This is a genomic window from Mycobacterium sp. 852002-51613_SCH5001154 (assembly GCF_001667425.1).
In the GTDB taxonomy this organism is placed as follows: domain Bacteria; phylum Actinomycetota; class Actinomycetes; order Mycobacteriales; family Mycobacteriaceae; genus Mycobacterium.
Genome location: NZ_LZII01000068.1, coordinates 1 through 56,717, shown reverse-complemented (window position 1 = coordinate 56,717; position 56,717 = coordinate 1). Strand labels below are relative to the sequence as shown.

58 protein-coding genes, 1 tRNA gene and 1 pseudogene are annotated in these 56,717 nt (G+C 67.0%); 26 read left to right on the top strand and 34 right to left on the bottom strand.

What is annotated here, in order from left to right; genetic code table 11:
* Window positions 1–62 precede the first annotated feature (62 nt).
* Window positions 63–272 (bottom strand): annotated as a pseudogene (locus A5750_RS26660) (DUF5994 family protein); the annotation flags it as partial.
* 536 nt (window positions 273–808) lie between these two features.
* Between A5750_RS26660 and A5750_RS18680 the strand changes: the two are divergent.
* Window positions 809–1,612, top strand: coding sequence for a transglutaminase family protein (locus A5750_RS18680; protein WP_066946097.1), 804 nt, complete (start codon window positions 809–811; stop codon window positions 1,610–1,612).
* 166 nt (window positions 1,613–1,778) lie between these two features.
* Window positions 1,779–2,246, top strand: coding sequence for a DUF5994 family protein (locus A5750_RS18675; RefSeq protein ID WP_066946100.1), 468 nt, complete (start codon window positions 1,779–1,781; stop codon window positions 2,244–2,246).
* A gap of 73 nt (window positions 2,247–2,319) precedes the next feature.
* Here the strand turns inward: A5750_RS18675 and A5750_RS18670 are convergent, their stop codons facing one another.
* Entirely contained in the window at window positions 2,320–2,943 is a 624-nt protein-coding gene (locus A5750_RS18670; RefSeq protein WP_231989249.1) for a DUF5994 family protein, read from the bottom strand.
* Window positions 2,944–3,329: 386 nt separating this feature from the next.
* On the opposite strand from A5750_RS18670, the gene A5750_RS18665 reads away from it, so the two are divergent.
* The 3 genes from A5750_RS18665 to A5750_RS18655 all read left to right on the top strand — a co-directional run bounded on the left by A5750_RS18665 (window position 3,330) and on the right by A5750_RS18655 (window position 6,854).
* The gene (locus tag A5750_RS18665) at window positions 3,330–3,791 is read left to right on the top strand and encodes a DUF5994 family protein (RefSeq protein ID WP_066946102.1); all 462 of its coding nucleotides are present in this window, start codon (window positions 3,330–3,332) and stop codon (window positions 3,789–3,791) included.
* Between the two features lie 563 nt (window positions 3,792–4,354).
* Window positions 4,355–5,989: a fatty acyl-AMP ligase gene (locus A5750_RS18660; protein WP_066946253.1), complete on the top strand. Its 1,635-nt coding sequence runs from the start codon at window positions 4,355–4,357 to the stop codon at window positions 5,987–5,989.
* Window positions 5,990–6,050: 61 nt separating this feature from the next.
* Window positions 6,051–6,854 carry a GAF and ANTAR domain-containing protein gene (locus A5750_RS18655; RefSeq protein WP_066946105.1) on the top strand — a complete coding sequence of 268 codons (804 nt, stop codon included), beginning with the start codon at window positions 6,051–6,053 and terminating at the stop codon, window positions 6,852–6,854.
* 5 nt (window positions 6,855–6,859) lie between these two features.
* Here the strand turns inward: A5750_RS18655 and A5750_RS18650 are convergent, their stop codons facing one another.
* Window positions 6,860–7,618 (bottom strand): GAF and ANTAR domain-containing protein, encoded by a 759-nt coding sequence (locus A5750_RS18650; protein WP_066946108.1) that lies wholly within the window; start codon window positions 7,616–7,618, stop codon window positions 6,860–6,862.
* A 42-nt stretch (window positions 7,619–7,660) separates the two neighbouring features.
* On the bottom strand, window positions 7,661–8,368 hold the full coding sequence (locus A5750_RS18645) for a GAF and ANTAR domain-containing protein (RefSeq protein ID WP_066946256.1): 708 nt from the start codon (window positions 8,366–8,368) through the stop codon (window positions 7,661–7,663).
* Window positions 8,369–8,580: 212 nt separating this feature from the next.
* Here A5750_RS18645 and A5750_RS18640 point away from each other — a divergent pair, with 212 nt between their 5' ends.
* The 5 genes from A5750_RS18640 to A5750_RS18620 all read left to right on the top strand — a co-directional run bounded on the left by A5750_RS18640 (window position 8,581) and on the right by A5750_RS18620 (window position 12,732).
* Entirely contained in the window at window positions 8,581–8,793 is a 213-nt protein-coding gene (locus A5750_RS18640; RefSeq protein WP_156659147.1) for a hypothetical protein, read from the top strand.
* 224 nt (window positions 8,794–9,017) lie between these two features.
* Window positions 9,018–10,541, top strand: coding sequence for a CdaR family transcriptional regulator (locus tag A5750_RS18635; protein ID WP_067264822.1), 1,524 nt, complete (start codon window positions 9,018–9,020; stop codon window positions 10,539–10,541).
* A gap of 132 nt (window positions 10,542–10,673) precedes the next feature.
* On the top strand, window positions 10,674–11,303 hold the full coding sequence (locus tag A5750_RS18630) for a hypothetical protein (protein WP_066946116.1): 630 nt from the start codon (window positions 10,674–10,676) through the stop codon (window positions 11,301–11,303).
* A gap of 402 nt (window positions 11,304–11,705) precedes the next feature.
* Complete coding sequence (locus tag A5750_RS18625) at window positions 11,706–12,272, top strand: GreA/GreB family elongation factor (protein ID WP_082948356.1); 567 nt, start codon at window positions 11,706–11,708, stop codon at window positions 12,270–12,272.
* Window positions 12,265–12,732 carry a GreA/GreB family elongation factor gene (locus A5750_RS18620; protein ID WP_066946119.1) on the top strand — a complete coding sequence of 156 codons (468 nt, stop codon included), beginning with the start codon at window positions 12,265–12,267 and terminating at the stop codon, window positions 12,730–12,732. The genes A5750_RS18625 and A5750_RS18620 overlap by 8 nt, the downstream gene beginning before the upstream one ends.
* Window positions 12,733–13,243: 511 nt before the next feature.
* On the opposite strand, the gene A5750_RS18615 is transcribed toward A5750_RS18620, so the two are convergent.
* Entirely contained in the window at window positions 13,244–14,473 is a 1,230-nt protein-coding gene (locus tag A5750_RS18615; protein WP_066946122.1) for an acyl-CoA desaturase, read from the bottom strand.
* Between the two features lie 468 nt (window positions 14,474–14,941).
* Between A5750_RS18615 and A5750_RS18610 the strand changes: the two genes are divergently transcribed.
* The 3 genes from A5750_RS18610 (at window position 14,942) to A5750_RS18600 (ending at window position 17,886) form a co-directional block, all read left to right on the top strand.
* Window positions 14,942–16,498 (top strand): succinic semialdehyde dehydrogenase, encoded by a 1,557-nt coding sequence (locus A5750_RS18610; RefSeq protein ID WP_066946125.1) that lies wholly within the window; start codon window positions 14,942–14,944, stop codon window positions 16,496–16,498.
* A gap of 143 nt (window positions 16,499–16,641) precedes the next feature.
* Window positions 16,642–17,220 (top strand): cyclic nucleotide-binding domain-containing protein, encoded by a 579-nt coding sequence (locus A5750_RS18605; RefSeq protein ID WP_066946128.1) that lies wholly within the window; start codon window positions 16,642–16,644, stop codon window positions 17,218–17,220.
* A gap of 231 nt (window positions 17,221–17,451) precedes the next feature.
* Complete coding sequence (locus A5750_RS18600; protein WP_066946130.1) at window positions 17,452–17,886, top strand: DUF4383 domain-containing protein; 435 nt, start codon at window positions 17,452–17,454, stop codon at window positions 17,884–17,886.
* A 15-nt stretch (window positions 17,887–17,901) separates the two neighbouring features.
* Here the strand turns inward: A5750_RS18600 and A5750_RS18595 are convergent, their stop codons facing one another.
* The 4 genes from A5750_RS18595 to A5750_RS18580 form a co-directional block, all read right to left on the bottom strand.
* The gene (locus tag A5750_RS18595; RefSeq protein ID WP_066946259.1) at window positions 17,902–18,729 is read right to left on the bottom strand and encodes an isocitrate lyase/phosphoenolpyruvate mutase family protein; all 828 of its coding nucleotides are present in this window, start codon (window positions 18,727–18,729) and stop codon (window positions 17,902–17,904) included.
* Between the two features lie 107 nt (window positions 18,730–18,836).
* Complete coding sequence (locus A5750_RS18590) at window positions 18,837–19,586, bottom strand: cutinase family protein (RefSeq protein WP_067264818.1); 750 nt, start codon at window positions 19,584–19,586, stop codon at window positions 18,837–18,839.
* A gap of 80 nt (window positions 19,587–19,666) precedes the next feature.
* Entirely contained in the window at window positions 19,667–20,152 is a 486-nt protein-coding gene (locus tag A5750_RS18585) for a pyridoxamine 5'-phosphate oxidase family protein (RefSeq protein ID WP_067264815.1), read from the bottom strand.
* A 46-nt stretch (window positions 20,153–20,198) separates the two neighbouring features.
* Window positions 20,199–20,483: a hypothetical protein gene (locus tag A5750_RS18580; protein WP_231989248.1), complete on the bottom strand. Its 285-nt coding sequence runs from the start codon at window positions 20,481–20,483 to the stop codon at window positions 20,199–20,201.
* 167 nt (window positions 20,484–20,650) lie between these two features.
* On the opposite strand from A5750_RS18580, the gene A5750_RS26530 reads away from it, so the two are divergent.
* From A5750_RS26530 to A5750_RS26160, 3 genes are all read left to right on the top strand, one after another.
* Complete coding sequence (locus tag A5750_RS26530) at window positions 20,651–20,785, top strand: hypothetical protein (protein ID WP_255360735.1); 135 nt, start codon at window positions 20,651–20,653, stop codon at window positions 20,783–20,785.
* A gap of 84 nt (window positions 20,786–20,869) precedes the next feature.
* Window positions 20,870–21,544: a DUF2510 domain-containing protein gene (locus A5750_RS18575; RefSeq protein ID WP_066946140.1), complete on the top strand. Its 675-nt coding sequence runs from the start codon at window positions 20,870–20,872 to the stop codon at window positions 21,542–21,544.
* A 23-nt stretch (window positions 21,545–21,567) separates the two neighbouring features.
* Window positions 21,568–21,726 carry a hypothetical protein gene (locus tag A5750_RS26160; RefSeq protein WP_197505461.1) on the top strand — a complete coding sequence of 53 codons (159 nt, stop codon included), beginning with the start codon at window positions 21,568–21,570 and terminating at the stop codon, window positions 21,724–21,726.
* A gap of 27 nt (window positions 21,727–21,753) precedes the next feature.
* On the opposite strand, the gene A5750_RS18570 is transcribed toward A5750_RS26160, so the two are convergent.
* Both A5750_RS18570 and A5750_RS18565 read right to left on the bottom strand, forming a co-directional pair.
* Window positions 21,754–22,656, bottom strand: a complete 903-nt coding sequence (locus A5750_RS18570) for an alpha/beta fold hydrolase (protein ID WP_066946144.1) — start codon at window positions 22,654–22,656, stop codon at window positions 21,754–21,756.
* A gap of 274 nt (window positions 22,657–22,930) precedes the next feature.
* Entirely contained in the window at window positions 22,931–23,161 is a 231-nt protein-coding gene (locus A5750_RS18565) for a DUF6400 family protein (RefSeq protein ID WP_067264811.1), read from the bottom strand.
* A 1,420-nt stretch (window positions 23,162–24,581) separates the two neighbouring features.
* Between A5750_RS18565 and A5750_RS18560 the strand changes: the two genes are divergently transcribed.
* From A5750_RS18560 to A5750_RS18550, 3 genes are all read left to right on the top strand, one after another.
* The gene (locus A5750_RS18560; RefSeq protein ID WP_067264806.1) at window positions 24,582–25,835 is read left to right on the top strand and encodes a cytochrome P450; all 1,254 of its coding nucleotides are present in this window, start codon (window positions 24,582–24,584) and stop codon (window positions 25,833–25,835) included.
* Window positions 25,828–26,502, top strand: a complete 675-nt coding sequence (locus A5750_RS18555; RefSeq protein WP_067264803.1) for a TetR/AcrR family transcriptional regulator — start codon at window positions 25,828–25,830, stop codon at window positions 26,500–26,502. The genes A5750_RS18560 and A5750_RS18555 overlap by 8 nt, the downstream gene beginning before the upstream one ends.
* A gap of 87 nt (window positions 26,503–26,589) precedes the next feature.
* Window positions 26,590–27,411, top strand: coding sequence for an SDR family oxidoreductase (locus A5750_RS18550; RefSeq protein ID WP_067264799.1), 822 nt, complete (start codon window positions 26,590–26,592; stop codon window positions 27,409–27,411).
* 230 nt (window positions 27,412–27,641) lie between these two features.
* Here the strand turns inward: A5750_RS18550 and A5750_RS18545 are convergent.
* From A5750_RS18545 to A5750_RS18515, 7 genes are all read right to left on the bottom strand, one after another.
* Window positions 27,642–27,715, bottom strand: a tRNA-Pro gene (locus tag A5750_RS18545).
* 198 nt (window positions 27,716–27,913) lie between these two features.
* On the bottom strand, window positions 27,914–29,314 hold the full coding sequence (der, locus tag A5750_RS18540; RefSeq protein ID WP_066946159.1) for a ribosome biogenesis GTPase Der: 1,401 nt from the start codon (window positions 29,312–29,314) through the stop codon (window positions 27,914–27,916).
* The gene (cmk, locus tag A5750_RS18535; RefSeq protein WP_231989247.1) at window positions 29,311–29,994 is read right to left on the bottom strand and encodes a (d)CMP kinase; all 684 of its coding nucleotides are present in this window, start codon (window positions 29,992–29,994) and stop codon (window positions 29,311–29,313) included. The genes der and cmk overlap by 4 nt, the downstream gene beginning before the upstream one ends.
* Entirely contained in the window at window positions 29,991–30,734 is a 744-nt protein-coding gene (locus A5750_RS18530; RefSeq protein ID WP_067264797.1) for a pseudouridine synthase, read from the bottom strand. The genes cmk and A5750_RS18530 overlap by 4 nt, the downstream gene beginning before the upstream one ends.
* Window positions 30,734–31,429: an SMC-Scp complex subunit ScpB gene (scpB, locus tag A5750_RS18525; protein WP_066946165.1), complete on the bottom strand. Its 696-nt coding sequence runs from the start codon at window positions 31,427–31,429 to the stop codon at window positions 30,734–30,736. The genes A5750_RS18530 and scpB overlap by 1 nt, the downstream gene beginning before the upstream one ends.
* Window positions 31,430–32,245 carry a segregation/condensation protein A gene (locus tag A5750_RS18520; protein WP_066946168.1) on the bottom strand — a complete coding sequence of 272 codons (816 nt, stop codon included), beginning with the start codon at window positions 32,243–32,245 and terminating at the stop codon, window positions 31,430–31,432. It abuts the gene before it with no gap.
* Complete coding sequence (locus tag A5750_RS18515; protein WP_066946171.1) at window positions 32,242–33,105, bottom strand: ParA family protein; 864 nt, start codon at window positions 33,103–33,105, stop codon at window positions 32,242–32,244. The genes A5750_RS18520 and A5750_RS18515 overlap by 4 nt, the downstream gene beginning before the upstream one ends.
* A 325-nt stretch (window positions 33,106–33,430) precedes the next feature.
* Here A5750_RS18515 and A5750_RS18510 point away from each other — a divergent pair, with 325 nt between their 5' ends.
* Window positions 33,431–34,183, top strand: coding sequence for an O-methyltransferase (locus A5750_RS18510; protein WP_066946174.1), 753 nt, complete (start codon window positions 33,431–33,433; stop codon window positions 34,181–34,183).
* 48 nt (window positions 34,184–34,231) lie between these two features.
* Here the strand turns inward: A5750_RS18510 and xerD are convergent, their stop codons facing one another.
* From xerD to tyrS, 13 genes are all read right to left on the bottom strand, one after another.
* Window positions 34,232–35,173, bottom strand: coding sequence for a site-specific tyrosine recombinase XerD (gene xerD / locus A5750_RS18505; RefSeq protein WP_066946177.1), 942 nt, complete (start codon window positions 35,171–35,173; stop codon window positions 34,232–34,234).
* Entirely contained in the window at window positions 35,170–35,793 is a 624-nt protein-coding gene (locus A5750_RS18500) for an NUDIX hydrolase (RefSeq protein ID WP_066946180.1), read from the bottom strand. The genes xerD and A5750_RS18500 overlap by 4 nt, the downstream gene beginning before the upstream one ends.
* Window positions 35,786–37,537, bottom strand: coding sequence for a CTP synthase (locus A5750_RS18495; RefSeq protein WP_066946183.1), 1,752 nt, complete (start codon window positions 37,535–37,537; stop codon window positions 35,786–35,788). The genes A5750_RS18500 and A5750_RS18495 overlap by 8 nt, the downstream gene beginning before the upstream one ends.
* Before the next feature lie 121 nt (window positions 37,538–37,658).
* Window positions 37,659–38,603 (bottom strand): copper transporter, encoded by a 945-nt coding sequence (locus tag A5750_RS18490; protein ID WP_066946186.1) that lies wholly within the window; start codon window positions 38,601–38,603, stop codon window positions 37,659–37,661.
* Window positions 38,604–38,612: 9 nt separating this feature from the next.
* The gene (gene steA / locus A5750_RS18485; protein WP_066946190.1) at window positions 38,613–39,794 is read right to left on the bottom strand and encodes a putative cytokinetic ring protein SteA; all 1,182 of its coding nucleotides are present in this window, start codon (window positions 39,792–39,794) and stop codon (window positions 38,613–38,615) included.
* 59 nt (window positions 39,795–39,853) lie between these two features.
* Window positions 39,854–41,665, bottom strand: a complete 1,812-nt coding sequence (recN, locus tag A5750_RS18480; RefSeq protein WP_067264794.1) for a DNA repair protein RecN — start codon at window positions 41,663–41,665, stop codon at window positions 39,854–39,856.
* Window positions 41,666–42,589, bottom strand: a complete 924-nt coding sequence (locus A5750_RS18475) for an NAD kinase (protein WP_066946196.1) — start codon at window positions 42,587–42,589, stop codon at window positions 41,666–41,668.
* Window positions 42,586–43,389, bottom strand: coding sequence for a TlyA family RNA methyltransferase (locus A5750_RS18470; RefSeq protein WP_067264790.1), 804 nt, complete (start codon window positions 43,387–43,389; stop codon window positions 42,586–42,588). The genes A5750_RS18475 and A5750_RS18470 overlap by 4 nt, the downstream gene beginning before the upstream one ends.
* A gap of 8 nt (window positions 43,390–43,397) precedes the next feature.
* A complete protein-coding gene (locus A5750_RS18465) occupies window positions 43,398–43,580 on the bottom strand; it encodes a hypothetical protein (protein WP_066946202.1) in 183 nt (60 codons plus the stop codon).
* 23 nt (window positions 43,581–43,603) lie between these two features.
* Window positions 43,604–44,614 carry an HAD-IIA family hydrolase gene (locus A5750_RS18460; RefSeq protein ID WP_066946205.1) on the bottom strand — a complete coding sequence of 337 codons (1,011 nt, stop codon included), beginning with the start codon at window positions 44,612–44,614 and terminating at the stop codon, window positions 43,604–43,606.
* A gap of 1 nt (window position 44,615) precedes the next feature.
* Window positions 44,616–45,392: a tetratricopeptide repeat protein gene (locus A5750_RS18455; RefSeq protein WP_082959145.1), complete on the bottom strand. Its 777-nt coding sequence runs from the start codon at window positions 45,390–45,392 to the stop codon at window positions 44,616–44,618.
* A 28-nt stretch (window positions 45,393–45,420) separates the two neighbouring features.
* Window positions 45,421–45,795 carry a DUF732 domain-containing protein gene (locus A5750_RS18450; RefSeq protein WP_231989246.1) on the bottom strand — a complete coding sequence of 125 codons (375 nt, stop codon included), beginning with the start codon at window positions 45,793–45,795 and terminating at the stop codon, window positions 45,421–45,423.
* A 76-nt stretch (window positions 45,796–45,871) separates the two neighbouring features.
* Window positions 45,872–47,143: a tyrosine--tRNA ligase gene (tyrS, locus tag A5750_RS18445; RefSeq protein ID WP_067264785.1), complete on the bottom strand. Its 1,272-nt coding sequence runs from the start codon at window positions 47,141–47,143 to the stop codon at window positions 45,872–45,874.
* Here tyrS and A5750_RS18440 point away from each other — a divergent pair.
* A complete protein-coding gene (locus tag A5750_RS18440; RefSeq protein ID WP_255396763.1) occupies window positions 47,088–48,155 on the top strand; it encodes a bile acid:sodium symporter family protein in 1,068 nt (355 codons plus the stop codon). The genes tyrS and A5750_RS18440 overlap by 56 nt on opposite strands.
* Here the strand turns inward: A5750_RS18440 and A5750_RS18435 are convergent.
* The gene (locus A5750_RS18435; RefSeq protein WP_067264776.1) at window positions 48,152–48,763 is read right to left on the bottom strand and encodes a DNA-3-methyladenine glycosylase; all 612 of its coding nucleotides are present in this window, start codon (window positions 48,761–48,763) and stop codon (window positions 48,152–48,154) included. The two genes, A5750_RS18440 and A5750_RS18435, sit on opposite strands and share 4 nt — an antisense overlap.
* 71 nt (window positions 48,764–48,834) lie before the next feature.
* On the opposite strand from A5750_RS18435, the gene A5750_RS18430 reads away from it, so the two are divergent.
* From A5750_RS18430 to A5750_RS18415, 4 genes are all read left to right on the top strand, one after another.
* Entirely contained in the window at window positions 48,835–50,112 is a 1,278-nt protein-coding gene (locus A5750_RS18430; RefSeq protein ID WP_066946221.1) for an ammonium transporter, read from the top strand.
* Between the two features lie 39 nt (window positions 50,113–50,151).
* Entirely contained in the window at window positions 50,152–50,907 is a 756-nt protein-coding gene (locus A5750_RS18425) for an ABC transporter ATP-binding protein (protein ID WP_067264773.1), read from the top strand.
* Window positions 50,841–51,659, top strand: a complete 819-nt coding sequence (locus A5750_RS18420) for an ABC transporter permease (protein WP_197505460.1) — start codon at window positions 50,841–50,843, stop codon at window positions 51,657–51,659. The genes A5750_RS18425 and A5750_RS18420 overlap by 67 nt, the downstream gene beginning before the upstream one ends.
* A gap of 112 nt (window positions 51,660–51,771) precedes the next feature.
* The gene (locus A5750_RS18415) at window positions 51,772–52,395 is read left to right on the top strand and encodes a TetR/AcrR family transcriptional regulator (protein ID WP_067264762.1); all 624 of its coding nucleotides are present in this window, start codon (window positions 51,772–51,774) and stop codon (window positions 52,393–52,395) included.
* On the opposite strand, the gene A5750_RS18410 is transcribed toward A5750_RS18415, so the two are convergent.
* Window positions 52,361–52,576 carry a Trm112 family protein gene (locus tag A5750_RS18410; RefSeq protein ID WP_066946226.1) on the bottom strand — a complete coding sequence of 72 codons (216 nt, stop codon included), beginning with the start codon at window positions 52,574–52,576 and terminating at the stop codon, window positions 52,361–52,363. The two genes, A5750_RS18415 and A5750_RS18410, sit on opposite strands and share 35 nt — an antisense overlap.
* Window positions 52,569–55,556: an acyl-CoA synthetase gene (locus A5750_RS18405; RefSeq protein ID WP_067264759.1), complete on the bottom strand. Its 2,988-nt coding sequence runs from the start codon at window positions 55,554–55,556 to the stop codon at window positions 52,569–52,571. Before A5750_RS18405 ends, A5750_RS18410 begins: the two co-directional genes overlap by 8 nt.
* A 377-nt stretch (window positions 55,557–55,933) precedes the next feature.
* On the opposite strand from A5750_RS18405, the gene A5750_RS18400 reads away from it, so the two are divergent.
* A complete protein-coding gene (locus A5750_RS18400) occupies window positions 55,934–56,614 on the top strand; it encodes an MspA family porin (RefSeq protein ID WP_197505462.1) in 681 nt (226 codons plus the stop codon).
* Window positions 56,615–56,717 lie beyond the last annotated feature (103 nt).

The following is a 56,717-nucleotide window of genomic DNA, read 5'->3' as shown; positions in this document are numbered from 1 at the left end:
GTCAGTTCGGACCCGCACTGTGACTCCCAGCGCTCCCGCGCGGTGTCCCTCGTTATGCGGTGGTTGAACAGCACACAACTGACCGCGCCCAGGCGAATCGACAGAGCCGCGATCAGACCTGGCAACTCCTCCGTGAAGTCGTCGCTGTGCGGCCACCACGCACCATCGACGTACCCGCTCGCCGGCGCCTTTGGCTTGAGCCGCAAGCGCGGGGTGTGCTCCGGTGGTACGTGTCGGCGCTGCGCATCGAGATGGTCGATTTTCGGCGTCATTGCGACGCTCCCGTCTTGACCGCGAGACGGCCAATGATTCGAATCGACGCCCACCTGAACCAGAACGATCACAAACGGAAAACCGATGATTCGCTTCCAACCCTACTCCGAACTGCTCGACAACAACGAGAGCCAGCAACCAAGGCGCCGCCCGGCGCGGTCAGTCCACCACAAGGCCTGGCGACGCACAGCACGGGCCGGACCACGGGTCGAGCCACATCCCGGGAACGCTGAGTTTCCGCTGCCGGGGCGCCAAGACCGGTGGTAGCCGCTGAATACCGACAATTCGGAGAGTGGTGCTGCGTTTGTTCACACAGCGAAATTTCGACGGCGGCCGGCCTGGTGCTGACTGCTTAACACCACAGTTGCGCACCAACGGCCGTCTAGCAGCAAACCCAGAACGCAACCTGCCCGATTCGCCACTGACTTTCAGGGTATGCCATCTGCGGCAAAGACAGAAGACTTGGACCTCGGCCGCCGCGCCAGCACACGCGACCTCGCTGGCGAATCGGAAGATATTGGCGCATCATCGCGCCATGAGACGAGTGGTGAGCGCCGAGATGGACGTTGAAATCACCGCGTCCACGACACTCGAATTTCAGATTGCTGTCGCTCAGCATCCGCGCCTGGAGGTCTCCGAGTCGCTGAGTTTCGTCTTGAACGGACAGCCCATCCAGCCTCTGGAAGTCGGCGGAGTGCATGGCAACCGCATCCACAAGTTCGACGCACCGGTCGGCACCCTCAAAGTCGACTACTCCGCCACCGTCGTGGGTCGAACCGACCCGGCTCCGGTGACCGAATATGACCTGTCGATGTATCTGCGGCCCAGCCGCTACGCCGAGTCCGATAAATTCTATGGTTTCGCCGCAACGGAATTCGGTAACGACCGCGATTCGGCCACGCTGCTGGAGCACGTGAGCTCATGGGTCGGCACCAGACTGAATTATGTTCCCGGCTCCAGCGATCCGATCGACGGGGCGGTGGACACACTGCTCGCCGGTGAAGGTGTGTGCCGCGACTACGCGCATCTGGTGGTGGCACTGCTACGGGCGGTTTACGTACCGGCCCGCTTGGTGTCCGTCTATGCGCCGGGCGTGTACCCAATGGACTTTCATGCGGTGGCGGAGGCCTTCGTGGAGGGGCAGTGGCGGGTTGTCGACGCGACGCTGCTTGCGCCGCGGCAAACCCTGGTTCGCATCGCTACCGGTCGTGACGCCGCCGACACCGCGTTCCTCGACAATCACAAAGGCGCGATCACGCTCAACCAGATGCTGGTGACCGCGGTCGTCGATGGCGAGTTGCCCGTGGATTCCATCGACCAACTTGTTTCGATCCGCTGAGAACGGCCCCGAACGGCGGACCACACAACCGTCTTGGTGTGGCCCGTTGTCGACCGCCCGAGTAGGGTACGAATTGTCGGCGATACTTCGTACCTGACTAGTCAAAGTCATCTCGTCGCCGATTCGAATGATTTGGCCGTTTCGCGGTCAAGGCGGGAGCGTCGCAATGACGCCGAAAATCGACCATCTCGATGCGCAGCGCCGACACGTACCACCGGAGCACACCCCGCGCTTGCGGCTCAAGCCAAAGGCGCCGGCGAGCGGGTACGTCGATGGTGCGTGGTGGCCACACAGTGACGACCTCGCCGCAGAGCTGCCAGACCTGCTGTCGGTGCTGTCCGTTCGACTCGGACCGATTGGCCGCGTGGTCTACAACGTGAACGAATGGACAAGGCCACCCGCGAAATTCCTCACCGGAGGGCGAACGGTGCGACTCGACGGATATCGCCGTCAGCCGGTCAATACCGTCGGAGTCCTCGGCCTCAACGGTCCCAAAACCGTCTTGTTGGTCGTTTCACCGGATGCCGACCCAGACCGGGCGCATGCCATCATGATGACCGCGGCCCACCCAAGCGATGCTTCGACCGTCGAGGGCCTCATGATCGGCAGCGAGAAAACGGAAACCCGCGAATAGGGTCGTCACTTAAAGATCCTTGGCAATCAGTGAATCCGGCCGCAGGACGGCTTCATGCCGGGCCCGGACGGTGTCAATCCTGCGGGCCCTGAGGTAACGGCGCCACGCCAGCGCGCCGCGAGCGGCGCACTTCGAACATCTGCTCGCCGCGGGCCGTGCGGACAATGCAGTCGGCTGTGTGGAAAGCGTGCGAATCGCGGTGTGCCGCATACACTGGCAGGCCGGCGGCGCGGCGCAAGACCATTACCGCGAGGGCGGTACCGGTCCGGTGCGGGACGATCAGCAGCTTCGCCCGCGCATCACGGCCATCGACGGTCATGACGTGCGGGCGTGCGCCCAGTCCCCAATCCCAATTCAGGTCGTGCTGGCGTTGCAAAGATGACCAATTGACATTGATGTCGAGGACCTGCCCTAATGGCACGTCCAAGATAGACACCAATTCGGTCAGCTCTCGCGAGATCAGGCCGGTACGGGGCCACCATGCTCCATCGATCTTGTTCCCGAGTCGGCCGGCCAGGGTGAGGCGTACCGGGCTCGCGGACCGCCGTTCCCCACCCGAATTGATCGTGCGGGGAGTCGGGTCTTCAACCGAGAGCGTCGTCCCGTCGCGCGATTTCTCCACGGCCTCACTGCTGCGGCCTATTGTTCGATCCAGCTGGGCCCCAATATGATTGGTAAACGGCGTTGTGGGCTTCACGGGCAATCCTTCGCAGCTTGAAACGATCAACCCGCGAAACGGGGCCGACGGAGGAATTGCATTGCCCGTGATCTCGATGGGTAATTACTTCCAAAGGTAATCACTTCCGAGACTACCGCCGACAACGAAACAGCTCGTTACCGACGTTACGCCACTATCTGCTCCGGTGTCGCCGGCTGGACGGCTGCGCTCGGCCCGCCCGCGCGGTCCGCGGTCAACCACAAACTGTCACTTGCCGATTGAAAAGCCACGATGAGCAACGTGCACCGCGATTCATCGGCCGTCTCGCTGCCCGTGGGGTTATGCTTCCACTATCGTGGGTTTGTCGAGTACCGCCCTCTTCGGTAGCCGTCTGCGATAGCACGCTAGACGACGGGAGCGTCGCGGTGGCGCTTGTTACTTCCAGCCCTTCCAGCGCCACCCGATTGGTTCTCTGCGAACGTGACGCCACCCCCGCTGCGGTGGACGGGGCGTGGTGGCCAAAGAGCCTCGACCTGAGGCTAGAGCTACCCGACCTGCTTGCGGTTTTCGGTTTATGGATCGGCGCGGTGCACCGAGTCATTTACGACTCGAGCGCATGGTTGCCCGCGCCGGCGCGGCTTATTCGCCATAGCGAAATGGTCTCGTTGCATGCATATCGGCTGGTTTTCAGCGACACCATCTACCTCATGGGTACGCATTCGCGCGACGCGGTGTTGTTCGTGTTGGCGCCTTCGAATTCCGAGGAGGCGCAACGTGTGCTCGGCGAGGTCTCCTCTTGCGCACAACCGATGAATGCGGGACGGATGCGGCAACTTACGCGCCAATGCTATTCCGGCACCGACTTTTTCGAGGAACCGGCGCGATGACAAGTCGCCGCCCGGCTTCACCAGCCACCCGCGGAATGGCGGCGAAGGCACAAACAATACGGCCGTTCGGCATGGTGGGTCACATAATGACCCTCGCACTGCGCAACCTGCGCTATGGTGGTTATCACGGTTGACTCCCCAGCCGCTCGGAACCGTCCGGCGGCGATCTCTTAGAGGTCCCCGCTGCAACGGGTCTGCATTGCCCGGCTGATCCGACGGTAAACGGAGTTTGTGCGTCCGGATCGATAATGGCGGAGGCCCATTTCTCTGCGCCTCGCAGACAACACGCCGCACCTGGTAGTGATGCCGCATGCCTCACCCATTTCCCCGTATGCTTATACCTTTAGTTGGCCTGAATCCTTTGACTCGCTTCGACCGCAACGACGGCCCTTGGGGAGGAGCCTTGAAAGGGACGGGCTTCCGCGGCATCCATCCGTGTGCCGGCGCTCAAGTGATTGCGGCCGGCTCAATACTTCGACGCTGGAGTCATCACGCGTGCGCGCTGCCGAACGCTTCACCTCGAAGTGGAAGGTCGACGCGGCACCGAAGCCAAAGGAATGGCCTTGAGTAGATTCACCGAGACCATGTATGACACCGCCCAATCCAGCTCGAAAGGTCTGGTCACCGGCGAGCCGAACTGCCCGGTCCGGCATACCTGGGGCGAGGTGCACGGGCGTGCCCGCCGGATCGCGGGTGGCTTGGCCGCCGCCGGCGTCGGCCCCGGTGATGCCGTCCCGGTCCTGGCCGGTGCCCCTGCCGAGATCGCACCCACCGGGCAGGGCGTCTGGATGCGCGGCGCCAGCCTCACCATGCTTCACCAACCCACTCCCCGGACCGACCTTCGCCGTTGGGCCGATGAGACCATCGCCGTCATCAAAATGATCGGTGCCACAACGGTCGTCATCTCCGACCCATTCATGGCCGCGGCCCCACTGCTGTCCCAGCTGGGAATGCGAGTACTCCAGATCGAGGGGCTGCTCGACAGCCGACCAATCGGTCCGGTCGAGACCGCCGAAGACGACGTTGCGCTGCTGCAGTTGACCTCGGGCTCCACCGGGTCGCCCAAGGCGGTACGGATCTCACACCGCAATGTCGTTTCCAACGCCGAGGCGATGTTCCTCGGCGCAAACGTCGACATCGATACCGACGTGATCGTGAGCTGGCTGCCTCTGTTCCACGACATGGGCATGACCGGGTTCTTAACCGTGCCAATGTATTTCGGCGCAGAACTGGTCAAGGTCACGCCGATGGACTTCCTTCGCGACACGTTGTTGTGGGCCAGGCTCATCGACAAGTACAGGGGCACGATGACCGCGGCGCCGAACTTCGCTTACACGCTGTTCGCCAAACGCCTTCGCAAGCTGGCCCGGCCCGGCCAGTTCGATCTGTCGACCCTGAGATGGGCCCTCTCGGGTGCCGAACAGGTCGAGCCCGCCGACGTCGAGGAGCTCTGTGAAGCTGGCAAGCCGTTCGGCTTACGTCCGGACGCGATCCTGCCCGCATACGGCATGGCCGAAACCACCGTGGCCGTGTCGTTCTCCGATTGCGGCGCAGGCCTATTGATCGACGAGGTCGACGCCGACCTGCTCGCCGTGCTGCACCGAGCGGTCCCTGCCACCAAGGGCAAAACCCGGCGACTGGCCACGCTTGGACGTCTGCTCGAGGGGCTCGAGGCGCGCATCGTCGACGAAGACGGCGCCATCCTGCCCGCCCGGGCTGTCGGCGTCATAGAGGTGCGTGGTGAGCCGGTGACGCTCGGTTACGAAACGATCGCCGGATTCGTCGCGGCACAAGACGAACAAGGCTGGTACGACACCGGCGATCTGGGCTACTTCACCGAGACGGGCCGCCTTGTAGTCTGCGGCCGTGTCAAGGACGTCATCATCATGGCCGGGCGAAACATTTACCCGGCCGACATCGAACGCGCCGCCACGCGAGTTTGCGGGGTCCGGCCAGGAGGCGCCGTGGCGGTACGACTGGAGGCAGGTCATTCGCGCGAGACGTTCGCCGTGGCCGTGGAATGCGAGAATTGGCAGACCCCGGCCGAGGTGCGCCGCATCGAGCAGCAGGTGGCACACGAAGTGGTCGCGGAGGTCGATGTCCGACCCCGCAACGTGGTCGTGCTCGAACCGGGAACGATCCCCAAGACGCCATCGGGCAAGCTCCGGCGCGCCCACGCGTTGGCGCTCGTCGGCTGAAGTCCTCCGGGCGCGGCGAAGAGTAGATTTGTCGTTCATCCGCGGCACGGGAGGAGGGCACGTGACCGAGTTCGATGCCCAACCCGGTCGCAAAACGCCACCAAAGCCCGACCTCTCCCCCACCGAACGCGAGGCTGACGAGGCCGATTTGCATGCCGGGCTCAACCGAGTGGCCGCACTCGTGGCCGGCGCGCAGGGGGTGATGGACCTGCTGCGAGACGTCGCGGAGTTCGCCGCGCAAGCGATCCCCGGCGTCGACGGTGCGGGCGTCGCATTGATCGATCAACGTCTCGGCATTCCCAGCGCCCAGACCTGGGCAGCGACCCAGTTACTGGTCCAGGAGATCGACACCATTCAGTACGAAGAGCTGAACGAGGGGCCGTGCATCACCTGCATGCAGTCCCGGCGACCCACGGTCAGCGGCTCGCTGGGCAGCGACAGTCGTTGGCCGCATTTCGGTGGACGCGTGGCCCGGATGCGCATCCACTCCGCGCTGGCGCTGCCGCTCGTCGTCGGCGATGAGCTGATCGGCTCGATCAACGCCTATGCGACCCGCCGGGACGCCTTTGCCGAGCACGCCGTCCGGTTGGGAGCCCAGTTCGCCAAGCCCGCGGCGGTCTCGGTTTACAACGCGCAGTTGTTGGCCAGCGCACAGGAACGGTCAACGCGACTGCAGCGCGCGCTGAACAGCCGCGCAGTGATCGATCAGGCGATCGGCATCATCCGTAGCCGGTCGGGCGCCAACGCCGAGGAGGCCTTCCAACGCCTCTCCCGCATCAGCCAGGTTGAGAACATCAAGCTGCACGCAGTCGCCGAGCGGTTGGTCGACGAGGCCGTGCGGCGAGCCCGGTCGCGGCACCACTGAACCGCTTAATGCGCTGGCCCGGCGGCTAGTTCGGCCAGGGCGGCCAGCAGGATAGGGCGGGAATCCCGATCGGTCATCAATCGGCTCGCAACGTCGGTCAGGCGTTGGCGTTCGGCCCGCGCATAGGTGCGCAACAGGTGGAACGCCTCCTCGACCGGCACATCCAGCGTTTCGTGCAGGAACCCCTTGGCTTGCTCGATGATGACGCGGCTGGTCAGCGCGGATCGCAGCCGCGGCACCACGGTGGCCGGGGTCGGTGGATGCTCCTGCAGAATCGCGACGCACGCGATGTGGGTCAGCGTTTGGCCAACGAGCAGATCGGCGCCGTTGAGCTCGCCGCTGCGGGTGCCGAATAGACCGAGCGCGCCCAACACGAGTCCGGCTGCCCGCATCGGGACCGCGTGCACCGAGGCGAAGCCCGCATCGAGTGCGGCCGGAACAAATCGTGGCCACCGCTCCGTCGCCAGTTGAATGTCGGCGATGGAGACCGGTTCGCCGGTGGCGTAGCAGTCCACGCACGGACCTTGGTCGGCTTGCAGCTCGAAGAGTTCTATCTCGCGGGCCTGTCGCGAGGTGGCGGCCAACAAGCGAAGCTGACGGAGCGGATCGGCGAGCAGGAACCCGGCGGCCTCGATGTCGAGCAGCTCGGCGCAACGCTCCGTGAGCCCCGTCAGCAATTCGACCACGTCGAAGTCGTCGAGCAGGCTATCGACCAGCGAAACGACGGCGTTCAGCACGCGGGTTTCCCGGGGGGTATCAGTCACGACGTGCCTCCTTTCAAAAATTTTGAGTCCGCCAAACGCGCACTAGTCCGGCTCGAGCCTCACGCGGCCGTCGAGAATGTCGCGGGCGACGTCGGTAGCGCTGCGACCGGTCGCGTAGGCGTGGGCCCTCAGCCGGACCAATGCCTCGGCAGGCTCAAGCTCCAGCTGGGCGACCAGCACGCCGGTGGCCTGGCTGACCTCCGCGCGGCTCAACACGTTGAGTTCGGCCCACGCATTGCTGTCGGGATCGCTAACGGCGGCCTGCAAGTCGCCTTCCAACAAATCCAACAGCGGGATGGCGGCGAGCTCCGCGGCGGCAACCGCACCGACTAAGGCCTCGTCAGGCAGCGGGCCCGGTTCCGTCCGGAACAGGTCGAGCGCGCCGACGAATTCGCCGGCCACGACGACGGGTATCGCGTGGACGCCCCTGATCTCGTTGGCCAGCATGGCGGGCCCATACGCGGACCAGCGAGTCTCTGCGGGATCGGCGAGATCGACGACCAGAATCGGAATTCTCCGGTTGACAGCGTCCAGGCACGGTCCCTCCCCGAGTACGAACTGGAGTTCGTCGTACTCGCGTGCCGCCTTGTCGCTGGCGCCCAGGGTTCCGCTGCTCGCGCCGTCGAAAACGAGCGAAATCGCCGCTGCGGCAACGTCGAACAGATTTACGCAGGCCTCGCACAAGCGGTCAGCCGCGTCTACCCCCCGCCGGCCATCGACGGCGGCGAGGAGCTGCTCGTGGATCGCCACATTCAGCCGAACGGAGGCCGGCCGGCCGCAGAAGCGCCCGCGGATCCCGGCGAGGATGTCATTTGCCCACCCTTCCACTAATCGCGACGCCTGACGAGCCACGATCAGATTCGCGATTGACCATCGGCGTCCGCAAGAGAATCGTCAACGTGATCGCCGGGACGATCCCACGAGGTGGCCACAGGTCAAAACCACGACGATTCGGGAGAGCAATGAGTTCTGAACATGCGATAGAGAAAGTGCCGCTGTCGGAGATCCGCGAGGGTGACATGCTGCAAGATCCCACGACGGGCAGGTGGATCAAGGTGACGCGCACGGCCGATGACACCGCCAGCGGGCCCCATCGCGTCTATTACGGCGACGGCGGCGAAGAGATCGATGCGCGGTATGTCACGGGCCTCGTCAATCGCCAGGTTCGGGAGTAACGAAACCCGCTCACCCGCGCAATGGGGTTAACGTTGAGCGGAAATGCACGTCGAACATGACCATCGAATAGGCCGTGTTCGGGATAACCGGCGAAGAGAACATCGTCAATCGACGTGCATCAACGGGCTGTTTCGGGGCCCCGGGAATTCGACAATCGCATGTTGCCCGTGAGGGGAAGATACAAAGAAAATCCTCTGATTTCTTCGCAGCCGGGGAGTCGCTTGTGATCACTTTGGACCGCTTGGTGAATGTCCTGGGCGGTTATGGGGTCCGGCTGCGTTGGTCGTCAGTGCCCAGGTCGACCGAGCTGCGCAGCGTGGTCATCCACGAGGTGGCTACCAAGCGGGCCGTGCTGGGCGACGTACTGCTGGCAATCGACGCCGGCTCGCTCGATGAAGCGGTCTGCTGGGCGAGCTCGGCACATGCAGTTGTGGTGTTGACGCGCGACAATGCCGAGCCGATGACGTTGGACGAGGACACCCGGGTCGGTGCGGTGATGCTGGTCGACGAGTCGCTCTCGTGGAGCGAGGTGGCCGCGGTCATCTACGGGCTGGTGTTGGAGGGCCGCGAAACCGCCGCCGGTCGAGGCCCGACGGATCTGTTCGCCCTGGCGGATAGCCTGGCGGACGCCGTCGGCAGCCCCGTTGTCATTCACGATGCACTGTTGCGCGTGCTCGCGTATTCACGGCTCCAGCAACACGCCGACCCGGCTCAGGCCGAGATCATTCTGGGCCGACAGACTCCGGACCGGCTGCGCGCCCTGTTCGATGCCCGTGGCGTATTCGCCCATCTGACGAACTCGGACGAGCCGGTGTTCGTCGAGGGCGATGCGGAGTCCGGCATGACCGGGCGCATGGTCGCGGCGGTGCGCTCCGGCCGAGAACTGATGGGGTCGGTCTGGGTAGCCTGCTCCAATCCGCTGGAGGAAACGCGGAGGGACGCCTTGGCCGAGGGCGCGCAGACGGTGGCCCTGCACCTACTGCGGTCCCAGGCCAGCGCCGACCTCGAGCGTCAGGTCGAATCCGAACTGGTGATCCGGTTACTGGAAGGCAGCGCTGACTCCGCCACGGCGGCAAGCAAGCTCGGCCTGCCGCAGAGCGGTTTGCGGGTGATCGCCCTGCAGGCGTCCGTCGGGGCCAAACGCGACGCCGCCCTGCTGTTGGCGTTCGAGCGCGCCACCGCCGGCTTCGGCTGGTCGCGTCCCGGTCGCAGCGCCTTGGCAGGCAACACCATCTACACCGTGCTGCCCGGAGAGCAGGCCTCGGTGGCGCGCCACTGGGTCGTCGGTCTCGGAGCGGCCCTACCCGAAGGGGTGGCTTTGTTGGCCGGCGTCAGCGGGCCGGCCGCGGTGACCGATCTGGCCGCTGCGCGTCAGGAGGCCGACGAATGCCTGGCGTTGCACGAGGCATCGCCTGGATCCGCGCCCCCCGCCTACGACGAATCGTGGGATGACATCCTGCTGCAGCGGTTGCGGACCGCGGCGCGAGCCGGCCGGTCTCCGACTCGTGGACCCGTGGCCGAGCTGGGCCGCCACGACCGCGCTCACGGAACCGACTACCTCGCCACGCTGCGGGCGTGGCTAGGGGCGCTCGGCGACCCGGCCGAAGCCGGTGAGCGACTGGGAGTACACGAAAACACGGTGCGTTACCGGCTCCGCAAGATGGCCGAAATCACCAATCTCCCATTGGATGACGCCAGGAAGCGGCTGGCCATGATGATCGAACTCGCGGCCACCGATATCGATTGAGCGAACCCTGTCGTAATCCGACAATGAGCGGCGGCGCCATTGTCGGACCTCGGCAATCCGTGCGGCGTCCACCCGCGCCACCATCGAGGTGAGCAACCACGGCCTTTACCCGATCCGTCGATAGGACATCCGATGACTACCCCGCGTCACGACGATCGACCGCCGTGCCCGCGCGGGCCGGGCGACCACGCCGTGCTGGAGACGTTCACCGTGCCGTTGCCGCGAAGGCTGTTCTCTCGGCTGTTCGGTCGCAACCCGCTGCTACGGGCAAGCGACCGGGTCGAGGCGCTGCTCCTGGTGCTGGCCGTCGCGGTGTCACTGTTCGCCGTACCGATCGCCGCCGCCGTCGGCACCGCGGTCTATGACTCGCGGAGCCGCATTTACGCGGAGCAGGTCCAAACTCGCAGCCGGGTGACCGCGACGGTCGTAGCGGACAGCCACGCCCCGAGGAAATTCGACAGCCGGACGGTCCAGATGCCTGCCCAATGGGATTTCGCCGGGGCAGCGCGCACTGGAGACATTGCCGCACCCCCCGCGGCCAAAGTCGGTGACGAGGTCGAGATCTGGGTCGATGCTCACGGTTCGCCGCTGACCCGGCCGAATCTGTCGCCGCGCACCGAGGCGGTCACGATCGCGGTCGCGATCTGGGGTGCCGTAAGCGCCGCGGTAGCCGCTTCGTTCGCCGGCGCCCGGCACGCCCTCGACCAAGCCCGTTACACCCGCTGGCAGCACGACTTCGACCGATTGGTCGGGCAACGGTGAGCTGAGGAAGGCGACCAGCCATCGGACACCCAGTCCCCGCAGTAGCGCCTGCGGGGATTGGGGCTGTTCGGCGCAGGTTCTCCCGGCAAATCGCGTTGTCGGGTCCGAACAATGGCGTATGCCGCGGTTGTTCATTTGATGCAAGCGCCTTGGAGTCCAAGCAGGCCACCATGGAGGTACCGGTTCGGAATCCAGAAGCAGAGGTGTGCGGTGAGCGACGGACGCGACGTATCGCTTTGGCGGACAACGTATCTCCTCCATAGCGCGGCAAACCGGACGTCGCGGCGCCGCATGGTGATTCCGACGCACGCTTGCCCCTCACGGGCTCCGCGTCGTCAGGGACGGCTGCCACACGCCGGCCCGTCCCTGACGACATCCCTACTCAGTAAAGGAAACAACGCGATGACCAGATGTGCACCTGTCTCTATAACGCCGCAGCACCGGCGCCGCCTGCAGGACGAACTCGCCGCGCTGCGCTCCCGGCGGAGCATCGAAGTCCCGGACGACGCCATGGATTACGGCGGGCACCGCGGCGCGCGCCCCGCGGCACGGGCAAAACGCATCCGCGAGATCGAGGACCTGCTCGCCACGGCCGTAGTGCGTGACGATCCCGCACGCGAGCGGAGCGCGGGCCCGGGCATGGTGGTGACCATCCGATACGACGCCAACGGTGAAACAGAAACGCTGCTGCTCGGCCGGCGGGGCGCAGAAGGCGCCGACATCAAGGTGTATTCGATGGCGTCGCCGCTGGGCCGGTGTATCGCCGGCGCTCGCCCCGGCGAGCAGCGCATCTATGCGATTCCGCATGACACCGGGCGGCCCGTGACCCTGCTCAGGGTCGTTCCGTATCGGGCTGCATCACCAGATGCGCAAACCCGCAACGATTTCGGTCGTCATACGTTCGGGAACGGAGTCTCGGACCGGCAGCCATTGACCACCATTGAGGGAAAGGGGAACGAACATGACTAGCGTGCAGCCCGTGTGGCTCACGCCGCAGGCCTACGTGCGGCTCCAGCGGGAGTTAGCCACCCTGCGGGAGTCGCGTGGCAGCAACGCGTTTGGCGAAGACGCTGACGAGGGCGCGACGGCTGTCCAGTGCGCATGGCGGCTGCGGATTCAACGGATCCATGACCTGTTGGTCAACGCCGTCGTCGGCGAGGATCCGCCCGACGACGGGGTCGCCGAACCCGGCATGGTCTTGACCGTCCGCTACGACGACACCGGTGACGTCGAGACCTTCCTGCTGGGCGCGCGCGGCGCCGAGTACGGCGACGTGGAGGTCTATTCGGTTAATTCCCCGCTGGGAGCGGCCATCACGGGGGCGCGTCCCGGTGAGCAGCGCAGGTACGTGCTGCCCAGCGGTGACGGACTCACCGTCACGCTGCTGGACGCAGTGCCATACGGCATCCACCTCGCCGGCACGAACTGATGCCGGCCACGAAGCCCGCAATGCCTAGTGCTTGTGGATCGCAATCGGTTGTGCTGGCATGCTATTCGAGGTAGTCGACCCGCTGGTGATGATGTTCCTTCTGTTGGCAGCGCTTTTTCTGATCATGGCGCTTGCTTATGGGCGAATGTGACGGTTCCATACCCGCGCCCCGCGCTGCGCCAGGCTCCCACGCGCCAGCCTCGTATACGCACCCGCGACCACCGGCCAGGCCATCGCGGCCGCCATGGCACCGGCGAGGCCAGCGGCTGAGTCATCCCGGACTAGCTCCGCCGTGGGGTAAAGTCGGCCAAACCGGGACCCAATCAGGCCCCCATACGAAGGGCCAGTGATGTCCGACAAGTCTCCTCGACAATCCATGACCAAGAAGTCCGGAAAATCATTGAAGGAGAAGCGCGCCGACAAGCGGGGGAAGTCGGCCAGTGCCGCGTCCACCGATTCGGTACTTCACGACAAGAAGCGCTGAGCGCGGCGCCTTGGTGCTCACCGCCTACTAGCGCCATCTCCTTCGATCGCGCTTAGCACCGAGTATTGCCGTCGCTAATCCCCGGTGCCGTACATCGTGCCCGGTACCCGACAAGCGCGCTCGTCTCGCGACCTTCCGGAATCTGTCCTCGGACGCCGTCTCCGGCGCGTCATCGGCGGTAGCGGACAAGCACCAGTCCGGAAGCGCCAACTTACAGATGGTGCGCGCGGTGAGCAGGTTCTGGCGCAGCAACGAGCCGGTCGTGTACGGCAAGTCGTAGGTGACGCACAGGGCGCGCACCTGCTCGGCGATCTCCGGGTAGCGGTTGCTGGGCAGGTCGGGATAGAGGTGATGTTCGATTTGATAGCAGAGATTTCCAGTCATGAACGCCAGCACCCGCCCGGCCCGGAAGTTGGCCGTGCCCAACATTTGTCGCAGATACCATTCGGGCTTGGTCTCATCGTCGAGAACTGCCGGCGTGAATTTCTCCGCACCGTCGGCGAAGTGACCGCAGAAGATGACGACGCATGCCCACACGTTGCGCAGCCCGTTGGCAACCACGTTGGCGGTGAGCGTGCTCCCCCACCGCCGGCGGCTCAACGCGGGGAAGAGGACGTAATCCTTGCCGGCCTGGCGAGCAACCTTGCGCAGGAGTGCTGCCTTGTGGGCCGACCTTCGGGCGTCCGTCTCATCACGATCCTGCACTGAATACAAGCCGTGCAGTGCGACACCCCACTCGAACAAGAGCGCCAACAGCACCGCGCGGAACGGCTGCGCCAACGCGTGCGGCCGCCATGGCTCGTCTCGAGTGACCCGCATGACTCCGAATCCGAGGTCGTCGTCGACACCCACCACGTTCGCGAAAACGTGGTGCCGGTAGTTGTGGGAGTACTGCCACTGCGACATCAGACCGGCCATGTCCCACTCCCAGGTACTGGAATGGATTTCGGGGTCGTTCATCCAATCCCATTGACCGTGGCTGATGTTATGGCCGAGTTCCATGTTCTCGATGCACTTGGCCGCGGCCAGGGTGGCGGTTCCGACGCTCCAGCCAAACTTGCCTTTACTGCCGGCGATGGCCAGCCTCGCCGCGATCTCGAGGGCGCGGTGAAAGGCAATGGCGCGCTTGATGTATGCGCGATCCCTGGCGCCGCGCGAAGCCTCGATATCGCGGCGTATCGCTTCCAGCGCGGCTGCGAGCTCCTCGAGGTCCGTGCCGCTCAGGTGGGCGTATTCGGAGACTTCAGTGATGGCCATCTAGGCGGGGCACGATTCGCGCCCGGCGGCATGCGACGGCCGCGCAACGACGCGCAGCCAGGAGAGGTTTGCGAACCGCAGCATTCTGGGTCACGTCCGATCTTGTTGGGGGAACACGGGGATTGCCGCAAGGTGAGCTCTCAATTGGCACAGCAGAACGGCGGCAACGAGCCACCGTCGTCGCCGCCCTCACCACCGGAGTTGGGCGGTGCGGCGACCTGTCCGGAACCCAGAGGTCCGGCGGAAGGCTGAGCCATCTGCTTAAGCACCTGTCTTTTCGGCTCTACGCCGTGACTGCTGACCGTAGACCTACCGACAAGATTCCCGCAACACGATGGCGCGTAGACCTCCGGCAGCGGGCGACGGTCGAACGCAAGCTTGCCGCCGTCCTCGACGACGCCGACGCCCCGGCAATTCATCCGGATAGGCTGGTGGCCTGAACGCTGTGCTCACAGGGGAGGTAACAACATGCCCGCACCGCCAGCCGAGGTATTCGACCGCCTGCGTCAGCTCGCCGCGATCAAAGACCCCGCCGCACGCCAGAGGCGGACCATCGACGAGGTCTTCACCGGCAAGCCGCTGACCACGATCCCCATCGGCACGGCCGAAGACGTCGAGGCGGCATTCGCTGAGGCGCGGGCGGCTCAGACCGACTGGGCGAACCGCCCGGTCTCCGAGCGCATCGATGTCATCAGCCGGTATCGCGACCTGGTCGTCGAGAACCGCGAGTTCCTGATGGATCTCCTGCAAGCCGAGGCCGGAAAGGCCCGCTGGGCGGCACAGGAGGAAATCGTCGATCTGATGGCGAATGCGAACTACTACGTGCGCGTCGCCGCCGACCTTTTGAAACCGCGCAAGGTGCAGGCGCTGCTCCCGGCGATCGGCAAGACCACGGTGGTCTACCAGCCCAAGGGCGTGGTCGGGGTGATCTCGCCGTGGAACTACCCCATGACGCTGACGGCGTCCGACTCGGTGCCGGCGCTGCTGGCGGGCAACGCGGTGGTGCTCAAGCCGGACAGCCAGACCCCATATTGCGCGCTGGCGTGTGCCGAGCTCTTGTACGAGGCCGGCCTGCCGCGAGCCCTCTACGCGATCGTGCCCGGGCCGGGCTCGGTGGTCGGCACTGCCATCATCGACAACTGTGACTACTTGATGTTCACCGGCTCGACCGCCACCGGCAGGCAGCTCGCCGAACACGCGGGCCGTCGGCTGATCGGCTTCTCGGCCGAACTCGGGGGCAAGAACGCGATGATCGTCACCCGGGGCGCCAACCTCGACAAGGCCGCCAAGGCGGCCACCCGCGCGTGCTTCTCGAACGCCGGCCAGTTGTGCATCTCCATCGAACGGATTTACGTCGAGAAGGACATCGCCGACGACTTCGTCGGCAAGTTCGGCGCCGCGGTGCGCAACATGAAATTGGGCACCGCGTACGACTTCTCGGTCGACATGGGGAGCCTGATCTCCGCGGGTCAGCTTGACACCGTGACCGACCACGTCGACGACGCGAAAGCCAAGGGCGCCAAAGTGATTGCGGGCGGCAACGCGCGGCCCGACATCGGGCCGCTGTTCTACGAGCCCACGGTGCTCGCCGACGTCACGCCGGAAATGGAGTGTGCGGCCAACGAGACGTTCGGGCCGGTCGTGTCGATCTACCCCGTCGCCGACGTGGATGAAGCCGTCGAAAAGGCCAACGCCACCGAGTACGGGCTCAACGCCAGCGTGTGGGCCGGCTCCTCCGCGGAGGGCGAGCAAATCGCCGCCCGGCTGCGGTCGGGAACGGTGAATGTGAACGAGGGTTACGCGTTCGCATGGGGCAGCTTGGGTGCCCCGATGGGCGGGATGGGGCAGTCCGGCGTCGGCCGCCGACACGGTGCCGAGGGCCTGCTGAAGTACACCGAGTCGCAGACGATCGCGACCGCGCGCGTGTTCAATCTCGATCCGCCGCTTGGCATTCCGGGAACGCTGTGGCAGAAGTCGCTAGTCCCCGTCGTGCGCGCGATGATGAGGCTTCCCGGGCGGAACTGACTTCCGGCTTTCACGTTCGCAACTACCGCATTCAGTCCTGTCGGCGGGCCGTTTTGGATTACTTCGCGGTCTTCTGCCATCGGTATGGCAAATCCGCGTTACGCTCCTCGATATAGCGTCACATCGCACGTCAGGAGCCCGCCATGAAGGCCGATGCGAAGCAATATGAGGAAGACGCTCGTCGGTTACGCCAGTACGCCACCTTCGACAACTTCTCCGATGCTGACCTGCTGAGCCTCGCCCGAGCAGCGCATCGCACTGCGACGTCGGCCCCATTGCCCCTGATTCATGAACAGACGCCCTCGGACTCCTGCTACATCCTGCTAAGCGGGGAGGTGGGTGTGTACATCGGGCGGGACCGCGTCGCCGTCCTGGGTCCGGGCGAGGTGATCGGCGAATCCGCACTCCACCGTGGGAAACTGCGTTCTGCGACCGTGACGACGATGGGGCCGGCCGAGGTCTTGCGTATCGAACGCGCTGATCTCGCCAGAATGCTCGACGAGATACCGGCACTTCGCGAAATCATCGACACATCCGTGGCGCGACACGTGCCGGTAGAGCTGCCGCCGAAGCCAAAACCAGCGCGCACGAGGTTGGACGTCTCAGTCCGCACCGAGTTGGTCGAGCGGTTTGAGCAAACCGCCAACAGCGCGGGTGTGGACGTAGTGACCGCAGTTGAGGACGCGCTTAATCAGTGGGTCGAACGGAAGAGCACCGCGTAGCCACTGCGCAAGAAGTGGCCACAGCCTTTCCGGCGTGTTTTCAATCTCGTTCCGCCCCTTATCATTCCGGACCATCCGTGACGAAGGTCGGTGCTGGGCGACGGTGCGGACGGTGGCGGCGTTTTCCGGCCGGGGCCGACGGCGCGCCCGCGGCCCCCACTGAGCAGGATTGACCAGGATCTACTACCGCGCGTAGTATCCGGGTATCCCGCCGGCACAAGGGGGTGCAGCGTGAGGTGGAGTTTCGCCCAGATCGGGCTGCTGATCATTTGCGTTTTTCATGTCGTTCAGGCGGTGATCGGCCTCATCGTCAATCCCAGCTTCGCGACCGGTCCCGCCGCGCCGACCGTCCAGCTACTCGGGATGGACTACAACGGCTGGCATGCCGTCGCCGGTCTCGCGTTGTTCGCTCCCGGTTTGGTGTTGGCGCTGCGCAAGTCCTGGGCCGTGCTATATCTGCTGCTCGCCGCGGTAGCCGGTGCGCTGCCGGGCATTTGGGCTTTCTTCTCGCATCAAGTGGCTTATGTCTTCACCTTCCCCAACAACACCACCGACGCGGTGGTGCACTTGGTGACCGCGGGGGTGATGGTCGCCGTGGCGGCCGTGCAGATTCGACTGGATGGTGGGCTGAAGAACTCGCTCGCCGATCTCCGGAAAGTGCGGTAGCTCGCCGCCCGGAGACTATTCGGCGAATAGCGTATTGAGCTCGTCGAAGCTCGCGGCTCCGGTTAGTCCCTCGAAGGACCCGCCCTCAATCAGCTTCCGCGCGGCGGCCAGGAACGCACCCCACGCGACCCGACTGAAAGCGGAGCCGACGCTGATCCGTCGCACCCCCAGCTCCGCGAGGTCCGTCACCGTCAGCCCCGTGTCGGAAGACACCAGGACGTTGACCGGATACGGAGCCACCGCGTCGACGAGACTGGCGATGTCCGCTTTGGTCCGGATCCCCGGCGCGAAGAGCACCTCGGCTCCCGCCTCGGCGTAAGCCTGCAGCCGCCTGATGGCCTCGGCGAGGGGGTCGGGGTGGCCGTAGAGGAAGCATTCCGCGCGGCCGGTCAGCATGACGTCGGCCCCCGAGTCGTCGATCGTCGAACGCGCAGCGCGAACGCGGTCGGCCGCCTCGGCCAGCTCGAAGAGCGGCGAGCCGGCGATGCCGGTGCCGTCTTCGACGGAGAGGCCGGCTACGCCAGTGGCCACGCAGCGCGCCACATTGTGCGCGAGCTCGCCCGCATCTTGGGCATAACCGGCCTGGAAATCGGCGTTGACGGGCACGCCGACCGCGGCCACTATTTCGGCGATGTTGTTCAGTGCCTCGTCGACGGAGAGCGCGGTCACCGTGTCTGGCAGACCCCGCGCGAAGCATAGTCCGGCGCTCGTAGTGGCCAGTGCCGGGAAGCCGAGCTTTGCGAGCGCGATTGCCGAACCGGCGTCCCACGGATTCGGGATGAGAAAACACCCCTGTTGATGCAGCCGGCGAAAACGGGCGCGGAGGTCGCCGTATGAGTCCACCACCCGATTATGCTCGCGCCCAAGTGAACTCGCCAGGCCGCCGTCCGGTGCACCCTAGACGCGAAATAGCCTGTGCGCCTTGGTATTCAAACGAGGCGGAGCCGCGATTAACCGGGAACGCCCGGGAAGCCGACGGCGGTCGTCGGTGCGCCAGGAGCGGCGCCCGCCGGCCCGAGACGACTGGCCGCAAACGCCGCACCCTGGTCAATCATGGCCGCGTTGGTCGAGTACGTGTCGTGTGCGGCGAAGTTCATCCCGTCGGAGCAGATCGGGTCTCCCTGGGCGCATACCTGAATGGTCTTGGCCTGATAGAGCGGACCGATGACGACCGGCGGCTCGCCGAAAAAGTTCATCGCCTTTTCGCTTGGCAGTGCGAAGAGCACGACCGACGAGACGTGGTTGGCCACTTCGGGGTCCAGCGGTTTGGGCACGGCCGCCGGATCGATTCCAGCCGGTACGGCGGCCGAGGTGACGAAGCCCATCACGGCAGCGCCTTGGGAATAGCCGCCGAGCACCATCTTGGTATTGGGGCAGTCGTGCGCCGTCGAAACGACATGCGCCCCCGCGTCTCTGATCCCTTCCTCGCCAGCGTTCGTCCAGTCGTGGGTGGCGGGGTAGTTGATGGGATAGACGTCTAGCGATTTTGCGCCGACGCGCGGGCGCAGGGTGTCGATGAACGCCTGTCCGGTCGGGCCAAGACCCGGCGGGTCATCCGTGCCGCGGGCGAACAGCACTTGCACGTCCGGGCATGGCTCGGCGGAAGCGAACGGAATTGCAGAAGCGAGGACCGGAGCGCTGACGCCCGCCGCCGCGACGACCGCGGGAGCAAGGAAGTGGACTACGTGACGTGCGGTCATGGCCGTGTGTGCCCAACACATGCGGTTTCTAAACCACGAGTTTTCGTGCGCTGACCAGCGTCGTCGAATTGTATTGCCGGCTAGCCATCCTCGACGAGCTCTGCGAGGAACGCGGGTAACCGCCCGGCGCCAAAGTCATAGAACCGCGCCCAGAGCGGCTCGATCGAGATGCGCACCATCTGCTTGTACGTCGACCGTACGTTGCGTTCGAAGTCGGCGAGTTGCGGTTCGTCCATCGAGCTTTTCGCCGCCGCGAGATATTCCTCGGTGACGCCGTCGACGGTTTGCAGTGTGGCTAGCCCGCGTACCAGGAGGGCCTGCGCCTCTTCCGGTGCGGAGCCGGTGTCGATCGTCAGTGCCACTTGCGGACGTGCCGATAGCGCTCGCGCTTTCGGGGCGGTGGGTGCGGTGGAGACGACGATGCGTTCGCCGGTCCAGTAAAAACCGACCGGGACGACTCGCGGGAAGCCATCGTGCCCGTTGTAGGCAAGCCGGGCCATGGAGCCGGAGAGCAGCTTCTGTGCCCCGGCGAGGGCGAGCTCCTCGGCCAACTGCTGGGTGTTCATCACATTCGTACTCCTACCCAGTAGGACCCGGGCGGACACTCAGCTGCTACTCGGGCCCACCGATGGCGCTAAGGCGCTCGCCCACCCGAGCCAGCGCCTGGTCGAATATCTCCACCTTCTCGCCGCGCTTTTCGCTGGCGGGCTGGGCGGAGCCGCGGGCGCCTTCGGCCTCAACCCGAGCCGCACCCCGACGCCGCAACAAGCTGAAGTTCTTGTCGCGCGCTTGCCTGAGCCGGCTCTGCAAATCCTTCAGCGACTTCTCGTCCATGCGAATGAGAGCCTCGGGATCACTCTCGCCGATCAACGAGCTTTCCTGCTGGGTCAGGTTCACCTGGTTGCTCACTCCTAGATTCATAGCCTGGAGCGGCCACACCGGCGCGTCGAACGTCGGACGTCATGCCGAACCGTCACGCCTGGGCCATCTCGAGTTCATATCCGGCCTCGGGTCTTCAGATCGTGCCGCGGCGGGTAGTCCTTCGGTCGACGAAGGAGGTTGCGATGGGCAAGCATTCGAAGAAGGACGACGACGAGCCCAAGGGTGGCCGCCCCGGTCCCGCGGATCACGGGGGCGAAGGTGGAATGGCGACGCGTGAGAACGCGCCGGAACTGACCGAGCCGGACCGCGAGGACTGAAGGGCGAGCTCACCAAAGGGATCCGTTTCGAGTGGCCGACGCGGCGGGTAGCCGAGAAGCCTCACTCACGACGAAAATGGATAGATGCCATTCGAACAGGCGCCGCCCCCGCCCCAATCGGCGCCGGGCTGGTACCCCGATCCCGCAGGGGTAGGCCACGGGCTGCAACGGTACTTCGACGGCACCAGCTGGACTAGCGAGTGGGCGTTCGCCGCGGAACCGCCGAAGAAAGACACTCCGGGTAAGGCGGCCTTGGCCCTGGCGGCTCTGGGCTTCCTCGTCCTGCTCATCGTCGTCGGCAAAACCTGGGTATTCGACCCCAAGAAGGACGCCCAATCGACCCCGAGCAGTTCGGCCACCGCGGGACCGCCGACCGAGGTGGCGCCGTCGACGCCGGCCGGACCCAAGAAGCCGGACGGGGTCACCTTCACGACTGCTCCAGGCCCGAACGGCGACGTGGTCAACGCCCGATTCGCCATTCGTGACAACTACACCGAGCAGCTGATCAAAGACGGTGCCCGGACGGACACCATCGACATCCTCAAATACGCGAGAGCGACGTATCCCGACGCTTCCGCGGTGAACGTGCAAGGCACCTTCCCGATGACCGACCCGTACGGCAACACCTCGACTCAGGTCGCCATCGACCTCACGTATTCGCGAGCAACGCTGAACAAGATCAACTTCGACGGCATCACCAAAGCCAGCATCTGGGAGATACGCGATTCCGGCACCATTCTTCCGGCCTTTCAGCCGTAGACCGGTGCGCGGATAATCGCCTCGTGTCCACCGAACCCCCAAAGCGACCACCGGCCGAACCGAAGCCCCCGCGGGTTCGCACCCCGCCGGAGGATTTGGAGAGGTACGGCGACGAGGAGCAGATGCGCGCGGCGTCGGACGAGCGCCGGCTCCGCGACGAGCGACCGCCGCATCACGGATAGCCCACCGCTTTCCCGACGACGAGCCGTTCAGTCGGCGGCGATGCGGTCGATGTGGGCGAGGAAGTGCGTCAACACCGCATCGGGGGCCTCGAGTTGTGGCCAGTGCCCGATGTCGTCGGCGAGCATCACGACATTCGGTTCGGGTATCACCTCGGCGTAGCGGCGCGCCATGTGAGCACCGGAGTTGGGGTCGACCGGCCCATCGATCAATCGCATGGGAACCGCGGTCTGCCGCATGGCACGCACCCACCGGTTTCGGTGCGTGTAGCGATCGTTGATGAAACGGCCGACTTTGTGCAGCACCCGGCGGCCATCGTTGTAGTCCAGGATCTGGTTGAACACATCCATCATGTGCCGGGTCGGCTTGGTGTTCGGGCCGAACATCTCGCGCAGCGTGGGCTCCAGCAGCCGGCGGGACACCGGGCTGCCCTGCACGTGACTGAATACGTCACCCAACGGGGTGCCAGACATCAGCTTCTGCGCCGTTCTGGGCTTGTATGCCTCGATGAACATTCCGCCGTTGAGCCAGGTGATGGAGTCGATGCGCAGGGCGCCATAGGCTTGCTGACCGAACTCATGGCGAGCCAACATCTCCTGGCCCACCGAATCGCCGATGTCGTGGGCCAGGATGTGCACGTTGCGGATGTTCAGGTGGGCCAGCAATGCTTCGTGCATGTCGGCGTGGTCCCCCACGGAGTACTCGTAGGCCACCGGCTTTTCGGAGAACCCCATGCCGATCATGTCCGGTGCGATGACGGTGAACCGTTGCGACAGCTCCGGCCAGATCCGCGCCCAGTCAAAGGAATTGAATGGATAACCGTGGATCAGCAGCAGCGGCGGCCCGCTGCCCTCGACGCGGTAGAAGATGTCGAAGCCGAGGTAGTCGAAGTGCTCCCCGGCCGCCAGCCAGCGTTGCAGTTCAGCGTCCATGGGCTCATCATCCCCTCGGCCCGAGTGCATCGCTTGGTTCGGGCCGTGATCTCCGCGTGGTCAGGCGGTGCGCCCGCGCGCGCGGTTATGCGTGTCGGTCGACCAGAGATGACCGCAATCCGAGCACTGTAGGTGCACCAGCGTCCCCCTGTTGCTCAGCAGGTACTGCCAGTGCGTATTGCAGTTTCGCCGGTCCCGGCAATCACCACACTTGGCGCGGTGATTGCAGCGCGGGCAAGGCAGCCATGCGCGGCGGCTACGGTCGGCCGTCGGATCAATCGGTAACACGATCGACCGTCCGTGAGGGCAGGACGCCGGCGCGGACCAACTCGTCGTAGACCCGCTGCTGCTCGCCGTCCAGGTCCGAGTACAGCATGTCGTAGGCCCGCTGTTCCTCGGCAAGCACGGCGACAGGATCCCAGTCCGCACCAATCGCTTCGAGAACTGCGCTGCGTCGGCGCGCCTCATCGAGGGTCAGGTCATAAGCGAAGTCAAGGTTGGCCATCGCGCTCCCAGCCGTTAGATACCCGAACGAATGGTTAGGATGGACTAATTAACGCTGGTCAAGCTATGACGCACGTCACTCTTACCAGTTGGGATTCGTCACATTGGGACCGGAATACGCCGGCATCGCCCGTTCGAGCACGGCTCAGGAAGATTCCCTGAATGGACAAACCGCGGTAGCGAACACCGGCGGACGGTCGTTTGCTGAGATTTGCCCGCTCTCGGTGAGGGCGGCGCTGATGCTTCCCGGGCAGTTTAAAACTCCGGGTCAAGGTCAATGCTTGAGGTCTCACATTCTTTGATGGGAGGGCCTTCGATGAGAATTCGTGTTCGCCGCGTGGCGGGCGCCGTCGCGGTGGCGTTAGCGCCCATGACCTACATGGCAGCGGTGTCTCCGGGAATGAGCTCGGCTCAGCCCCCGGATTGTGGTCCTGGCAACTGGTGGAACCCGGGAGCCAACGCCTGCCAACCCGTCACACCCCCGCCACCGCCGGACTGCGGCCCAGGCAACTGGTGGAACCCAGGCGCCAACGCCTGCCAACCCGTCACACCCCCGCCACCGCCGGACTGCGGCCCAGGCAACTGGTGGAACCCAGGTCCCAATGCCTGCGAACCGGTAGTGCCACCCCCGCCACCGCCGGACTGCGGCCCAGGCAACTGGTGGAACCCAGGTCCCAATGCCTGCGAACCGGTAGTGCCGCCCCCACCGTCGTAAGCCCGGTCAGTCCACGGGGCTGCGCTTAATAGCGTCGGTGCTGCCCTGGGGGCTCGACACCAAAAGGGCCTATGACCTGTGTCGGACTGACAGGATTTGAACCTGCGACCACTTGACCCCCAGGCTTAACGACAGTATCCGTAGGTGTATTACTTAAGCGTTGTGCCACAACGGATTAACGTTTCCAAGCACAGCTACGAACAAGCACGGAAATTCACGGTCAAAGTGACCGAATGGCGGTACAAATGGCGGTACGGGCGCCCTGCACGCCGAGGTTCGTTCGCGACTCGCGTCGGACGACGCTCGATTGGTCGCTGGTCTTTCGATGCCCGCACCGAGGCGGAGGCAGCTGAATCGCTGCGCCGTCGTGCCGCCACGGCGCGCTCCGGCCGCGGCCCTCGTTGCGCCGACCCGGCCGGGACGCGGCTGCGCTCGACGTCGCCGCGACCGCTTTAAGACTGATGCGAAAGTGGGCGTCGGGCAGTCTGGCGCGAGACGGAGCGCACCGAGGGTCTCGATGAACAACTGCCCCCTAGCACCGACGCGGACGTCAGACGACAATCCGTATGACCACGGCAGGCAGCACGTATGCGTAACTGCGAGGATACTGTCATGCGTTGACGGGCTCAGAGGTATGGTCATACACTTTGGTTACATTTGTCTGTGCTCGGCCCGTCGGGGCATCAATGGAATGTGAGATATCGCGATGAACATAAGTATCGCCGCTCCCAACGTCTTCGAAGCTGGCCTGCCCACGTTCAGCTACGACTTCACCGCCACTCCGCAGGACATCCTCGAAGACGTGCGCACTGCGCAATCGTGTGCGCCCATCGCCATCGGCCCCCTCGGTCCGGAAATACTGTCCTACGGTCTAGCGCGAGATATACTGCGCGACGACAGATTCCGACTGCCACCCGGCCTCACGCTGGCAGCACAGGGCGTCACCTCAGGCCCGCTGTACAACAAGCTGATGAGCAGCCTTCTAGGTCTTGATGGTCCCCCACACACTCGCTTACGCAAACTGGTGTCGAGAGCGTTCACTCCTCGCGCGACGTCACCTTTACAAGACACGATTCATGAGGTGGTGAACGCACTGATCGATCAAGTGGTAGAGGTCGGTCGTTGCGACGTCGTGACCGACATCGCTCGGCCCTATCCCACCCCGATCATGTGTGCGCTGATCGGTGCGCCTCGGGAAGACTGGCATCTTTTCGCACAGTGGACCGATGAAATCTTCAGGGCTTTCAGCATTCAGCCCGACGCCAACTTCGATGAAGCCGCGATCATGCGGTCGTGGAGCGAACTGGACGCCTACGTCGATGACATGGTCGCCGCACGCCGGCGCCATCTGACTGATGATTTGCTGTCTGAGCTTATCCGCGCCGAAAGCGAGGGCGACCGGCTCGATCTCGATGAACTGCGCATGTTGGTGGCTGGTTTCTTGATGGCGGGGACGGACACCACCCGACACCAACTGGCCGCCTCGGTGCAGGTGCTGTGCGAGCATCCGGATCAATGGGCGAAGCTGGGCGACCAGCCAGAGCTTGCGATGCAGGCGGTGGAGGAGAGCATGCGGCACTCGCCGGCGGTGTGTGTCGCGGTGCGAGCCGCTACCGAGGATGCCGAATTTGGTGGGTACAGGTTCCCGGCGGGGACCTCGGTAGTCGTGAACACCTTTGCGGCCAACCGTGATCCAGCGATTTATCAGAATGCAGATCGGTTCGACATCGCGCGCAAGGACGTGCCCGCGATTCTGACTTTCGGTGGGGGCGCGCACTACTGCCTAGGGGCGAACCTCGCCCGCCGGGAATTGGCGGAAGCACTCACAATCCTCACCCGACGTCTCACCGCACCCCACCGCATCGCTCCTGCGCCGTGGAAATCCCTGCTCGGAATGACCGGCCCCACGACACTTGAGATCGAGTTCGATAGCGAAAGGCTTGTGGCAGCGGATGCGTAGTCGCGGCTGGGCGGGTGTCACACCCGCCTCGGACGAGGAGGCAATCGCCCGCATTCTGGATGCGGTGGACGACGTGATCGCTGAACACGGGTCGGCGATACGGCTGGCCGACGTCGCCCGAAGGCTCGGAGTCACTCGTCAGACGGTATACCGGTACTTTCCCAACGCCGACGCGCTCCTCATTGCCAGCGCAATGCGTGCGGTCAACGGTTTCATCGACCAAGTTGTACACCACGTCAGCGGCCTCAACGACCCGGTCACTGCGATCGTCGAAATAATCTCGTTCGCAGTTGAAAACCTCACGGGCGATCCACAGTTGGAGAAGCTACTTACCCGGCCACCTGGGGGCGAAGCTGCCACTTCGCTCACCTCCGACACAGCGATCATTTTCTGCTTGTCGGCCTTCGATCGCCTCGATGTCGATTGGAAGCTTCACGGCTTCGACGCCACCGCGCTCAATGAGCTTGCCGAAATGACCTTGCGCACAGTGCATTCCCTCCTGACCGATCCCGGGCAGCGGCAACGCGACGGGAGCGCACTACGCCGCTTTGTTGCGCGATGGCTCGGTCCAGCGATCCTCTATCCACGGATGACGTCGTTGCCGGTCCACGAACGGTACGCATCATCGGACGATCACATCGAGCCGGACAGGTGCGTTGAATCGTGAACTTCGGACGAGAGGCCGCCGACGGTGCCACTATCTGACGGACAGGCTTGCAATTACCCTGCAAGGGCGAGCGATAATCCTTCATCAATGGCATCGAGCGTGTCGGGGAATGTTGCGTTCGTTACCGGCGGGGCGTCCGGCATTGGCGCCGCGTTGGCGACCAAGTTGGTCGATGGGGGCGCCGAGGTCTGGATCGCCGATCGTCAGATCGGCCCCGCGCAGGATCTGGCGCAACGCCTCAACAGGGGTGGCACAAAGGCGCACGCGATTGAGCTGGATGTGCGCAGCTATCCATCGTTTGAGCGTGCCGTCGCCGAGGCGGTAGGGCAGTCCGGGCGGATCGACTACCTGTTTAACAACGCAGGCATTTTGGTCGGCCGTGAGGTCGACTCGTACACGCTCGATGACTGGAACGACGTGTTCGATGTGAACCTGCGCGGTGTGGTGCACGGCATCCAGGCGGTTTATCCGATCATGATCGGGCAGCACTCCGGCCACATCGTGAACACAGCCTCGATCGGCGGTCTCGCCGCCGGCGCAGTGCCGGCCAGCTACGCCGCCACCAAGCACGCCGTTGTCGGGATCTCCAAGTCGTTGCGCATCGAGGCCGAGCGCCATGGCGTGCAGGTTTCGGTGCTTTGTCCTGGCATGGTCTCGACTCCGATGGTGCTAACGGAGAGACATCGGGGGATGGCACCAGGACCGATAGAACGCTTTCTAGAAACGTCAAAACCCGAACGGTTCGCCGAGCGCGCCCTTCGTGCCGTGTTGCGGGGAGACGCGATCATTGTGTTGCCGACGTGGTGGAAGGCATTCTGGTACCTGGAGCGGTTCTCGCCCGCGTTGTCGATGCTCGTCGCAAAAGCCATGCTTAAGCAAAAACGTCGGATGCAGTCCACCGCCGCCTGATCTGCTGTCTTATGGCTAGGCACACCGGGTTCTAAAAGTCCGCGGCCGACCTGCTGGGCCACGCGTCGATCAACATCACAGGCGATCTGTACGGGCACACCAGCGATGACGCCGCGCGGGCCGCGGTGAAGGGACTCGGCGATGCGCTCGGACTTTGAAGGCGGTATGCAAAGGCGGTACGGCATAAAAAAAGGCGGCTCCCGAACCTCGGAAACCGCCTCTGACCTGTGTCGGGCTGACAGGATTTGAACCTGCGACCACTTGACCCCCAGTCAAGTGCGCTACCAAACTGCGCCACAGCCCGGTGCCGCCTCGATCACTGGCAGCAGGTCGAAAGCCTACCGTAGAGAACCCGCTACCCCAGCAATGAGGTCCGGGCTCGCGGCCCTAGAACCACTGCCGCGCGCACGATCCGGGTCGGCGACCACGAGGTGATTCGCGAATGTGATATCGCCGATGCTATCGAGTACGAGAATCGCCGATTGGTCCGGGAGAGACGCGCTCAGCGCCGCTTGGTCCCCCGCTTTTCGCGCACCCGCACGTTGATCCGGATCGGCGAACCCTCGAACCCGAAGGCCTCGCGCAGCCGCCGCTCCAGGAAGCGCCGGTAACCCGCCTCCAAGAACCCCGTCGCGAACAGCACGAACGTCGGCGGGCGGGCGGTGGCCTGTGTCGCGAACAGGATCCGCGGCTGCTTGCCTCCGCGCACGGGAGGCGGCGTCGCAGCCACCACCTCCTTGAGCCACGCATTCAACGGACCCGTCGGAATGCGCATATCCCACGACGCCAACGCCGTCTCCATCGCGGGCACCAGCTTCTGCACCGCGCGGCCCGTCCTGGCGGAGATGTTGACGCGCTGCGCCCAGCGCAGCTGCACCAGCTCGCGGTCGATCTCGCGCTCCAGCAATTCGCGCCGGTCCTCGTCCACCAGATCCCACTTGTTGAAGGCCAGCACCAGTGCCCGGCCGGCCTCGATGACCATGGACAGCACGCGCTGATCCTGCTCGGTGAGGGGCTGCGAGGCATCGATGAGCACGACCACCACCTCGGCGGAGTCGATCGCCGAGTGGGTGCGCACCGAGGCGTAGAACTCGTGCCCGCTGGCCTGGCCGACCTTGCGTCGCAGACCCGCGGTGTCGACGAATCGCCATACCTTGCCGCCCAATTCGATCAGCGAGTCCACCGGGTCCACGGTCGTCCCGGCGACGTCGTGCACCACCGAACGCTCGTCCCCGGCCAGCTTGTTCAGCAGCGAGCTCTTCCCCACATTGGGCTTGCCGACCAGCGCGACGCGTCGAGGCCCGCCCGGTGCGGGCGTCGCCTCGGACACCTCCGGCAGCGCCGCCAGCACCTGGTCGAGCAGGTCGGCGACGCCGCGACCGTGGATCGCGCTGACGGCATGCGGCTCGCCGAGCCCCAGCGACCACAACGCCGCCGCGTCGGCTTCACCCTTCTCACTGTCAACCTTGTTGGCGGCCAGGAACACTGGCTTGCCCGAGCGCAACAGGATGCGGGCCGCGGCCTCGTCGGCGGCGGTCGCGCCGACCGTGGCGTCGACCACCAGGATGACCGCATCGGCGGTGCGCATGGCCACCGATGCCTGCTCGGCCACCAACTGCTGCAGGCCCTTGGCGTCAGGCTCCCACCCTCCGGTGTCCTGCACGACGAAACGGCGGCCGGTCCAGAGCGCGTCGTAGGACACCCGGTCGCGGGTCACCCCGGGAATGTCCTGCACCACCGCCTCGCGCCGGCCCAGGATCCGGTTGACCAACGTCGACTTGCCGACGTTGGGCCGTCCGACCACCGCCACGACGGGCGCGGGCCCGGCTTCGGCCAGCTCTTCGAGCCCGAATTCGACTGATTCCCAATCGCTTTCGTCGGCCCAGGTACCGTCAGAAGTCACCGCACCGCTCCGCTTCGCTGCTCGACCAACTCCAGCAGGTGGTCGATGACCTGCGCTTCCGTCATCTCGCTGGTGTCGACCACCACCGCGTCGGGCGCGGCGCGCAGCGGCGACACCGCCCGGGTGGAATCCAGATGGTCGCGCCGCCGGACGTCGGCCAGCACCGCGTCGTAGTCGCCGGTCAGCCCGGCCGCGACGTTCTGATCGTTGCGGCGCCGCGCGCGGGTTTCGGCCGACGCGGTCAGAAAGATCTTCACGGGGGCGTCTGGCAGGACGACGGTTCCGATGTCTCGCCCCTCGACGACGACGCTGCCCGAGCCCGCGGCCATTTCGCGCTGCAGCCCGACGAGGCGGGCGCGCACGGCGGGGACGGACGACACCGCCGACACCGCCCGGGTAACCTCGTCGCCGCGGATCTCAACCGAAACATCCTCTCCCGCAAGGAAGTATCGGTCACCCTCGGGGTGGTAGTCCACCGACAGCTGTGCCGTCGACCCGATGCGGCCGACGGCTTCGGCATCCGCCGGGTCGATGCCGGCGCGCAGTACCGCCAGGGTCACCATCCGGTACATCGCCCCGGTGTCCAGGTAGCGGGCGCCCAGCGCGCGCGCCAATCCCCTTGACACCGAGGATTTTCCGGTTCCGGCGGGCCCATCGATGGCCACCACCACAGGATTCACAGGCCGACCGCCTTGTACAGTTGGCCGACCTCGCCCTGGTTCAGCGCCCGGAAGCTGCCCGGCCGCTGCTTGCCCAGCGACACCGGTCCGATGTCGGTGCGCACCAGCGCTTCGACCGGGAAGCCGACCGCGGCCAGCAGCCGGCGCACGATCCGATTCCGCCCCTCGTGCAACACCACGCGCACCAGCGTCTTGCCCGGAATGGCGTCCACCACCGCGAATTCGTCGACGCGCACGGGGCCGTCGTCCAGTTCGATTCCCGCCTTCAGCCTTTTGCCCAGCCCCCGCGGCACCGACCCGGTCACCGTGGCCAGGTACGTCCTGGGCACCTCGTGGGAGGGATGCATCAGCCGGTGCGCCAGCTCGCCGTCGTTGGTCAGCAGGATCAGCCCCTCGGTGTCGGCGTCCAACCGCCCGACGTGAAAGAGGTTCTTGTTGCCGCGCACCTTGCGCTCCACCAGGTCGCCGATGCACGGCCGGCCGCGGTCGTCGGACATGGTGGAATGCATGCCCCGCGGCTTGTTCAGCGCCAGGTACACCAGCGACTCGTCGAGAACCACCCTCGCGCCGTCAACGCGGATCACCGAGGTGTCGGGGTCCACCCGGGTGCCCAATTCGGTCACCACCTGCCCGTCGACCTCGACACGGCCGTCGATGATCAACTTCTCGGCGGCCCGGCGCGACGCAATTCCGGCTTGGGACAACACCTTTTGCAGGCGGATCCCCTCAGTCTCGACCATCAATCGTGGTCCACGTCGAACGTCAGCGCCTGCTCGGGCGCCTGACCGCCCGACAGCTTGATGAAACGCGGCTCACTGTCCAGGGATTCGCTCAGGTCTTCGATCGTGTCGACGTCGGGCAGCAGCGGGGCGATGTCGGGAAGGTCGGCGAGCGACGTCAACCCCAACCGCTCCAGGAACAGGTCGGTGGTCGCGAACGTCACCGCGCCGGTGTCGTCGTCGACCCCGGCCTCGGTGATCAGGCCGCGCGCCAACAGCGTGCGCATGACGGCGTCCACGTTGACTCCGCGGACCGCGCTGACGCGCGCCCGGGTCACCGGCTGGCGGTAGGCCACCACGGCCAGGGTTTCCAGCGCGGCCCGGGTGAGCTTGGACCGCGCGCCGTCCAGCAGCAGCTTCTCCACGTATGGCGCGAACCGGGAGCGGGTGTACATCCGCCAGCCCTCGCCGGTTTGGCGCAAATCGATGCCGCTGCCGCGTTCGGTGAGTTCGTCGGCCATCTGTTGCAGCCGCGCGGCGACCCGGTAGACGGGTTGCTGCGTGGCCGAACCCAGTGCCTCGGCGCTGACCGGAGTGTCGACCACCAGGAGCAGCGCCTCCAGCACGGAGCCGAGTTCCTCGGCGTCCATCGGCGCCGCCTCGGCGATCTCCGGGATACCCGCGTCGAGATCGACGTCGGGCTCGTACTCAGTCATCTATTCGTCCCGCACTTCTACCAAGGCTTCGCTGGCCGGACGTTCCCCGGTCCAAGAAATCTGGAGCACGCCAAGGGGCTCCGACTGGTCGAATGCTACCGTCCGGCTCCGATACAACTCGAGCAGCGCCAGGAAGCGCCCGACGACCTCCATCGGCGCCTCGCAGTCGGCGACCAGCTCGGAAAACGTCGCCCAGTGGCCGCTGCCGCGAGACTCCAGGATCGCCAGCAACTTCTTGGCCTGCTCGGGCACCGAGACCGCCACCTCGTGCAGGTGCCCGACGGCCACAGTGGGAACGGGGCGCGGGCTGAACGCGATCGCGGCGATCTGGGCGAACCGTTCGGCGTCGACGCCCAGCATCACCTCGGGCAGCAGCTCGGTGAACCGGTCCTCCAGCGCCACCGCGCGCGGGTAGCTGCGCAGCGCCGTGGCCTCCAGCTCGGCGAACATCTCCGCGACGTGCTTGAACGCGCGGTACTGCAGCAGCCGGGCGAACAGCAGGTCGCGCACCTCCAGCAGCGCCAGGTCCTCTTCGTCGTCGATCTGGCCGGCCGGCAGCAGCCGGGCGGCCTTGAGGTCGAGCAGGGTCGCGGCGACCACCAGGAACGCGGTCGTCTCCTCCAGGTCGAGCTGGGAGCCGATCGCGCGGGTGTAGGCGATGAAGTCGTCGGTGACCTGATGCAGCGCCACCTCGGTGACGTCGAGCCGGTGGGCGAAGATCAGCTGCAGCAGCAGATCGAACGGCCCCTCGAAGTTGGTCAGGCGGACTTGAAAACCGTTCTTGGGTGGCGCCTCACCGTTCGCGCTGGCCGTCACGCGCCGAATCGGTCGATGAACTCGCGGGCCAGGGCGCGGTAGGCGACGGCACCCGTCGAGCGCGGGGCCCAGGTCGTGATCGGCTCGCCAGCCACGCTGGTCTCCGGAAATCGGACCGTCCGGGTGATGACGGTGTCGAACACCAGGTCGCCGAACCGCTCCACCACCCGGGCCATCACCTCACGCGAGTTGACGGTGCGCGGGTCATACCGGGTCAGCAGGATCCCGCTGATTTCCAGCTTGGGGTTGAGCCGGTCGCGCACCTTGTCGACGGTGTCCGTCAGCAGCGCCAGGCCGCGCAGTGAGAAGAACTCGCATTCGGTGGGGATCACCACGCCGTCCGAGCAGGCCAGACCGTTCACCGTCAGCAACCCCAGCGACGGCTGGCAGTCGATCAGGACGTAGTCGTAGCGGTCCAGCACCGGATGCAGCGCCCGGCCCAGCGTCTGCTCGCGGCCCACCTCGTTGACCAGCTGGATCTCGGCGGCGGACAGGTCGATGTTGCTGGGCACCAGGTCCAAATACCTGATCCGGGTTTGCATCAGCACGTCGTCGAGCGACACGCGCGGCTCGACCAGGACGTTGTGGATGGTCTTCTCCAGCTCGTAGTGCGGCACGCCGAGCCCGGCGGACAGCGCACCCTGCGGGTCCATGTCCACCAGCAGCACCCGCCGGCCGTATTCGGCGAGCGCGGCGCCCAGATTGATCGTCGACGTGGTCTTCCCGACGCCACCCTTCTGGTTGCACATCGCGACGACTTTGGCCGGGCCGTGCGTGGTGCGCGGCTGCGGTTCCGGGATCGCCCGCGGCGGCCGCCCGGTCAGACCGAGCTCGACGCCGCTGTCCGGCTGCTCAGTCATGGCGGGGGTGTTCGGGAGGTGAACATCGATCGAAAGTCTAACGGGTTCGAGCGCCGCAGCCGGGCGACCCGCAGGGCGTTTCACCAGCGAATCTCACCGGATTTGCGCTGGTAGTGCGCCTGGCGACGGTAATCGTTAACAGCAGTCACACCAGCACCACTGGGGCGGTGGTGGGCGGATTTCCAACTTGATATCGCGGGCGATATCGCGCGGCGGTGGGAGTGGCGCCGAGATCATCGTGCGGGTTGTGATTCCGGTGCCGCGACGACCTTGACGGCAATCTGGGCGCCCGTTACCCGGCGGCCTTCCGCACTACTGTGGCTTCATGGACCTCAAGCGACGAATCCCTCTGCTGCGATGGTCGGTCTGGCGGATGGCGACGGGCGCGCGCAACATCACCACGACGGGCCAGATCGGCGACGGACGCGAGGCCGCCGCGGTGGACTACGTCCTGCGCAACGCCAAGGCCGGCGACATCGACGACGTGCTGGCCACCATCGACAAGTTCGCCTACGAGAAGTCGATGCTGATCAACGTCGGCGACGAGAAGGGCCAACTCCTCGACGCCGCGGTGCGCCGCGCCGACCCGGCGGTGGCGCTGGAATTGGGCACCTACGTCGGATACGGCGCGCTGCGCATCGCCCGCGCCGCCCCGAACGCGACGGTGTACTCCGTCGAACTCGCCGAGGCCAACGCCGCCAACGCCCGGCGCATCTGGGCCCACGCCGGCGTCGCCGACCGGGTGACGTGTGTCGTCGGCACCATCGGTGACGGCGGGCGCACCCTGGACGCGCTGGCCAGCGAGCACGGGTTCGCGTCGAGCGCCCTCGACTTCGCCTTCCTCGACCACGACAAGGACGCCTACCTGGACGACCTGCACAGCATCATGGCGCGGGGGTGGCTGCGCCCGGGTGCGATCGTGGTCGCCGACAATGTCCGGGTGCCGGGCGCGCCGAAGTACCGCGAGTACATGCGCCAGCAGCAGGGCAAGCAATGGAACACCGTCGAGCACAAGGCGCACCTGGAATACCAGTCGCTGGTGTCCGACCTGGTGCTGGAGTCCGAGTACCTGGGTTAGGTCGGCCCGGCTTCACGGGCACACGAATGCGATCGGCGGGCATCCCGATTACCGCGCTCGCGGATGCGCTTCCGCCCACACCTCGCGCAGCGCGTGCACGGTGACCATCGTGTAGATCTGCGTCGTCGTCACCGAGGCGTGTCCCAGCAACTCCTGCACGACGCGCACGTCGGCGCCGCCCTCGAGCAGGTGGGTCGCGAACGAGTGCCGCAGCATGTGCGGGGACACGCCCGACTTGATCCCGGCGCGCTCGGCGGCGTCCTGCAGGACCTGCCAGGCGCTTTGCCGCGACAGCCGCCCGCCGCGCACATTGAGGAAGATGGCCGGTATGCCGCGGCCGCGACGGGCCAGGTCCGGCCGGCCGCGCACCAGATAGGCGTCCAGCGCGTGCACGGCGGGCCGCCCGATCGGCACCAGCCGCTGCTTGCCGCCCTTGCCGCGCAGCAGCACCGACCTGGCCCGGGTGTCGATGTCGTCGACGTCGAGGCCGACGGCCTCGGAGATGCGCGCGCCGGTCGAATACAGGAGTTCCAGCAGCGTCCGGTTGCGCAGCGTGAGCGGGCCGTCGGAAGCGCTGTCGCCGCCCGCACCGTCCAGCAGCGCCAGCACCTGGTCGATGGTCAGGCTCTTGGGGAGCCGACGGCCCGGGGTGGGCGGGCGGACCGCGCGCGCGACGTCCAGCTCGGCCAGGCCTTCCGCCGCGGCGAACCGGTGTAGGCCGCGCACCGCGATCAGGGCCCGCGCCGCCGACACCGCGGACAGCGCCGGGCTGCCCGAGTCGGGGTCGCCGCGACGCAACGCCACCAGGAAGTCGCTCACGTCGTCCTCGCCCACCTTGGCGATGTCGTGAATTCCGCGATCCGACAGATGCTTGGTGTAGCGGCGCAGGTCGCGACGGTAGGAGCTGAGGGTGTTCGCCGCGACGCCCCGTTCGATCGTGAGGTGGTCGAGGTAACCCTGGACTTGGGTGTCCAGGGCCACCGTTGTCATTGCGTGGCCTTCCGCGCGACGAACGCCGTGGGCTTGTCGGTCCACGGGCTGTCCACCGGCCGTGGTTCGGCGACACCCTCGGTTACCACGTGGGCGGCCAAAATCCCGGCAATCGCAATGGAATTCACGATCTCACCGCTGAACACCTGGCGGACCGCCTCGCCGACGGGCACCCAGCGCATCGTCATGTCGGCTTCCTCGTGATGCGCTTCCGGCCGCGCCACTTCGGTCAGCTCGGTGGCCAGATACACGCGCACCGATTCGTCGCTGAAGCCCGGTGCGGAATTCAGGTCGACCAGCACCTGCCACGTGCCGGCCCGCAGCCCGACCTCCTCCTGGAGTTCACGGACCGCCGTCTGCTGCGGCGGCTCCCCCACCACATCCAGCAACCCGGCCGGAAGCTCCCACAATCGCCGGCCGAACGCGTGGCGGTATTGGTAGACCATCGCGATGTCGTCGTCCTCGTTCAACGCCACGATGGCGACGGCCCCGTAGTGCTCGACGACTTCACGAATCGCGGTGGTACCGCCCGGCATCCGGACCTGGTCACTGCGTAGCGCGAAAATCTTTCCCGTGTACAGCGTTTTCGACGACGCCGTCTCGAAATCGTGTTCAGCCACGGGTCGCGGGCTCAGGTAACGACTGGCTGACGCCGTCCCGCTGCTGGTTGCCGTTCGAGCCGTGCTCGGGGAACTCCACCGGCAGCAGCTCGCCTGACTGGTAGTCGAGGGCCGCCCCGACGAACGCGGCGAACAACGGGTGCGGCCGGGTGGGCCGGCTCTTGAGCTCCGGGTGGGCCTGGGTCCCGACGATGAACGGATGCACCTCGGGCGGGTATTCGACGAACTCCACCAGATGCCCGTCGGGCGAGGTTCCCGAGAACCGCAGGCCGCTCTCGGCGATCTTGTCGCGGTAGGAGTTGTTGACCTCGTAGCGGTGCCGGTGCCGCTCCGACACCTGCGTGGTGCCGTACGCCTGGGCGACGATCGAATCCGGCTGCAGGACGGCGGGATAGGCGCCCAGCCGCATCGTGCCACCCAGATCCGCCTGGCCGGCCACGGCGTCGACCTGGTCGGCCATCGTGGAGATGACGGGATCCGGTGTCTCGGGGTCGAATTCGGCAGAGTTGGCCTGGTCTAGCCCCGCCGTGCGCGCGGCCTCGATCACGATGCATTGCAGGCCGAGGCACAGGCCCAGCACCGGGAGTCCACGCGACCGTGCGTAGCGGATGGCGCCGATTTTGCCCTCGATCCCGCGGATGCCGAAGCCGCCCGGGATCAGCACGCCGTGCACGTCGCCCAGCGCCGCCGCGGCGCCCGCCGGGGTATCGCAGTTGTCGGAGGCCACCCATTGCATCTCCACCTTGGCGTGGTGCTTGAACCCGCCGGCGCGCAGCGCCTCGGTGACCGACAGGTAGGCGTCGGAGAGTTCAACGTACTTGCCCACCAAGGCGATTCGCACGGTCTCGTGCGGCTCGTGCACCCTGCGCAGCAGGTCGTCCCACTCGGTCCAGTCGACGTCGCGGAACGGCAGGTTGAGCCGGCGCACCACGTACGCGTCGAGCTCCTCGCGATGCAGCCGCTTCGGGATGTCATAGATCGACGGTGCGTCCGGGGTGGAGATGACGCCGTCGATGTCGACGTCACACATCAGCGCGATCTTGTTCTTCAGCGCTTCGGGCACGTCCCGGTCGCAGCGCAGGATCAGCGCGTCCGGGGTGATACCGATGCTGCGCAGCGCAGCCACCGAGTGCTGGGTCGGCTTGGTCTTGAGTTCGCCCGACGGAGCCAGGTACGGCACCAGCGAGACGTGCAGGAAGAACACGTTCTCCCGGCCCAGGTCGTGGCGGACCTGGCGCGCCGCCTCCAGGAACGGCTGCGATTCGATATCGCCGACGGTGCCGCCGATTTCGGTGATGACCACGTCCGGGCGGTTGCCCTGGGCGTCCGGCTGGGCCATCGCCATGATCCGGCTCTTGATCTCGTCGGTGATGTGCGGGATCACCTGCACGGTGTCACCGAGGTATTCGCCGCGGCGCTCCTTGGCGATGACCGTCGAATACACTTGGCCCGTCGTGACATTCGCCGAGCCGGACAGGTCGCGATCCAGAAACCGCTCGTAGTGGCCGACATCGAGGTCGGTCTCGGCGCCGTCCTCGGTGACGAACACCTCGCCATGCTGAAACGGGTTCATGGTGCCCGGGTCCACGTTGAGGTACGGATCGAGCTTTTGCATCGTCACGTACAACCCGCGGGCCGTCAGTAGCTGACCGAGGCTGCTAGCGGTAAGACCTTTACCCAGAGAGGACGCGACGCCCCCGCTGACGAAGAGGTGCTTTGTGGCGGTTTGCGGGTGCTTTCGCACAGGCGGCCTCCGTGAAGACGGGCAGGGCGTCGAATTTTCTAGCGAATAACTAGTTGGGCCTGCCGACCCACGGAAACCCACCCTAACATCCACGACCGAAGTGTCGCGGCGAACACGCCCGCTACTGAGGCACCGTGATCGATGTCGCGCCGTGACCGGTGCCGTACTGACCGGCGTGGCCGCCGTTCATCAGGTCGTGCAGGCCCAGCACCGCGGTGATGCGGCCGGGGGCTGCGTCGACGTCGTCGACGGTGCTGACCGCCGAGTTCATCCCCGCATCGGCGCGCGTCACGGCAACGGCCGCGCCGCCGGTCGCCGAGCCGTCCCGCCCGGCCAGCAGCGTGCCCGAGCCGTGCGGCGCCAGCGCGGCGGCGAACCGGGCGACGCTGACGCCCTGATTACCGGCGTCCTGGGGAAGCGCGCCGCCGGTGACGATCAGCGCGGCATTCGCGGCGCCCAGGTGATCGCTCGGCTGATAGGTGATGAAACCCGTGTCGCGCAGCGCCGCCAGCACGGTGTCGCGCTGGGGCTCGTCGACCGGCGGGACCGCCGGGTTGGCATTGATCAGTAGCGCGATGCCCATCAGGTCGCCGGCCTGCGAGCCCTGGTCGACGAGCTTGGTGCTCAGCTGCTGACCGGCGGGCAGGATCGACGAGTTCACCACGGTCTGCAGCTTCTCCGCGGAATTGGCCTCGACGAACTCGCTCGTCAACGACACGGTTCCGGTCACCGCGCCGCCGGCCTGGCCGATGAACTTCGACACCGCGGCCACGTCGTCGTCTTTGGCGTCCGGGGTGCGGAACACCACGACCGACTTGCCGCCGAGCGCGTCGTGCACGATCCGGCCGACCAGCTGGGTGTCGAAATTGTTTGCCGCGCTGAGCTTTTCGTTCAGCACGTTCTTCTGGTCGTTGAGCCCGTTGATCTGGGTGTGCAGGTCCCGCTTCTCGTCACGCAGGCTGGACAGCAGGGTGTCGGACAGGAAGCCGGAACCGAGCACGACTCCCACGGCCAACGCCAGAAACACGGCGGCCAGCGATAAAGCGTGTTGACGTAGCGAGATCATCTTCTCCCCCTAGCTCACCAAGTGCTGAACCCAGAGGGAGAAGTGGTTCCAGTAGGCGGTGACCCAGTGCACCACCACGCCGTCGGTGCGGGACACCCACAGCGCGACGATGACCGCGATCAGCATCGTCAGCGCCAGCAGTGCGATGGCGCCCGCCGAGATGTGGTTGCGGTACAGCGTGGCCACGGCCTTGGCGTCCACCACCTTCTCCCCCACCCGAAGCCTGGTCAGGAACGTCGAGGGGTTGCTGTGCGCACGGGTCCGGTCGAAGAACGTCTCGATGTTGGCGGTGTGGCCGGCGGTCACGAGCAGCGCGGCGCCGTGGTGATCGGCCAGCAGCAGGGCCAGGTCGATCGCCGAACCCGCGGCCGGGAAGGTCATCGCCCCGACACCGAGGTCCTGGATGCGCTCCAGGCCGGGCGCGTGGCCGTCGGCGTCGGCGGGCAGGACGACCTGGGCGCCGCACTTGAGGGCGTCGGTACTGATCTGGTCGGGGTCGCCGACGATGACCTGGGGGCGATAACCCGCCTTGCGCAACACATCCGCGCCGCTGCCCACCCCGAAGAGCACCGGCTGGTACTCCTTGATGAACGGCTTGAGGGACTTCAGGTCCTCCTCGGCGCTGGGCTCGTCGGCGACGATCACCACGTGCCGGCGGCGCAGGTCGACGTCGATGTCGGGAATGCCGATGCCGTCGATCAACAGCGGGCTTTCGCTCTTGATGAACTCGATTGTGTTGCCCGCGAACGCCTCCAGGTGGGCGGACAGGCCGCTCTTGGCCTCCCGCATCAGGTCGGCGATGTCGTGGTCGGTGCGCTCGGTGCCGCGGACCAGCCTGCGGTCGCCGGAGTAGACCCCGCCTTCGTGCAGCCGGATCTTGGCGCCGTCCTTCACCTTCTTGAAGATGTCCGGCCCGGTCTCGTCGATCAGGGTGACCCCGTTGTTGACCAGCACCTCAGGTCCCATGTTGGGATAGCGGCCCGAAACCGACGGCGAAGCGTTGACGACCGCGGCGATATCGGCCTCCACCAGGGCGTCCGCCGTGATGCGGTCCAAATCGAGGACGTCGAGCACCACGATGTCGCCGGGGCAGACCCTGCGCAGCAATCGGTCGATGTTCCGGTCCACCCGAGCGGTGCCGACAAGGCCCGGCCGGGCGGTGTTACGGGTTAGCAGGCCTGACATCTTCATGGGGGCGATTCTGTCGGTGATGCAAGGAGGACGCGTGGAGGCGCGCCGTAACACCAGCCTCAGAAGTTATCTAGAGTCCCATTAGTCACATCTGTATTAAGTGTTCCCGACGGTTCGATCTCATCCTTCTGTGCCGCATCGAGAAGTTCGCGGGCGTGGGCACGGCCGCTGTCTGACTCGCCCAGCCCGGCCATCATCCGCGCCAGTTCGCCGACCCGCTCGTCGCCGGCGACCCGCCGCACCACGCTGGTCCCCTTGGGCCCGGCGCTGTGCACGACCAGGTGCACGTCGGCGTACGCCGCGACCTGCGGCAGATGCGTCACCACGATGACCTGATGGGTGCGCGCCAGCCGCGCCAACCGCCGCCCGATCTGCACCGCGGCCCGGCCGCCGTCGGCGGCGTCGACCTCGTCGAACACCATGGTGGTGCCCGCGGCCGAAGCGGCCAGCACCACTTCCAGCGCCAGCATCACCCGGGACAGCTCGCCGCCGGAGGCGCTCTTGGCCAGCGGCAGCTGGTCCATCCCGCGGTGCGCCGCGAAACCGAACTCGACCTGATCGACGCCGTCGGCGCCGGCCCGGGCCAGCTCACCCGACGGCAGCACGAGCGCGGCCGGGTCGTCCTTGTCGGCGGCCACATCATTGCTGACGTCGATGGTGAATTGCGCGTCGGCCATCGCCAGCCCGGACAGCTCGGCGGTGATCTCCTTGGCGAGCCGCTTGGCCGCTTTGCGCCGGATGCCGCTGAGATCGACTGCGGCTTGGGCTAACTCACGCGCGAGCTCGTCGACGCGGGCGGCCAGCGCCGTCAGACCTTCCTCCGAGACGTCGAGCTGGGCCAGTCGTTGGCGTGACTCCTCGGCCCAGCGGAGCACCCCGTCGACGTCCGCGGCGTACTTGCGCGTCAGCGTGCGCAGTTCGGCCTGCCGGGCCAGCTTGGCTTCCAGCGCGCTGGCGTCGACCGGCAGCTCGTCCAGGAAGCCGGTGAGTTCGCCGGCCGCGTCGGCGACCACCGTGAGCGCCTCGCCGACCTGCCCGGCCAGCGCACGCAGCTTCGCGTCATCGGTCGATTCCAGGGCGGTGCGGGCCCGCCCCAGGCTGTCGGCGGCGCTGTGGCCGGAGGCTTCCGCGTCGTCGGGCGCCCCGAAGAGCGCCGCGTGCGCGGTGATCGCGGCCTCGCGCAGCGTGTCCAGTTCGGAGAGCCGCACGATGTCGGCAACCAGCGCATCGTCCTCGCCCGGCTGCGGGTCGACGGTGTCAATCTCGTTGAGCGCGAAAGCGAGTCGATCCGACTCGAGGGTGAGTTCGCGCATGCGGTTCCGGCGGTCGACGAGGTCGTGCCGCGCGGTCAGCCAGGCGTCGCGCAGTTTGCGGTAACGCTCGAGCACGGGGCCGGCCTTCGCGAACCGGTCCAGCGCGCCGCGCTGCTCCTCGGGCCGCATCAGCCGCAGCTGATCGTTCTGCCCGTGCAGGGTGAGCAGCTCGGCGGTGAAGTCGCCCAGCGACTTGGCGGGCACGCTGCGACCGCCGAGATAGGCCCGCGAAGGCCCGTCGCGGCTGACCGAGCGCAGCGCGATCACGCTGCCGTCCTCGTCGCGCTCCGCTCCGGACGCGTCCAGCATCTCGTCCAGCTGCGCGACCGCGGCGTCCTCGAGATCCGTTGTGATGAAACGGCCTTCGACGACCGCGCGGTCGGCTCCCGACCGCACTCGGGTCGCGTCGGCGCGGGCGCCCCCGAGCAGGTGCAAACCGGTCACCACCATGGTCTTGCCGGTGCCGGTCTCGCCGGTCAGCACCGTCAGGCCCCGGTCGAACTCCCCGACCGCCGCGCTGATGGCGCCCAGCGACTCGATCCGGATTTCAGTCAGCATCTACTTTCCACGCCACCCGGTGACCGGCAAGCGGAACTTGCGCACCAACCGGTCGGTGAACGGCGCGCTGTCCAGTCGCGCCCATTTCACCGGTGTGTCGCAACGCCTTACCTCAATCCGGCTGCCGGCCGGGATCAGCATTTCGCGGCGGCCGTCGCAGAACACCAGGGCGTCGTGACCGTCCGCCTCGATCTCGATCGCGATCGTGGCGTCGGGGCTGGTGACCATCGGCCGGCCGAACAGCGCGTGAGCGTTGTTGGGCACCACCAGGATTGCCTCGAGGTCCGGCCATAACACCGGGCCGCCCGCGGAGAACGCGTAGGCGGTTGACCCGGTGGGCGTCGACACCAGCACCCCGTCGCACCCGAACGCCGACACCGGCCGTCCGTCGATCTCGACGACCACCCCCAATACGCCCAGTCGCGGGCCCTTCTCCAGGCTGACTTCGTTGAGCGCCCATCCGTGCTCGATCTCGCGGCCGCCAGCGCGCACGATCACGTCCAGCGTCAGGCGGTTCTCGACCCGGTAGTCCTTGGCGACAACGTGATCCAGCACCTGGTCGATGGCCTCCGCCTCGGCCTCGGCCAGAAAGCCGATGCGGCCCAGGTTGACGCCCAGCACGGGGATCCCGGCGTTGCGGGCCAGTTCGGCCGCCCGCAGGAACGTGCCGTCCCCACCGAGCACCAGCACCAGTTCGCAGCCTTCGGCGGCCTGCGGGTCCGCGTCGACCACCTGAATTTCGACGCCCATCGCGCGGATGTCGTCGGGAGCCACCTGCAGCGACCCGCGGTCGACCGCCTCGGCGGACAGAACGCGAAGACCGATATCGTTGTCCCCCAACACTTTCTGCACACGGGCCGCCGTGTCGGTGGCTTCTTCGCGGCCGGTGTGGACCACCAGTAGCACGGTGCGATGCTCGTTCATTGCGGCCCCTCACTCACTGCTCGCTGCACCGCTGCCACGAACGCGTCATCCGCCAATCCCGTCTGGCCGCGCAGCCACAGGAAGTATTCGACATTGCCCGACGGGCCGGGCAGCGGGCTCGCGGTGACCCCGACGGGGTGCCAGCCCAGTTGCGGGGCCCGCCGTGCCACCGCCAGCACGGCATCGGCACGCAGGGCGGGGTCGTGCACCACTCCGCCGGCGCCCACCAGGCCACGGCCCACCTCAAACTGCGGCTTCACCATGGGAACGATATCCGCAGTGGGGGAAGCACATCCAGCCAGCGCGGGCAACACGGTGGCCAGCGAAATGAACGACAGGTCGGCCACGATCAGGTCGACGGGCCCGCCGATCGCCTCGAGGGACAGGTCACGGGCGTTCGTTCGCTCGACGACGACGACCCGCGGGTCGCAGCGCAGCGACCACGCCAGCTGCCCGTATCCGACGTCCACCGCGACCACCTCGGCGGCCCCACGATCCAATAGGACCTCGGTGAACCCACCCGTCGACGCGCCCGCGTCCAGGCAGCGGCGGCCCGCCACCGCAATTCCGAAGGCGTCCAGGGCGCCGATCAGCTTGTGCGCACCGCGGGACACCCAGCCCCGTTCGCCATCGTCTGCGACGGTCAGGGCCGCGGTGACGGCGACGGCCGTGCCCGGCTTGCGGGCCGGCAGGCCGTCGATGCTGACCCGTCCGGCGCCGATCAACTCGGCGGCCTGCTGGCGCGATCGCGCGAGTCCGCGCCGAACCAGCTCGGCGTCGACGCGGGCGCGGCGAGACATGCGCGCACTCAGCCCTTCTCCGCCGACTCCAGCGCGGCAAGCAGCACGTCGTGCGCCTCGGAGAGGCGGCGGGCTATTTCTTCGAGCTCCGGGAGCGACGGGTCCTCGGGGCTTTCCGGGCCCCCGGGCTCGGGCAGCCGGGCCAGCAGGGCGTCGATTTCGGCGCGAATCTGTTCAGGATCGGTAGTCATTGCGCTCTTACGCTAGTCATCCGTCAGTCGCTGCGCACCAAAGACCAGCGTTGCAACGCGGCGCGGGCCCGGTCGTCGGCGGCCTCGATGCTGATCGGCCGCCCGTCCGACTGCGCACCCCAGACCGCGCTGGCGACCGCCCGCACGATCGAGAGCCCGTCGCCGTCGTCGGGCCCGTCACTGCTGACGATGACCGCCCGCTCGCCGACGTCGATGCGCCAGCCCGGCTGGGGCCCGACCGCGAGCTGCTCGCCGTCGGAGTGCAGGGCGCGCAAGTCGTGGCCGATGTAGGTGGGCCGGTGCACGGGATCGGCGTACACGGCGTCCCGGGCCGTACTGACGCCGGTGAGCACCATCAGGCTGGGCAGCTTGGCCGCATTGGCGCCCTCGATGTCGGTGTCCAGCCGGTCGCCGACCACCAGGGGCGCGCGGAAGTCGCCCCGGGCCGCCGCGTCGGTGAGCAACCCGGGCGCCGGCTTTCCGGCGACCTGGGGTTCGGCGCCGGTGGCCGCGCGCAGCGCGGCGACCATGGATCCGTTCCCGGGCAGCAGGCCGCGCTCAGTGGGCAGCGTCGGATCGACGTTGGCCGCCACCCATAGCGCGCCAGACCGGATGGCGAGCGCGGCCTCGGCGAGGTCCGGCCAGCCGATGGTCATCGACAGGCCCTGGACGACGGCGACCGGGTCGTCGTCATACCGGCGCACCGGTAGCAGCCCGGCCGCCTTGACCTCGTCGGCCAGTGCGTCGGTGCCCACGATCAGCACCGGTGACCCCGCAGGCAGCCGGTCGGCCAGCAACCGGGCCGCGCTCTGCGCGCTGGTGGCGACGTCGTCGGCGGTGGCGGTGAAGCCGAGTTCGGTCAGGTGCGCCGCGACCTCGGCGGCGCTGCGAGACGCGTTGTTGGTGACGAAGAACGCGCGGCTGCGCACCTCGGCCAGCGCCTGCACGGCACCCTCGGTGGGCCGGCGGCCGCGAAACAACGTCCCATCCAGGTCGAGCAGCAGGCAATCGTATTGGCGCGCAACGCTGGTCATCTCAGCCCAGCTCGCTGACCCGGTCTTCGGCGTCGGTGACGCCTTCGACATCGGCGGCGGCTGAGCGCAGGAACCATTGCAGCGCTTCATCATTGCGACCGAGCGCCAGCAGCGTGTCCGCGTAGGCGTAGAACAACCGCGCCGCCGTCGAGCCGCGGCGACCGGGATCCAATTGCGGCGTGGACAAGAGGGTCAGCGCCTGCTCCAGCTGGCCGAGGTCCGCACGCGCGCCGGCCGCGACGATGCGCAGCTCGTCGGCCTCGTCGCCCTGGAGCTGGGCCGCCTCCGGTCCGCGGGCGAGTTCGATCGCCCGCTCCGGGCGGCCAAGCCCGCGTTCGCAATCCGCGATCAGGGCGAGCAGGTTGGACTTGCTGCCCATCCTGCGGGCGGCGCGCAATTCGGCCAGCGCCTGGGCCCAGTCGCCGCAGTGATAGGCGGCGATGCCGACCGCCTCACGAATCGCGGCGATCCTGCTGGACCGGGCGCGCGCCGCGCGGGCGTGGCCGAGCGCGGCCTCCGGGTCCTCGTCGAGCAACTCACCCGCGGCGACCAGGTGGCGCGCCACCGCGTCGGCCGTGGCCCGGTCCAAGGTGCTGAGCTCGCCCCGGATTTCGGGCGCCAGCTGCCGGGCCTCCACGCCCGGCGGTATCGGCGGCCCTGGTTCCGGCGTGCGGTGGCCGTCGGGCTGCTGCGGCTGAGCCGGCCGGGCGCGGCCGGGCCCCGACCAGCCGCCCGATGCGCGCGGGCGCCGTTCGCCCCGCTGCCTGTCGTCGACCACGCAGCCGAGGATACGGGGGCCCGGCGCGCTAGTACGCCGTGAGCCGGTTCTGCAGCAGCGGCGCTATCACCGCCGGGCAGTAGTTGGCGACGGCGACGATGGTGAACAGGCCGGCCGACTCGTAGCCCAGACCGCTGCGCTCGGACATTTCGGCAGCGACCGAGTCGAAGGACTGCCCCGGCGTGACGATCATCGGGCAGACCGACTGGCCCAGCGCCAGGGCCCCGGCCGGATGCGGGTAGGTGATGCCGGCGTTGGTCAGGGCCATCAGGAACGCGTTGCCCCGCATGTCGGCGCTGACGGGCGCGGCCAGTGGGGCGGCCAGGGCCGCCACGCAGGCGGTCAGGAACAGCACGCGCAGCAGGGACCGTTCCACACGCCGGGAAGCCGTCATCGTGACCACCCTGGCCTGTACGGGTCACAACCGCAACACGGTGCGGTAAAGGTTTGCGCAGCAACGCGTTTTGCGGGTGCGGTTTCTAGACCTTTTCGATCCCGGCGACGGTGCGTTTGCCGCGGCGCAGCACCAGCCACCGGCCGTGCAGGAAGTCCGAGGGCTGCGGCGCCCACTCCTCGCTGTCGATCCGGATGTTGTTGACCGACACCCCGCCCTCGCCGATGGTGCGCCGCGCCGCCTTCCTGCTCTCGGACAGGCCGCTGGCCACCAGCAGGTCGACGATCCCGTCGGGACCACCGGGCTTGAGCTCGGCGACCGAGGCCTCACGCAATGCCGCCGACAGCGTCGCCTCGTCCAGCCGGTCCAGTTCGCCCTGCCCGAACAGCGCCCCGCTGGCGTGCTCGGCCGCCTCGGTGGCGGCCTCGCCGTGCACCAGCACGGTCAGTTCCCGGGCCAGCCGGCGCTGGGCCGCGCGCTGCTGTGGGCGCTCTTGGGTGGCCTGTTCCAGTTCGGCCAGCTCGTCGGCCGACAGGAAGGTGAACCAGCGCAGATACCGGATGACGTCGGCGTCGGCGGTGTTGAAGAAGTACTGGTACCAGGCGTAGGGGGTGGTCATCGCCGGGTCCAGCCACAGGCTGCCGCCGCCGGTGGACTTGCCGAACTTGGTGCCGTCGGCCGCGGTCACCAGCGGGACGGTGAGCGCGTGCACCGTCGCGCCCAGCTTCTGGCGGACCAGCCGCACGCCGGCGATGATGTTGCCCCACTGGTCGGAGCCGCCGATCTGCAGCGCGCAGTCGTACCGGCGGTGCAGTTCGACGTAGTCGTTGGCCTGCAACAGCATGTAGCTGAACTCCGTGTAGGAGATGCCCTCGCCCTCCAGCCGCCGCCGGACGGTGTCGCGATCGAGCATGACGTTGACGGAGAAGTGCTTGCCGAGGTCACGCAGGAACTCGATGGCCGACAGCGGGGCCGTCCAGTCCAGGTTGTTCACGACGACCGCGCCCGTCGGGGATTCGTCGAAGTCGACGAAGCGCTCCAGCTGCCCGCGGATGCGCTCGGTCCAGTCGGCGACGACGTCCGCCTCGTTCAGGGTGCGCTCGCCGACGTCGCGCGGGTCACCGATCATGCCGGTGGCGCCGCCGGCGAGCACGATCGGCCGGTGGCCGGCGCGCTGGAAACGCCGCAGGGCCAGCAGCGGCACCAGGTGCCCCGCGTGCAGGCTGGCCGCGGTCGGGTCGAAGCCGGCGTACACCGTCAACGGCCCGCGCCGCGCCTCGGCGGCCAACGCGTCGAGGTCGGTGGACTGCGCGATCAGCCCACGCCAGTCCAGCTCGTCAAGGATCCCGGAAGACATCGCCGCCGACTTTAGTCGGTCCCGCGGCCGCGATTCGCTCCTGCGCTGCTTGATAAGGCAAGCTAACGGCGCGGCGCATCGTCGCGCCATCGCCTTCCACTCAGCGCACCAAACAACGCGGAGCGTCATGGACAACCGATATTGGCCGTTGGTGGTCGTGATCATCATGCTCGCGCTCGGGCTGACGCTCACGGTCGACGACTTCAAGCGGGCCGCCACGCTTCGCAAACCACTGGTTGTCGCGCTCGTCTGCCAGTCGCTGCTGCTCCCCACGCTGTGCCTGGCCATCGCCGAGGGCTTCCACCTCGAGCCCCACCTGGCCGTCGGGTTGATGCTGATGGCCGCGACCCCCGGCGGGACGATGTCCAGCATCCTCAGCCACCTCTTCAACGGCGACCTGGCGCTCAACCTCACGCTGACCGCGATCAACGCCGTGCTGTCCATCGTTGCGTTGCCCGCGATTCTGGCGGTGTCGATGACGTGGTTCCTCGGCGAAGGGCGGTTTCTCCCGCTGCAGCCGGGCAAGTTCTTCGCCGTGATCGGCCTGGTAATCGTTCCCATTGCGATCGGGGTGGCAGTCCGCCACCGCTTCCCCGACCTTGCCCGGCGACTGCAGAAACCGGTGCGAATCGTGGCGCTCACGCTTCTCGTCCTCGCCGTGCTCGGAGCCATCGCCGGGGGAAGAACGACGCTGTGGCACAACCTCGGCCTGCTGAGCGCGGCCGTCGTGGCCTTCTGCGCGGTGAGCCTGACGGTCGGCTATCTGGCGCCGCGCCTGATGCGGCTGGCTCCCCGACAGGCCGTTGCGGTCAGCCTGGAGGTCGGTATGCACAACGCCGTGGTGGCGATGGGCGTCGCGTTGAGTCCGCAGCTACTGAACAGCGCCGAGATGGCCACGCCGGCCGCGATTTACAGTGCCGTCGCGCCGTTACTGGCCGTGGCGTTCGTGTTCCTGGCGCGGCGGGTGGACCCCGCCTTTCGCGCGGTCGCCCCCGCCACCCAAACCGTCTAGTCGCTGGTTCCGGGGGCGGGCGCCCGCGGACTGCGCCGGTATGCCGACACTTCCGGGCGGCCGGGGAGCCAGAATCGCCACGGCCGGTCGGCGGCCTGGCTGACCCCGACGCGCGGGCCCGACACGGGGGTCAGCGGCTCGTTGAGTCTCAGGGTCACGGGGTTGGCGGGGTCGAACAGGTCGATCCCGTTGTCGTCCATGGTGATTCCCAGGGCCGAACACAGATTGCCGGGACCGCGCGCCCGCGCGGCCGCGCGAACCAGCTCGCCGCGCCGGGCGCGCGCCGTATCGGTGCCGTCCTCGAGGGCGGCGGCCCGCAACAAGACGGCCGCGGCGGTCCCGTCCGGACCGCAGGAAACGTTGGCGCAGACGTGAATCCCGTGACTGCGGTAGGTGTAGAGCCGGCCGGGAGGTCCGAACATCACCGCGTTGCGCCCGCTGATGCCGCGATAGGAGTGGGCCGCGGCGTCCGGCCATGGACCGTCGGGAACGCCGCCGTACGCCTCGACTTCCACGATGACGGCGCCGACGCCCCGCCCGGTGAGGGTGGCGCCGAGTAGCCGATGCGCGGCCGCGACGGGGTCGACGAGCAGCTCGCTTGCGGCCACCCACCGAACCTACCGGCAGCGCTTCCATGGCAGTATCCCGGTGTCTTGGGACCTGTGAAGGAGCACGCATCATGCATCCGATCGACCCTGCCGCCACCGCGTGGCTGCTGGCCAGCACCGCGCTGGTCCTCCTGATGACGCCCGGCCTGGCGATCTTCTACGGCGGCATGGTCCGCACCACCGGCGTGCTCAACATGATCATGATGAGCTTCATCTCCATCCCGCTGGTCACGGTGGCGTGGCTGTTGCTCGGCTACACCGTCGCGTTCTCCGAAGACGGGGCGAGCGGGTTCCTCGGCAATCTCAGGCATGTCGGGATGCTGGGCATCGCCCCGGACACCGCGCACGGCACGGTTCCAGAACTCCTGTACGCCACGTTCCAGGTCACGTTCGCGATCATCACGGCCGCCCTGGTCAGCGGCGCCATCGCCGACCGCGCGAAGTTCGCCGCGTGGATGGTGTTCGTGCCGGTCTGGACGGTCGTCGTGTATTCGGTTGTGGCGCATTGGGTGTGGGGCCCCGGCGGCTGGCTGGCCAAGTTGGGTGTGCTGGACTACGCGGGCGGACTCGTCGTCGAGATCGTGTCCGGCTGCTCGGCGCTGGCCCTGGCGCTGGTGCTGGGGCCCCGCATCGGCTTCAAGAAGGAAGCCATGCGGCCGCACAATTTGCCGCTCGTGCTGCTCGGTGTCGGCCTGCTGTGGTTCGGCTGGTTCGGGTTCAACGCCGGGTCCGCGCTGGCTGCCAACGGGACCGCGGCGGCCATCTTCCTCAACACCCTCGTCGCCGGGTGCCTCGGCATGCTCGGCTGGCTTTCGGTCGAACAGGTCCGCGACGGCCGGCCCACGACGTTCGGCGCGGCGTCCGGGGTGGTCGCGGGGCTCGTCGCCATCACGCCGTCGTGCGGAACCGTCAACACGCTCGGCGCCGCGGTCGTGGGCCTCGCGGCGGGCATCGTGTGCTCCTTCGCGGTCAGCGCGAAATTCCGTCTCAACTACGACGATTCGCTGGACGTGGTCGGCGTGCACTTCGTCGGCGGCGTCGTCGGGGTGTCGTTGATCGGGCTCCTCGCCACGGCGGTCATGACGTCGGGCCCGCGCGGCCTCTTCTATGGGGGCGGCTTCACCCAGCTGGGCAAGCAGGCGCTGGCGATCGTCGTCGTCGCGCTGTACGCGTTCGCGGTGTCCTTCGTGCTCGCGAAGGTGATCGACCGGGTGATGGGTTTCCGGGTCAGCGCGGAGGACGAGACCACCGGCGTGGACCTCACCCAGCATGCCGAGACCGCCTACGCCGAGGGCGTGCACGGGCACCTGCCCCAGCGCCGCCCGGGTTCGCCCGAACGCTCCCCGTAGACCCTTGACAGCGCCTCGGTAGAGGACGATATTCATCATATGATGACTTCATCACGTGATGAATTAATCGCGGAACAGGCCGTCCGGATCGATCACCTGCGGGTGATACGTGGCAAGCGCCCCGCCCTGCACGATCTCTCGGTGCAGATCGGGCGCGGCAGCATCACCGGCCTGCTCGGCCCGTCCGGCTGCGGCAAGACCACGCTGATGCGGTGCATCGTCGGCACCCAGATCGTCACCTCGGGAACCGTCACCGTGCTCGGCCACCCGGCCGGGTCGGCCTCGCTGCACCGACGGGTCGGATACCTGCCGCAGGACCCGACCATCTACAACGACCTGCGGGTCGTCGACAACGTTCGCTACTTCGCCTCGCTGTACGGTTTCGACCGCCAGGCCGCCGATGCCGCGATCGAGCGGGTCGGGTTGGATGATCACCGAACCGCCTTCTGCGGCAACCTTTCCGGCGGTCAGCGCACCCGAGTATCGCTGGCGTGCGCGTTGGTCTGCCAGCCTGACCTGCTCGTGCTCGACGAGCCCACGGTGGGCCTGGATCCCGTACTGCGCGCGGATCTCTGGGACCAGTTCGCCGATCTCGCCCGCACCGGCACCACGCTGCTGGTATCCAGCCACGTCATGGACGAAGCCGACCACTGCGGCGACCTAATGCTGATGCGCGACGGTCACCTGCTCGCGCATACCACCCCGGACCGACTACGAGAGGACACCGGATGCACGTCACTGGAGGACGCATTTCTGTCCATCATCAAGCGCAACACCATGCGCCAAGCCGGTTAGGGCTCAAGGGATACACCGCCACCACGGCCAGGATTCTGCGCCAGCTGGCGGCCGACCACCGCAGCGTCGCGATGATCCTGTTCGTGCCGGTCTTGGTTATCACGTTGATGTACTTCATGTTTCAGAACGCGCCGCATCGCCCGGGCACGCCGGCGCCGTTCAACAACGCCTGCCTGATTTTGCTCGGCCTTTTCCCGCTGTTCGTGATGTTCATCATCACGGCGATCACGATGCAGCGGGAACGGGCGTCGGGGACGCTGGAGCGCATCCTGACCACTCCCCTGCGCCGGTTCGACCTGCTGATCGCCTATGGCAGCGCCTTCTCGGTGGCCGCTGCGGCACAGGCCATAGTGGCGTGCATCGTGTCGTTTTGGCTGCTCGGCTTCGACACCGCCGGCAGCCCGGCGTGGGTGTTTGTGATCGCGATCGTCAACGCTGTGCTCGGTGTGGGGTTGGGTCTGCTTTGTAGCGCGTTCGCGCGCACCGAGTTTCAGGCCGTGCAGTTCATCCCGCTGGTGATGGTGCCGCAGCTGTTACTGGCCGGCATCATCGTGCCGCGTGCACTCATGCCGCACTGGCTGCAGTGGGTCAGCAACGTGATGCCGGCCAGCTACGCCCTGGAGGCGCTGCAGCAGGTGGGTGCGCACCCGCAGCTGACATACATCGCGGGGCGCGACATCGTCGTCGTGTTCGGCTCCGCGCTCATCGCGCTGTGCCTGGCCGCGGCGACGCTGCGTCGGCGGACCGCCTAGTGGCGATCGCAAGCGCGGCGAAGCCGGGCGCAGCGGGTCGCCACGGAGGGTCGCTAGTGGCGATCGCAAGCGCGGCGAAGCCGGGCGCAGCGGGTCGCCACGGGGGGTCCTAGTGGTGATCGCCAACCCCGGGCGCCGGCGGCCCGGGCGGCCGGCCGGCGGCTCCGACGCCCGCAACCGTATCCTGGCCAGCGCTCGAGAGTTGTTCGCCACCAACGGCATTGGCAATACGTCGATCCGCGCGGTGGCGGCCGCGGCGGGCGTGGACTCGGCACTGGTGCATCACTACTTCGGCACCAAGGAGAAGCTGTTCGCCGCCGCCGTCCACATACCGATCGACCCGATGGACATCATCGGCCCGCTGCGCGACGTGCCAATCGAGGAAGTCGGCTACCGGCTGCCGTCGATGTTGTTGCCGCTCTGGGATTCCGACCTGGGCACGGGCTTCATCGCCACGCTGCGGTCCATCCTGGCAGGCTCGGAGGTCAACCTGTTCCGCACGTTCATCGAGGACGTGATCGGGGTGGAAGTGGGTCCGCGCGTTGACAATCCGCCCGGCAGCGGATTGATCCGCGTCCAATTCGTCGCGTCGCAACTGGTCGGCGTCGTGATGGCGCGCTACATCCTGCGATTGGAGCCGTTCGCGTCGTTACCGGCCGAGCAGGTCGCGCACACCATCGCGCCGAACCTGCAGCGCTATCTCACCGGGGATCTGCCGGACGGCCTTGTGTCATGAGCCGGGCGTGCTCCTCGTCGTCGACGTCGCGGGCCTCGTCGATAAGCAGCACCGGGATGCCGTCCTCGATGCGGTAGGCGCGCCGCAGCCGCGGGTTGTACAGCAACTCGTCACCCACGAGCAGCAGCGGTCCGCGGTCGGCCGGGCAGACCAGGATTTCCAGCAGTGAATCGTCAACCATCGGAACGCCCGCTCAGCTCGGCCCGCACGCTCGGGGTCAGCTTCCGGAAGAAGTTGCCGTCCGCGTCGAAGTACCACACGTGGCGCCCCGGCTTGGGAATTCCCGCCGCGCGCAGGGCGCTGACGGTCGGACGATATGTCGCGCTCAATATCATCTCCGGACACACTTGGACGATGTCGGGACCCACGCCGAGGGGGATCTTGGCCACGGCGTCGGTCAGGTCGGCCGCGGTGATCGTGGCCCCCGGAAGCAGCGTAACCGCCGCGACCGCCACCTCCCGGTCACCCACCGGCACGTTGTAGGTGACCGCGAGGTCGACGCCGTTGATGCACCCCAGCGCGTCGGTGACCCGCTCGGGATACACCAGGCCGCGCGCGGTGTGGACCACCGAGCCGCGCCTGCCCGCCAACCAGTAGTCGCCATCGTCGTCGCGGTAGAACAGGTACTCGGTCGAGATCCAGGTGTCCCCGGCGGCGAAGACTCCCCGTTTGACCGACGCCGTGGGATCGATCGGGCCGTTGGAGGCGGCGAGCAGCACCCCGACCTGTTTCGGCTCGGCGACCTGGACGAAGCCACGGTCGTTCTCCAGGATCAGGTCCTGCTCGGCGTCGTAGGCTGCCAGCTCGATGCGCCCGGCGCCCGGCAGCGGGCGACCCTTGCTGCCGACCTTGGCGCCGGACACGTTGGCCAGCACCGCCTGTCCGTCGGTGGTCGCGAAGAACTCGACGACATGGGCGGGCGCAAACGCGTCGACGACCCGGCCCCACAGGCCCGTCGGCATGCCGGACCCGATGAACAGCCGCACCGGGTGGTTGCCGTGCAGCACGAACGCGGGGTCGTCGACGATCTCGCGGAGCATGGCCCAGGTGTAGGACACCACCGTGACGCCGTACTGCCGCACCTCTTGAACGAACCTGTCGCGGTCCAGGCCGCGGGACAGTGCGATGCGGGTTCCGCCGACCACCGCGCCGCCCAGGCTGACCAGCAGCGCCGACTCGTGGTGCAGCGGGGTCAGGCAGTACACGGTGTCCCGGCGGTCCAGCGCGGCCGTCGAGGCGGTCCCGAAAGCCGACACCGCCCACCGGTAGTTGGTGATCTGCTTGGCGACCAGCTCGCCGCCGGCCGTGCTGAACGCGATGAACGCCAGGTCCCGCGCCAGCCCCGGGTTGGGCCGGTACCAGCCGGGCAGCTCGACGGCGTCCGGGTCGATCCGTTCCATGTCGATGACGTCGCTGTCGTCGGGCAGGTGCAGGTCCCGCGACTCGCCGCCGCCGAGCACCAGCACCTGCCGCAGCCCTTGGCGATCCGACGCCAGCACCGCCTCCAGGTTGGTGGGGTCGGTCAGCAGCTCGGTCACTCCCCCGAGCCGGACCGACGCCGCCAGGTCGGCATCCGGTCGCATCACGACGGCGACCGCGCCCAGCCGGGACAGCGCGGCGATGGCGACCAGCGCGCTGGGTCGCGTCTCCATCAGCACGCCGACCCGGTCGCCCTGCCGCACCCCGACCTCGATCAGGCCGCGGACGACATTGGTGATGCGCCGGTTGACGGCCTCGTAGGTATGCACGCGCCCGTCGAACAGCAGGAACTCACCCTGCGGGGCGTCGTGCGCCTGCTCATCGATGATGCGGCCCAGAGAGATTCGGGTGTGGTCGTTGATCTGTCCCAGCCGGACCAGCCGCGGCAGCGTGCGGGCCGTTTCGACGGCGAGGGTGCGCATCGACTTGTTGGCCGCGACCACGGTGTTGGCGGCGCCGCGCACCATGCCCAGCGCCGCCTCGGAGACCTCCCCGATGCCGTGCACGAGCCGGGAGCTCAGGGCGACGCCGCTGTCCGTGTGCTCCTCGGGCTGGTCGGCCATCAGGTCGATGCCGTCCGGCTTGTCGCCGCCGGTGGAGATCCATTGCACCCATTCGGCGACGGTCGGCCAGCTCTGCTGCGCCGCCTTGGACCCGACGACCAGGCCGAAATGCCCTGTGCGGATGGTGCTTTCGTAGACCTCGGCGTCCGGGGCGGCCCGCCGGATGCCCCGCACCGACGCCGGCTGACCGATGTCGTCGACCTCGCCGACGAAGGCCAGCACCGGGCAGGTGATGTCGGTGAGCGTGACCATCTGCCCGTTGACGGCGAAGCCGCCGGTCATCATCCGGTTGTGGGCGATGAATTGTTTGAGCAGTTCGGAGATCGCCGGACCGGACCAGGCAATCCAGCCTTCGCGCTCGAGGAACCGGCGCTGCTGTTCGCGCGGCAGTAGCGCCTCGCGGTCGTGCAACTGGCGCACGAAGTCCACCCGTGCCTTGGCCGTCTTGAGCGGGTCGAGCATCTGAAACCCGGTGCGCGCCATCCAGCTGGGGATGTCCAGCCGGCTGAAGACGTGGTCGGCCATGAAGTTGGCGGCGGGCGCGGCGAAGTTCGCCGGGATGCCCATCGGCAGGGCGGCCAGGGTGTCCACCGGCGAACCGAAGGTGACGATGCTGGCCAGGCTTTTCGAACGCCGGTACGCGGCGACCTGGTAGCACCACATGCCACCCTGCGAATACCCGACCAGATGGATATCGCTGCCGGTGACGTCCCTGACGGTGTCGATCGCCTGGCTGAGCGCGACGATGTGGTCGGCCAAGGTGCGGCGCATGCCGCCTTCGACCTTGTCGGGTTCGCCGAAGTCGATGACCCAGGGATCCAGCCCGTTGGCGTGCAGGATGCCGACCGCGCCGTCCTCGCGCGTGACGTCCCACATGTCCGCCGACATCATCATCGGGTGCACCATCAGCACCGGAGGGCCGACCCGCGGCTTGTCTGGCCGGCTGTCGGGCGGGAAATAACGTCGGAGCTTGTACATCGGCACGCTCTCGACGATCTGAGACGGCGACGGCACGGTGCCGGTTTCCAAGCCCCCCAATCGCAAGACCTCGAGCCCGTTCTGCGCCGTAGCTATCAGGCGCTCGACCGGTCGCGTGACAATCGACAAGTTGAGATCCACGGCCGCTCCCTAATGTCTTGACAGCTCCGACATCATGGCACACCCGCGGGCTCGGTGGTCCTGGCCAGGCGATTTACCCGACTGCGGCCAGCCGTTGCGGTTGCGCGGGGGTACCTTCGACACCGGTCGGGCACCGCCGCCGTCCGGGGCGTCCAGCGCGATGGCGACGCGCGTCGTTAACTTTTTCCCGTCGGGCCACGGCGGCAGAACACCGTCCGAATCGTCTCTCGGTCGTCCCAGAACGGCATTCCACCCCAAACTTCCGCGGCCATATCCCATAACGGTTACGAACGCACAACGACTTTGGCGAGTCGACCGGCAAATTTCGCGAGCGGAATCGGGCCGTACATACGGTGTCGCATGTGTGGCCGATAGCCGTGGTCGTTCGTCGCGCTGCGATGGTCGCGTTGTGCGTCGTCATGTCAGCGGTGACGGCGCCTCCAACGGCCGCCGACCCCGACGCTGAAAACGCCGCCGCGGTCACGCCGGACGACGGGCGGGTGCCCTCGTCCGAACCGGTGACCTACACGACGCCCGAAGGCTGGACCCTGACTCTCGGGGCGAAGGACGAGTCGCAAGTTCCCATAGCACCGTTGACCACCGCAATCTCGTCTCGCGAATACCTCGCCCGCGGAACGTTCGCCGCGTCACTGGACGGGCTCGAACACCCTCGCGGCGTCCTCGAGGTGGGTTACGAGATCGGCTGTGGAATCGACATGAGCACGTCCAACGGCGTCACCCTCGGGGGCAACGCCGGCGTCACCCCGGGCTTGGGCTTGGCGGGCGTGTTTGCCGGTACGCCGACACCGGTGCCGTTGGTCACCACCCCGATGGGCGGCTTGATCACCGTGGGCCTCAAGCCCGGTGTCGTAGTCGAAGTACCGGTGGCCAAGAAAGAGTTCACGGGCCCGAATCCGCGGGTCATCGTCACCGGATTCCACGTCAAAATCGATGGGTGCGTGGGTCAGTCGTTCATCCGGTCCTACGCAACGCTGACCCAAGTGACCGACGAATCCGACGTGGTGCTGTCCTACGTCGGCGTCACCAAATCCGTCTGAACCAATCAGAAGGGTGGGGGTTCGTCGTCTGGGGGTGCGTACCCGGTTTGGGTCGGCGCAAACCGTCCAGGTGGACGGCTGCCTCCGGGGCGCCTCGCGTGCG

Bases quoted from the DNA above. Each gene is read 5' to 3' on its own strand.
- A5750_RS18590 (WP_067264818.1), bottom strand. From the start codon at position 19,586: ATGACCGCACGTCACGTAGTCCACTTCCTTGCTCCCGCGGTCGTCGCG.
- A5750_RS18460 (WP_066946205.1), bottom strand. From the start codon at position 44,614: ATGACCAGCGTTGCGCGCCAATACGATTGCCTGCTGCTCGACCTGGAT.
- A5750_RS18425 (WP_067264773.1), top strand. From the start codon at position 50,152: ATGATGACTTCATCACGTGATGAATTAATCGCGGAACAGGCCGTCCGG.
- A5750_RS18575 (WP_066946140.1), top strand. From the start codon at position 20,870: ATGCCATTCGAACAGGCGCCGCCCCCGCCCCAATCGGCGCCGGGCTGG.
- A5750_RS18555 (WP_067264803.1), top strand. From the start codon at position 25,828: ATGCGTAGTCGCGGCTGGGCGGGTGTCACACCCGCCTCGGACGAGGAG.
- A5750_RS18430 (WP_066946221.1), top strand. From the start codon at position 48,835: ATGCATCCGATCGACCCTGCCGCCACCGCGTGGCTGCTGGCCAGCACC.
- A5750_RS18620 (WP_066946119.1), top strand. From the start codon at position 12,265: ATGACTAGCGTGCAGCCCGTGTGGCTCACGCCGCAGGCCTACGTGCGG.
- A5750_RS18570 (WP_066946144.1), bottom strand. From the start codon at position 22,656: ATGGACGCTGAACTGCAACGCTGGCTGGCGGCCGGGGAGCACTTCGAC.
- A5750_RS18610 (WP_066946125.1), top strand. From the start codon at position 14,942: ATGCCCGCACCGCCAGCCGAGGTATTCGACCGCCTGCGTCAGCTCGCC.
- A5750_RS18420 (WP_197505460.1), top strand. From the start codon at position 50,841: ATGCACGTCACTGGAGGACGCATTTCTGTCCATCATCAAGCGCAACAC.
- A5750_RS18530 (WP_067264797.1), bottom strand. From the start codon at position 30,734: ATGGTCGAGACTGAGGGGATCCGCCTGCAAAAGGTGTTGTCCCAAGCC.
- A5750_RS18470 (WP_067264790.1), bottom strand. From the start codon at position 43,389: ATGTCTCGCCGCGCCCGCGTCGACGCCGAGCTGGTTCGGCGCGGACTC.
- A5750_RS18515 (WP_066946171.1), bottom strand. From the start codon at position 33,105: ATGACTGAGCAGCCGGACAGCGGCGTCGAGCTCGGTCTGACCGGGCGG.
- tyrS (WP_067264785.1), bottom strand. From the start codon at position 47,143: ATGTCTTCCGGGATCCTTGACGAGCTGGACTGGCGTGGGCTGATCGCG.
- A5750_RS18625 (WP_082948356.1), top strand. From the start codon at position 11,706: ATGACCAGATGTGCACCTGTCTCTATAACGCCGCAGCACCGGCGCCGC.
- A5750_RS18475 (WP_066946196.1), bottom strand. From the start codon at position 42,589: ATGAACGAGCATCGCACCGTGCTACTGGTGGTCCACACCGGCCGCGAA.
- A5750_RS18615 (WP_066946122.1), bottom strand. From the start codon at position 14,473: ATGGCCATCACTGAAGTCTCCGAATACGCCCACCTGAGCGGCACGGAC.
- A5750_RS18510 (WP_066946174.1), top strand. From the start codon at position 33,431: ATGGACCTCAAGCGACGAATCCCTCTGCTGCGATGGTCGGTCTGGCGG.
- A5750_RS18680 (WP_066946097.1), top strand. From the start codon at position 809: ATGAGACGAGTGGTGAGCGCCGAGATGGACGTTGAAATCACCGCGTCC.
- A5750_RS18605 (WP_066946128.1), top strand. From the start codon at position 16,642: ATGAAGGCCGATGCGAAGCAATATGAGGAAGACGCTCGTCGGTTACGC.
- A5750_RS18550 (WP_067264799.1), top strand. From the start codon at position 26,590: ATGGCATCGAGCGTGTCGGGGAATGTTGCGTTCGTTACCGGCGGGGCG.
- A5750_RS18565 (WP_067264811.1), bottom strand. From the start codon at position 23,161: ATGGCCAACCTTGACTTCGCTTATGACCTGACCCTCGATGAGGCGCGC.
- A5750_RS26530 (WP_255360735.1), top strand. From the start codon at position 20,651: ATGGGCAAGCATTCGAAGAAGGACGACGACGAGCCCAAGGGTGGCCGC.
- scpB (WP_066946165.1), bottom strand. From the start codon at position 31,429: ATGACTGAGTACGAGCCCGACGTCGATCTCGACGCGGGTATCCCGGAG.
- A5750_RS18410 (WP_066946226.1), bottom strand. From the start codon at position 52,576: ATGGTTGACGATTCACTGCTGGAAATCCTGGTCTGCCCGGCCGACCGC.
- A5750_RS18560 (WP_067264806.1), top strand. From the start codon at position 24,582: ATGAACATAAGTATCGCCGCTCCCAACGTCTTCGAAGCTGGCCTGCCC.
- A5750_RS18585 (WP_067264815.1), bottom strand. From the start codon at position 20,152: ATGAACACCCAGCAGTTGGCCGAGGAGCTCGCCCTCGCCGGGGCACAG.
- steA (WP_066946190.1), bottom strand. From the start codon at position 39,794: ATGAAGATGTCAGGCCTGCTAACCCGTAACACCGCCCGGCCGGGCCTT.
- A5750_RS18675 (WP_066946100.1), top strand. From the start codon at position 1,779: ATGACGCCGAAAATCGACCATCTCGATGCGCAGCGCCGACACGTACCA.
- A5750_RS18465 (WP_066946202.1), bottom strand. From the start codon at position 43,580: ATGACTACCGATCCTGAACAGATTCGCGCCGAAATCGACGCCCTGCTG.
- recN (WP_067264794.1), bottom strand. From the start codon at position 41,665: ATGCTGACTGAAATCCGGATCGAGTCGCTGGGCGCCATCAGCGCGGCG.
- xerD (WP_066946177.1), bottom strand. From the start codon at position 35,173: ATGACAACGGTGGCCCTGGACACCCAAGTCCAGGGTTACCTCGACCAC.
- A5750_RS18490 (WP_066946186.1), bottom strand. From the start codon at position 38,603: ATGATCTCGCTACGTCAACACGCTTTATCGCTGGCCGCCGTGTTTCTG.
- A5750_RS18630 (WP_066946116.1), top strand. From the start codon at position 10,674: ATGACTACCCCGCGTCACGACGATCGACCGCCGTGCCCGCGCGGGCCG.
- A5750_RS18640 (WP_156659147.1), top strand. From the start codon at position 8,581: ATGAGTTCTGAACATGCGATAGAGAAAGTGCCGCTGTCGGAGATCCGC.